This window comes from Mesorhizobium sp. NZP2298, from assembly GCF_013170825.1.
Lineage (GTDB): Bacteria > Pseudomonadota > Alphaproteobacteria > Rhizobiales > Rhizobiaceae > Mesorhizobium.
Genome location: NZ_CP033365.1, coordinates 3,964,094 through 4,020,365, shown reverse-complemented (window position 1 = coordinate 4,020,365; position 56,272 = coordinate 3,964,094). Strand labels below are relative to the sequence as shown.

Here is a 56,272-nt window from a genome sequence, read left to right as displayed (position 1 = left end):
GCAAGGCCGCAGAGATCGCCGAAGCCGCCGAAAAAGCCGGCCGGCTACTGCGGGTCATCGACGCCGACCATGTCGGCATCAGCTTCGACGAGACCTCGACCGATGCCGATCTCGAGGCGATCGCGGCCATTTTCGGTGCCAAGCCCGGGCCTTCGGCCGGCAGCACTGTGCCCGGTAAGCCGCGTGGAAAAGAGTTTCTCACCCAGCCGGTCTTTCACGAGAACAAGTCGGAAACCGACATGATGCGCTTGCTGCGTCGGCTGGCCGACAAGGACCTGGCGCTCGACCGCTCCATGATCCCGCTGGGATCCTGCACCATGAAGCTCAACGCGGCGGCCGAAATGATGCCGGTGAGCTGGCCAAGCATCGCTAACCTGCATCCCTTCGCGCCGGCCAGCCATTCGGCCGGCTATCGCGCCATGATCGGCGAGCTGGAAGGCTGGCTGTCCGAGATCACCGGCTTCGATGCGGTCAGCCTGCAGCCCAATGCCGGCAGTCAGGGCGAATATGCCGGCCTGCTCGCCATCCGCGCCTATCATCGCTCGCGCGGTGAAGGCCATCGCACCATCTGCCTGATCCCCTCTTCCGCGCATGGCACCAACCCGGCAAGTGCGGCGATGGCCGGCATGAGCGTCGTTGTCGTGCGTTGCCTGGAGGACGGCAATATCGACATGGACGATATGCGGGCCAAGGCTAACGAGCATTCCAGGAATCTCGCGGCGCTGATGTTCACCTACCCCTCGACGCACGGCGTCTACGAAGAAGGCGCCCGCCACCTCAGCGCCCTCATTCACGAGCACGGCGGCCAGGTCTATTTCGACGGCGCCAACCTCAACGCGCTGGTCGCCCTTGCCCGCCCGGCCGATATCGGCGCCGATGTCTGCCATATGAACCTGCACAAGACCTTCTGCATCCCGCATGGCGGCGGTGGCCCCGGCATCGGGCCGATCGGCGTCAAGGCGCATCTGAAGCCCTATCTGCCGGGCCATGTCACCGAAGGCTCGGCGCATGCCGTGTCGGCGGCACCCTTCGGCAGCGCTTCCATCCTGCCGATCACCTGGATGTATATCCGCATGATGGGCGCCGCCGGCCTGAAGCAGGCAACGGAGACCGCCATCATCTCGGCCAACTACGTGGCGACACGACTCGCGCCGCACTTCCCCCTGCTCTACAAGGGCCGGCACGATCGTATCGCGCATGAATGCATCCTCGACACGCGTGTGCTCAAGGAGAGCGCCGGCATCAGCGTCGATGACATCGCCAAACGCCTGATCGACTACGGCTTCCACGCACCGACCATGTCGTTTCCGGTTGCCGGCACGCTGATGGTCGAACCGACGGAGTCCGAGCCCAAGCGCGAGCTCGACCGCTTCTGCGAGGCGATGATCGCCATCGCCGGCGAGGCAGCCAAGGTGGCGAAAGGCGAATGGCCGCTGACCGACAACCCGCTGGTCAACGCCCCGCACACCGCGGCAGAGGCACTGGCCGGCCAGTGGAACCATCCTTATTCGCGGATGGAAGCGGCCTACCCCGCCGGCGACGCCGACACAGCGGCAAAGTACTGGCCGCCAGTATCGCGCATCGACAATGTCGCCGGCGACCGCAACCTGGTCTGCTCCTGCCCGCCGCTGTCGGATTACCTGGGAGCAGCCGAATAGCAGTCTCTCGGCCTAAGCTGAGCGCAAGGCCGGCTCGATCGGTTCGGCCTTGTCCATCCTCTTGCGGCTGATGACGCAATTTCGGCCGGCGCGCTTGGCCGCGTAGAGCGCGGCGTCCGCCTCGGCCAGCACTTCGTCGAGGCTGCTGCCGTCGGCGCCGCCAAAGCCGATGCCACCGCTGACCGTGCTGCGCAACGGACCGAGCGGGGTGGCGACGATTTCGGTGCCGAAGGCCACGCCAATCTTGCTGGCGAGATCATAGGCCCGCTCTTCCGTCATCCGCGACATGACGACGGCAAACTCCTCGCCGCCCAGGCGAAAGGCGTCGACGCCGTTCCTGGCATATCTCCGAATGACGGCAGCGAAGCGGCACAGGACCTGATCCCCTATGGGGTGACCGTATATGTCGTTCGTCCTCTTGAAGTGATCGAGGTCGAACATGACGATCGCTACGAAGGGACCGAAGGACCGCTCGCCGTGGAGCGACGTCAATCCACGACGGTTCATCAGCCCAGTCAATGGATCGGTCATCGTCTCGGCCTTCAGCTCGATCTGTGCCTGCAGATGGTGCAGCGAGAGCGTCAAGGCGCCGAGGCCGGTCATGCAGGCCACCGCCACGACGGAATTCAGACGTTCGGCCCAATTGTCCGGCGCAACCCCGAGCGTCCATTGCGCCTTGGCCAGCAGAACCATGCCGCAAAGGGCAAACGACACCGCACAGGTGCCGCTCAGGAACGAGACCACCAGCAGGATGCGGCGATCATGACTGCCATTGACCCAGAACATCGCCCCGATCGTCGACAGCAGCACGGTCACCGTCGCGTAAGTGACGATGAAGCCGACACCGTCAAGGCCGAGGAAGGTCAAGGCCGCGCAGATTGCCATGGCGCCAAGTGTCGGCACGACCGCACGCCTGTGGTTCGCCACGCCAAGATACTGCATGGCCGAAATGCAGAGGATCAGGAAGCCCAGGCTGAGCAGCGCCAGCGCGATCTGGCAAAGCAGCGGATCCGGCTCCTTGGTGTATCGCCAGAACAGGATCACATGCGCGACGAGCACGAGAATGCCGCACGCCACCGTCGGCACGAAACGAGCCCGCGGCGCGGTGAACCAGATTGCAAACATGGTGACGGCCAGACAGGTGCCCGACAGCGCGGCCGCGAGCAGGAGCGAACTGAAATCCAGCATATCGGGCGGGGGCCTCTCGAGCGTCGGCGGTTACGCCGCATTCTAGGTCAGCTGCAGCCCTCGATCATGGTTTTCAGCCGATCTTTCGACCGAAGCTACGGTTAGGGTTTACAAAGCGTCGATACCACCTGTCCCGAAACCGTACCCTTGGCCGGCGCGAGGACGGCCATCAGCCCTTGTTGAGCAGAGCGAGATTGGCGTTGACGACCGTGGGGTCGGCCATGCCGGCCTTTGCCTCCAGCAGCAGCGCCCTGGCCTTCTTCTTGTTGCCGCGCAGCAGTTGCGAATAGCCCATATTGTTGACGATCTGCGGCTTGCGGCCGGCGACCTTCAGGAGCTGTCCGTAGGCGCGGTCGGCAAAGTCGAAGCGACCGAGTTCGTCATAGGAGGCGGCGAGCCCCATCCAGGCCTCCGCGTTGTCGGCCTTCAGCTCGACGGCCTTGCTGAAATGCTGTTCGGCGAGGCCGTAATTCGCATCGCGAAACTGCGCCTTGCCTTGCGCCAGATCGGACGTATCGACATCCCTGGCAGCCGGCTGGATCGCGGTGGTCTTGGTCGTGTCGACGTTGTTGTTCGTCGTGCACCCGGTGATCATCAAGGCGGCCGCCATCGTGGCCACCGCCGCAAATTTCGTCTGACGCATGCCCTGCCCCGTCGCCCGATTTGTCGGGTCGTTCTTCAGGGAAAGACACTACAGCACAGCGATTAAGCTTCGGTGCCGAAATGCCCCTAAGATTTGGTTTCCGCAATACCGGCCATTAACCACGGGGCCGCAACGCCTCGAACGGGTGCGAACCGCGTTGTTATGGCGGGTCCATTGCCTTGAGCGCCGCCGGAACCGGATAGCGGCTGCCGTCATAGCGCAGCCGGTGCGTCCGGCTCACCGACTTGCCGGGATGCGACTGGCACTCGCCATCCTTGTCGGGGAACGGCTCGTCGGTATCCTGCCGCTCGACCGCGATGATGTCGTGGTAGCCGCGATGGATCTTCGGGCTCATCGCCAGGCTGACCTGGCTCGAATGAAAGGATCCCGCGCAATTGGTGTCGCCTTCGCCGCCATTGCCGGCCACGACGAGCCCGTCGAGCACCAAGCGCAGCGCATTGTTGGCGATGGCATAGAGCCGCAGGTCGGTTTCGCCAAAGGGATTGGGCTGCGAATGGTTGGCCATGTCGATGCGCAGGCCGAAGGCGGTGACACCGGGCGCCAGCCCATAGCGGCCGGTGTCGAATTCGATGCCGCGGATGGCGATGGCATCGTCGTTCATCAGCCTGGGCTGGAGCAGGCGCTGGCGTACCTGCAGGGTCCTCCTGTCGACGACCAGAAGCTCGATATCGCCAACATGCTGGCCGTCGGAGGATTGGACGCTGTCGATCAGCGGCACCGCGACCAGAAGCAGATCGTCATGGGCAGGCCAGACCTTGCAGACCAGGCCCGGCATACCATCCTGCGGGTCCGCGAGGGGGATGCTGGTATGCGGCTCGAGCGTGAACGAACGGCCGTCGGCGCTTTTCTGGACCTTGGGATAAGCCTGCCGCAACAGCGCGGCGGCATCGCCGCAATCGTCGGCCGCGGCCTGCGCCGGCCACAGGCTGGCGGCGGCGAGAGCGAGGGAGACGGCACACAACAATATTCGCATGGGATTCTCACGTCGCAGGGCCGCGTTCGGACCGGATGATGGTTGTCGGCCCCGGATCCAGAGCATCAATATTGGCTAGTGGCTACCCGTCATTTTGACGATGATGGGGATGACCGCGATCATCAGCACCACCGGCAGGATGCACACCGTCACCGGTATCGACATCTTGGCCGGCAGAGCGTGCGCTTTTTCCTCGGCCAGCGACATGCGCTTGTGGCGCATTTCGTCGGAGAAGACGCGCAGTGCGCCCGACAGGCTGGTGCCGAGCTCCTTCGACTGCTGCAGCAGCGTGGCGAAGGAACGGACCTCGTCGAGGCTGAGGCGGTCGGCGAGTGCCTTCAGCGCATCGTCGAGGCTGCGCCCGGCCCTCAGTTCCAGCGACACCAGCTGCAGGTTCTGGCTGAGCGCGGGATAGGTCTTGGCCAGTTCCTTCGAGACGCGCTCGATGCCGGCCTCCATGCTCATGCCGGCATCCGAGCAGACGATCATCAGGTCCATGAAGTCGGGAAAGCCGTTGCGGTATTCGCGCATCTTCTCCCGCACCTTCTGGGTCAGCACCAGGCCAGGCAGGAAATAGCCGGCCACGCCCGACAGGATGACGAACGCCCAACGGCTGGCCATCGTCGCGTCGGCATTGGCCAGCCATTGGTTCAGGACAAACGCGCCGATCGCGGCGCCGACCAGCACCGAGAAGCGTATGATGAAGAACGTGCCGACGGCGCGCGGCTCCGTATAGCCGGCCTGGATCAGCTTCATACGCAACCGGGCGACATTTTCGGGATCGCTCTTGGCGTAGAATTCCTGCGCCCGCCTCACCGCCTTCTCGCGCACGACGTCGGCATTCTTCTTCTGCAGCGGCTCGGGTTTCGCGGCCGCGGGACCATGGTCGACCTTGAGCCGGCGCTTCACTTCGTTGCGATCGCCCTTCGCCGCCACCATCGGCCAGGCGACCGCGCCTGTGCCCAGGGCCAGCAACAGGACGGCCACCGGCATCAACGAAGTCGGAGCAAGCGAGGCGAGGAACTCGATGAAGCCCTGCATGTCAGAACCTGAAATTCGACATCTTGAACATCATCAGATTGCCCAGCATCAGCCAGGTCACCGAGCCGCCGATCAGGTACCAGGTTTTCGGCTCGTCCCAGACATCGCGGTAGAAGCCCGGCATCAGCGCCATGATGGCGGCAAACAAAAGCGCCGGTATCGCCGTCAGGATATAGGCCGACATGCGGCCCTCGGTCGAGATGGCGCGCACCTTGCGACGCAGCTTGCCGCGTTCGCGGATCGTCAGCGCCAGGCCGTCGAGAATCTCGCGCAGATTGCCGCCCGAACTGGACTGGATCGAGACGGCGGTGATGAACAGCGGCAGATCCTCATGGCCGACCCTGTCGAACAGCGAATTCAACGCCGAGACCAGATCGGAACCATAGGTCACCTCATCGGCGATGACGCCGAATTCGGTACCGATCGGATCGGGCATTTCGCGCGACACCATGGCGATGGCCACCGGCACGGGATGACCGGCCTTGAGGCCGCGCGTGATCAACTCCAGCGCCTCGGGCAGCTGCATGCCGAAGCGCTTGAGCCGGCGCTTGCGCTTGAAGCGCATCACCACCACCGGCAACAGCGGCAGCAGCACGACGAACAGGACAAGCCCCATCAAAAGCGGCAAGCCATACCAGATCGCGACCAGGGCCATGGCCAGCGCCACACCCGAGGTGATCATCAGGAATCTCGACAGCGGCATGATCATGCCCGACTGCGTGCGCAGGGCACGGAACCGGTCCGGCGAGAACAGCGAGGTGCCCGCATCAAGGCCGCGTTCCTTGCGCAGCTGGATCAGCACCTGCTCCTGGCTGATCTTGTTTTCCTGCAGCTTCATGCGCCGGTTGATGGCGGTGCGCTTGTCGCTGCGGCCGGCATAGAGGAGATAACAGGCCTCGGCGATCATGATGCCGGTGAGTGCTGCCCCGGCATAGACGACATAGATCGCGCTCAGCCCGTCGAACACCTGGTTACTCCTGCGGCCGGCCGGGTTCGAAATAGCGTCCGGGAAATTCGATGCCCATGGCGCGCAGATCCTCGAGGAAGCGCGGCCGGATGCCGGTCGCCTCGAAATAGCCGAGAATCCCGCCATCGGCATCCATGCCGGTGCGCACGAAGCGGAAAATCTCCTGCATCTGGATGACGTCGCCTTCCATGCCGGTCACCTCGGCGACGCTTGTCACCTTGCGCTTGCCGTCGGAAAGCCGGGTCAGCTGGACGATGATATCGATGGCGCTGGCGATCTGGCTGCGGATCGACTGCACCGTCATCGGCATGCCGGTCATGCCAAGCATCTGTTCGAGGCGCGAAATGGCATCGCGCGGCGTGTTGGCGTGGATGGTCGCCATCGACCCCTCATGGCCGGTGTTCATCGCCTGCAGCATGTCGAAGGCTTCCTCGCCGCGGCACTCGCCGAGGATGACCCGGTCTGGGCGCATGCGCAGCGCGTTCTTGACGAGATCGCGCTGCTTCAGTTCGCCATGGCCCTCGATATTGGCGGGGCGCGTCTCCATGCGCGCGACATGCGGCTGCTGCAGCTGAAGTTCGGCCGCGTCCTCGATGGTGATCAACCGCTCGTCCTCGGGGATGAAGGCCGACAGCGCGTTCAGCATCGTCGTCTTGCCGGTACCGGTGCCGCCGGAAATGATCGTCGTCTTGCGGGCGTGAACCGCCGCCGCCAGCACCTCAGCCATGTTCTGCGTGATGGCGCCGAATTCGACCAGCTTGTGAAGGCCGAGCTTGTTCTTGGAGAATTTGCGGATCGACACCAGCGGCCCGTCGACTCCAACCGGGCGGATGGCCGCGTTGAAGCGCGAGCCGTCGAGCATGCGCGCGTCGACCATCGGCTGCGATTCATCGACACGGCGGCCGACCGCAGCGACGATCTTGTTAATGATTCTAAGCAGATGCGCCTCATCCTTGAACGGGATATGGACCTGCTGCAGCTTGCCCTTCTTTTCGATGAAGCAGTTCTGGTGGCCGTTGATCAGGATGTCGTTGATGTCCGGATCCTTGAGCAGAGGCTCGAGCGGACCGAGGCCGACCATCTCGTCGACGATATCGTCGACCAGCGCCTCGAGTTCGACGGTGTTGATCGCCATCCGCTCCTGGCGGGTTTTTTCAGAAACGAAATCATGCACCTGCCGGCGCATCTCCTCCTTGGGCAAACGCTCCAGCGCCACGAGGTTGATCTCCTCGAGCAGCATGCGGTGAATGCGAACGCGCGCATCGAGCACCTTGTTGGCGTTCTTTGCCGGTGCGACGTCCGGCTTTGCCGGCAAGGCCTTTCGGCTGGTCGGGATGACGACCGCATGATGCGCGACCGGGGCTGCTTCTGCCGGACGCTGCGGACGCGCGTCACGGTTCTGCAGGGTTGAAAAACGGCTGCTCATCCTGCCTTCCTCTTCAAGAAGCCCTTGCCGAGACCAAACAGCGACTTCGACTTGGCTCCAGTCGCGGCTGCCTCCTCCGGAAGAATGATCCTCTTCAGGTCGTTGACGACATTGGCATTGGGGTCGATTTCGTGCAGCGGCACGCCGCGGTCGACCGCCTCGCGCACCAGCCGGTAGTTGTTGGCGATGCCGCCGACGAAATGCTCGCCAAGGATCTCCTGGACATCGGCCTGCTTGATGCCGTTGTCGAACATCTTCTGCTCGAAACGGTTGACGATGACGTTCGGCTTCACTTCCTTGCCGGCGGTCTCATAGACGGCCTGGATCAGCCTTTGCGTGTGGCGCAGGCACGGCACCGTCATCTCGGCGACGATATAGAGCTTGTTGGAGCCGAGCAGCACGGTCTCCGTCCAGGGAAACCAGGTGCGTGGCATGTCGATGACGACATTGTCGAAATAGGCCGAGACGAGGTCCAGCATGCGTACCACGACATCGGTCTTGAACGAGCGCATCTCCGCCGGGTGGGTCGGCGCGGCCAGCACGCACAGCCCGCTGGCGTGCTTGGACAGCATCACGTCGAGCAATTGCCGGTCGAGGCGTTCGGGCTGATTCTCGATCTCGGTAATGTCGAAACGTGGCTCGAGGTCGAGATATTCGGCACAGGCGCCCTGCTGGAAATTGAGATCGACCACGCAGGTCGAGGCGCCACGCGTCACCGAATGATGCAGCTGGAAGGCGGTCTGCAGCGCCAGCGTCGTTGTACCGACGCCGCCGGCGGCAGGCATGAAGGTGTAGATCTGCGACTCGGTGTTTTCCTCCCGCCCCGGCCCCTGCAACGCCCGCACGACCGAGCGCACCAGGTCGGCCGTCGTGATTGGCTTGACCAGGAAATCGGCGACCTTGAGCTGCACCAGGATACGCACAGCGGCTGCGTTGAACTCCTGGGTGACGACGACAACCGGTGTCTTGCCCTCCTGCCGGCGCATGATGCGCTGCAGCGACTCGACCTCCTCTAGCCTCGCCGCGTCCATATCGACGATGATGGCGCCGAAATCGGCCTCCTGGATCTCGCCACGCAACTCGGTGACACTCTTCTCCACCGCCGAGAGCTGGATGATTTCCGATGCGGCGAATGCGGTCCGCGTGTCCTGCACGAAGGTCCTGTCCGTCGATACCAGCAGGATTTTCCGGGTCTTGATGCCGTTTGCCATTTTATCAGCCTGTGGGCTCGATCGCCCTTTGGGGTCAGTTGCCCGTGGTCGTCTGCGATGCCTTCGAAGCGGTGGCCTGATCGGGTGTGACGGGTCCGGCATCGCCACGCTTGGCAGGCACGAGAAGCCTGGTGTTCTGGACACCGTACTTCCACGGATCGACCATCTGCATGACGGTATTGGCGGCCTGGGCGTTACCGGCGCCGGTCGTCAGCCCTTCACTGCGCACATAGTCGTCGCTGGTGCAGCCGGCGGCGAAGCCGGCCAAAAGCAAGGCAATGCTCGATCTCAGGATCAGACGCATGGCACTTCAGTCCTTCGGCAGGTCGAGGAAATGCCCGACCGTGGTGGCGGGGGTGGCTCGTGCGGCACTGCCATCAGCCAGCGCCAGCGCGCGACCGGTGTCCGATGCCTTCACTTCCTCGGTATTGTTGAGGAAATAGTCGACGTTGCTGGCCGGCTGCGTGCCGTCGGTCGGTTCGGCCATCTTCTTCGATGGATCGACCGGCTTGACCAGATAGGGCGTGACGATGATGACCAGATCGGTTTCGCGGCGCTGATAGGACTTCGACGAGAACAGCGGTCCAAGCACGGGCATCTTGCCGAGGCCGGGAATGCGCGATGTGGTGATGTCGTTTTGCGACTGCAGCAGCCCCGCGATCATGAAGCTCTGGCCATTCTTCAGGTCGACCGAGGTCTTGGCACGGCGGACGATGAAACCGGGCACGGAGATGGTGCCGATGTTATAGGAGGCCGACGCATCAATCGAGGACACTTCCGGCGCGATGTCGAGGCTGACCAGCCCGTCCTTGAGCACTGTCGGCGTGAAATCGAGGCTGACGCCGTACTTCTTGTAGCTGACGGAAATCTTGCCGTTGTCCTCGGAAACCGGGATCGGAAATTCGCCGCCGGCGAGGAAGCTCGCCGTCTCGCCGGAACGGGCAATCAGGTTCGGCTCGGCCAGCCGGCGGGCGAGGCCGCGCTCTTCCAGCGCCTTGATGGCGACATCGATCGACACGCCGTTCGACAACAGCCGGCCGATGATCTCGCCGGTGCCGGCCGCCGGCACGGTTCCCGGATCGATGGTGACGTCGCGCCCACCGATACCGTAGGCGAAATTGGCGCTGTATTTGGCGCCGAGATCCTGGCTTGCCTGGCGATTGATCTCGACAAAACGGACGTTGAGCTGGACCTGCTGCGAGGACGAGATGTTGACGGAGTTGATCACCTCTTCATTGCCGGAAAAGCGGCTGGCGATCTTGCTTGCCTTATCCGCGGCGACAGCGTCATCCGCCTCACCCGACAGCACGACACGGCCATTGGCCGAACCGACCTTGATCTTGGCGTCCGGCACGCTGGCGCGGATGGTGCTGGCCAGTTGATCCGTGTCGAGCGTCACCTCGATGTCGACGGTGCCGACAAGCTGCTTGTTCTCGTCGAACAAAGCGATGCCGGTGGTGCCGAGATTGTTGCCCAGCACATAAAAGGATTTGTCGGTCAGCGGATTGACGTTGGCGATCTCCGGATCGCCGATGACAATCTGGTAGAAAGCAGCGCTCGTCACGATCGTCTTGGGCTTCCCCTTGGCGACCTTGATCGACGCATTCCTGGTCGCCGAGACATGGACGACGTCATTGTCCGCCCTGGCCGCGCTGGGCAAGGCAAGCATCCCGCCCGCGGCCAGGGCCACCGCCATCGCCATCGCCAGGGTGCGCGCGAAACGCAACCGGCCCGCCATTCGATATAGGGTACGCATCAACATTGCCCCGTCCCGCCCGGTCCCCACCGGCCTTTACTTCTGATCCCGCGCAGGAACCTGATATTCCTCGGCCTTCGTGCCGCGCGTCACGATGACCGTCTTGAATTTCGGCTTCTCTGGCTCCTTGGTCATCGCATCGAACAAGGAGCCGGCCGCGGCCTGAGCCTTGGCCGCCACCGATCCGCCGAAGGAAGAGATGGTGGTGACGCCATTCTTGCCGTCGCCGCCTTCGCTGGCTGAGCGCAGCGACAGCGACAGCGTGCCGACGGTGCGGGCAAGCGCCACTTTCTGCGCGCCCTCGGTCGTCACCTCGATGGTCACGGAGTTGGCCACCTGCGGCGTGGTCTGGCGCTCGTCGGCGCCCTGCCCGACGCTCAGCACCTTGGCGTCCGCAACCACGATCTCGGAAGTGATGGTCGAACCGGCCGCCCCTTGCGCATTCTTGGCGACTTCCTGGATTTCGCCGGCATCGCGCGTCAGCACGACATCGACGCGGTCGCCAGGCGTGACGAAGCCGCCAACACCGGCGATCTCGTCGGTGCGGATGGTGACCGCGCGCATTCCGGGCGTCAGCATGTTGGAGAGCGTCGCGCGACCGTTTGGCCCCGACAGCTTGGTCAGCAGCACCGGTTCGTTGACCTCGATCGGCGACAGCACGACGCGGCTGCCTTCGCCAAGCAACCCATCGATGGTGGGAAAGGCGCCCTGCGGCAGGGAATCCTGCGGCCACGGGATTTCGATCAGCTTTGCACGGTCGAGTTCCATGCCGTAGCGCAACGGTGCGTTTGCCACCACGATGGTCTTGAACTCGATCCTCGGCGGAGCTGGGGCAGCGATCGACGCCGTCTTCTCCTCGGCGTCGGCCTTGGCCTGGCTTTTGACCCAGAAATCCGCGGCAAAGATCGAAATCGCGCCGAAAACGGCGGCGATGCCGATCATCGTTATGGCCTTGCCCCTCACGCCGAAACCCCTGATGCCCGTCGTTTTCTTGTTTGTTGGGCTCACGCTAGGCCGCTTTGTTAAAGAAACAGGAATCCCGGCCAGCGGCATCGGACCTATTTCCGCCCGCTTGGTTATCGAATGGTTTTAAGGTAAGAGGGGTCAAATCCCCGAACGTAACAGGAACCTCCGTCGCTTGGCGCTGAAAAGCGTGGCAGTATCGGCGAGTGATTCGCAGCACCGGACCCTATGGCAGGCATGGACGACAATAACGATCTCTTCGGCAATATGGACAAGCAGCCGCAGCCGGTTCGCACACCGGCGCGGCCGGCGGATCCCCTTGTGCAGGCGGCGGCCAAGCGCCCCGCAGCGACCAAGGACGGCAGCGAGGGCTACAGCGCCGCCGATATCGAGGTGCTCGAGGGCTTGGAGCCGGTGCGTCGCCGGCCAGGCATGTATATTGGCGGCACCGACGACAAGGCGATGCACCATCTGTTCGCCGAGGTCATCGACAATTCGATGGACGAGGCGGTTGCCGGCCATGCCACCTTCATCGATGTCGAGCTTTCGGCCGACGGGTTTCTGACCGTTACCGACAATGGCCGCGGCATCCCGGTCGATCCACATCCGAAATTCAAGAAGCCGGCGCTCGAAGTCATCATGACGACGCTGCATTCGGGCGGCAAATTCGACTCCAAGGTCTATGAAACCTCCGGCGGTCTGCATGGTGTCGGCGTTTCCGTGGTCAACGCGCTGTCGGATCATCTCGAGGTCGAGGTCGCGCGTGGCCGCCAGCTCTACCGCCAGCGCTTTTCGCGTGGCATTCCGGTAAGCGGCCTGGAGCAGCTTGGCGAGATCCACAACCGGCGCGGAACGAAAATCCGCTTCCATCCCGACGAGCAGATCTTCGGCAAGGGCGCGGCCTTCGAACCGGCGCGGCTCTACCGCATGACGCGCTCGAAAGCCTATCTGTTTGGCGGCGTGGAAATCCGCTGGACCTGCGACCCCTCACTGATCAAGGAAAAGGACCAGACGCCGGCCAAGGCGGAGTTCCATTTCCCTGGCGGCCTGAAGGACTATCTCAAGGCATCGCTCGGCGACGACTTTCAGGTCACCCGCGAAATCTTCGCAGGAAAAAGCGAAAAGCAAGGCGGCCATGGCTCGCTCGAATGGGCGGTGACGTGGTTCGGCGGCGACGGCTTCATCAATTCCTACTGCAACACCATCCCGACCGGCGAAGGCGGCACCCACGAGGCCGGCTTCCGCAACGTGCTGACCCGGGGCCTGCGCGCCCATGCCGATCTGGTCGGCAACAAGCGCGCCTCGATCGTCACCTCCGAAGACGTCATGATCTCGGCGGCGGGCATGCTGTCGGTGTTCATCCGCGAGCCTGAATTCGTCGGCCAGACCAAGGACAGGTTGGCGACGATCGAAGCGATCCGCATTGTCGAGACCGCGATCCGTGATCCATTCGACCATTGGCTGGCCGACAATCCGCAGGAAGCCTCCAAGCTCTTGGAATGGGTGATCGCGCGCGCCGACGAGCGGGTGCGCCGGCGCCAGGAAAAGGAAGTGTCGCGCAAGAGCGCGGTGCGCAAGCTGCGCCTGCCCGGCAAGCTCGCCGACTGCACGCAGAACGCTGCGGCCGGTGCCGAACTGTTCATCGTGGAAGGTGACTCGGCCGGCGGCTCGGCCAAACAGGCGCGCGACCGTGCCAGCCAGGCAGTACTGCCATTGCGCGGAAAAATCCTCAACGTCGCCAGCGCCGGCAACGACAAGCTCGCCGCCAATCAGCAGATATCGGACCTGATCCAGGCGCTCGGCTGCGGCACACGCTCAAAGTACCGCGACGAGGATTTGCGCTACGACCGCGTCATCATCATGACCGACGCCGACGTCGACGGCGCCCACATCGCCTCGCTGCTGATCACCTTCTTCTACCAGGAAATGCCGGCGCTGGTGCGTGGCGGCCATCTGTATCTGGCGGTGCCACCGCTCTACTCGATCAGGCAAGGCGGCAAGGTTGCCTATGCCCGCGACGACGCGCACAAGGACGAGCTCCTGCGCACCGAATTCACCGGGCGCGGCAAGGTCGAGCTTGGCCGCTTCAAGGGCCTGGGCGAAATGATGGCCTCGCAGCTCAAGGAGACCACCATGGACCCGAGGAAGCGCACGCTGCTCAGGGTCGACGTGATCGACGCCGAAGCCGCGACCAAGGAAGCGGTCGACGCGCTGATGGGCACCAAGCCGGAAGCCCGCTTCCGCTTCATTCAGGAGCGCGCCGAATTCGCGGAGACGGAAGTGCTGGATATCTAAGCGCCACCCGGTCCATAACACCGGCTCCAGTTGCGGAGACGATCATGTGACCCGGGCACGGCTGAAGGCCTATTTCGAGACAAGCTTGGCCGGACTGACACAGCCGACGCACTCGGACTGGATTTTCGCCCTGCGCACCGTTTCGGCTGGGCTTATCGCGCTTCTCGCCGCCTATGCGCTACAGCTCGATCACCCGCAATGGGCGATGATGACGGTATTCATTGTCGCCCAGCCTGTTGCCGGCATGGTGCTGGCGAAGGGTTTTTACCGCCTGCTCGGCACGCTCGCCGGTGGCGTCGCCGCGATCGGCATCACCACGATCTTTGGTACCGGCCCCTGGGTGCTGGTTACGGTGCTGGCCGTCTGGATCGGCATCTGCACCTTCGTCTCCTCGCTGCTGCGCAACCCGGAAGCCTATGGCGCGGCCCTGGCCGGCTACACGGCCATGATCATCGGCCTGCCCGCCTTCGGGCAACCGCACCTTGTCGTCGACCTTGCAGTCGCGCGCTGTGCCGAGATCGTACTCGGTATCGTCTGCGCCGGCCTGACCAGCCGGCTGATTCTGCCGAAACTGGCCAGCGACGCCATCATCTCGCGGCTGAAACGCTGCATTCTCGACCTCGCCATCTATGCCGGCGGTGCGTTCTCCGGCGGCGATCGGGCAACGCTCATCGGACTGCACCGCAAGCTTGTCGCCGACACCCAGACGCTTGGCGAGATGCGCGCCTATGCCAGGCTCGAGGCAGCGAGCTTCGCGCCCCGCGCCCATCCGGTCCGGCTCACCATCGGACAGCTGCTCTCGGCTCTCTCGGCGGCACGTGTGCTGTATTCGCACGCCGCTCCGAAGAACGCCGCGCTCATTCCGGTACGCTCGGAGTTGCAAGTGCTTGTCAGTGAACTGGCGGCCAAACCCGGCGCGTTGGATGATACCGCGCCCTGGGTGGCACGGCTCGACGCGATCTCGGCCAAAGCCAGGCGAATGCCCGATGCCTCGGTCGACCAGGGTGATGACAGGGTCGGCACCATCACCCGCCTCACCATCGCCGCCGATTTCGCCGAGGCGCTGAAACAGGTGCTGCGCGGTCTGGATGCCCTGCGCTCGCCAGCCACGCGCCGCCAAGGTCGCGCCAGGCGGCAACCCGCCCTCGTGGTGCATCGCGACTATCCTGGAGCGGCACGTAACGCCGTCCGCGCGGCCCTTGCCACATTGCTGGTCGCCGCATTCTGGCTGACGACGAAATGGTCGGAAGCGGCAGGCACCGTCATCCTGGTTGCCGTCGTATCGAGCCTGTTTGCCGCTCGCCCCGACCCCGTGCAGGTATCCTGGGGCTTCTTCAAGGGCACCCTGCTCGCTTTGCCCTTTGCCTTTCTCGTCGGCCAGATCGCGCTTCCCGCCCTGCCTGGTTTTGGCTGGTTCACGCTTTTTGTCGTTCCCATATTGGTGCCGGCGGCGCTCGCCATGGCCAATCCGCGCTATGTCGGCGTGGCGACTGCCTTCGCCATCAATTTTCTCGCCTTCCTCAGTCCGCATCAGGCGATGACCTATGCTCCTGGCCCCTTCCTTGCCGGCTCGGCATCGATCCTGGTCGGTATTCTGTTGGCGATCGGGGTCTTCGTCGTCGTGCTCCCCGCCGATCCGTGGCTCGCGGCCAGCCGCATCGTGCGGGCCATGCGCGAGGATCTGGCTCGACTTTGCCTGCACGAGCGCGTGCCGAGGCGATCGGCCTTCGAGAGCCTCGCCTATGACCGGATCAACCAGTTGATGCCGCTGGTGCAGAATTCCGGCAGGAAGGGCGAAGCGGTTCTGGGTGGTGGCGTTGCCGCAGTCACGGTCGGTCTGGAGATCCTGCGGTTGCGCAGCGCAAGCCAGAACCACGCCATCCCGTCCGAAACCGCACTTTCGGTCGCCAACTTCCTGAGGGGGCTGGCGCGCGAACTGCTTTTCCGCGCGCCCGGTGACCCGCGGACAGCGACTGTCGCCGTTGCCCGGCAATATGCGGCGGGCATAGCCCAGCGGAACGCCAACGGGGACGCGCTGCAGATCGCGGCATCACTGCGCATTATCGCTGCGGCGATGGAGGATTTCCCGGATTTCTTCGCCAGGGATAAAGGCTAGGCGGCGGCGATCGCCAGCGCATGGCCGCGTGCATTCTCGCGCAGAGCATCAAGATGGATCGACTTGACCAAAGCGGCGAGATCGCCTTCCGCGGATTGCCCGCCCAGTTCCTTGAGCATCAGCCAGCTGACTTCCTGCACGCCGGCGACGCGCTTGCCATTGGCGACTTCCCGCCAGATTTTCAGCGCGCGCAGGATGATCGCATGCGTGGCGGCGGCAAGGCCGGCGCTGCGAAACAGGGCCTGCAAGGCGACATCGTGCCCGCCCGCCAGCAGCGCCCTCACGCGCTGTTCAGACTGCTGGCCGAGCGCCACCAGCGTCGAGCCGAAGAAATCGACCTTGCCATGCGCGATGGTGCGGATAAGGAAGCTTGCGGTGAGATCGCCGCGCAGCCTGAGATGCTCGATCAGCGCCGCGTGTTCTTCCTGGCGTGTGCCCTCGATCAGCGTCACCGAGGCTTTGACGCAAGCGTCCCGCATGACGCGGTCGGCACGCGCGGCGCCCATCAATGCCATGACCAGTGGCGATGTCTTCAGTGTTTCGCCAAGCTTGACCAACAGCATATGCCGGCAGTCGGCAGGCAGGCGTGCATCCGATATTAGTGCCTCGCGTACCTGAGGCAGGTGCCCGTGGCGTTCCGCCATGCGGCGGAAACTGAGGGAAGCGATGTCGGCGCCACTGTTGGCCAGCAGCACCGCGCAGGCTTCCGCCTCGCCGATCTCGGCGATGGCCGCCGACAGCGCCATCGAGACGAGCGGACGGTCGGCGATCAGCTTCTGCGTTGCCTTCTGACTCGCCGCCACGCGGTTGATCAGATCGGCGTCGGTGAGCAGCGGTGAGCGCGCCAGCACGACACCAGCGACTTCAGGCTGGTCGGAAGCCAGCGCGCTGATGATCTGCAGCGGCGCGTGATGGCTCATGGAGAGCGCTTCGGCCATTGCCAGCCGCACTTTCGATGACGCATCGTCGAGCAGCAGAGTCAGCGCGGCTTCCGCGGCGCAGCGATCCTCGAACGGCAATTCGGAATTGACATAGGCCCGGGCCAGCGCGGCGGCCGCGGCGGCACGCTCGGACACCCTGGCCGTATAGATCCACTTCAGGAAATGCGAAACAACAACCATGCCCGCCTGCTTATGCCCCTTGCCAGAAGATTTCCGGCCCCGGTGAAGACGGTAGGCAGAAATGGTTTACGAACGGTTCACCATGTTCATTAACTGGCTTGCGACTGCTAAATGCAGCGCCTATCAACCGTCAGACAGCGGAGGAAACAGCAAATGGCCGGGCTATATCTCGAGGAATTCGTCGTCGGCCACGTCTTCCAGCACACGCTGCGCAAGACCGTCACCGAGAGCGACAACATGTTGTTTTCGGTGATGACATTGAACCCGCAGCCGCTGCATATCGACTTCGACTTCGCCGCCAAGAGCGAATGGGGCAAGCCGCTGGTCAACTCGCTGTTCACGCTCGGCCTGATGATCGGCATTTCGGTCAATGACATCACGGTCGGCACGACGGTCGCCAATCTCGGCATGAAGGAAACCGTGTTTCCGCATCCGGTCTTCCACGGCGACACCATCCGTGTCGAAACCTCCGTCGTCTCGGTACGCGAGTCCAAGTCTAAGCCCGACCGCGGCATCGTCGAATTCGAGCACCGCGCCTACAATCAGCATGGCGACCTCGTCGCCAAATGCATCAGGCAAGCGATGATGCTGAAGAAGGCCGCCTGATGCGTTCGCTGCTGTTCGTTCCCGGCGATTCAGAGCGCAAGCTGGAAAAGGGGTTCGGCGCCGGCGCCGACGTGGTGATCGTCGATCTCGAGGATTCCGTGGCGCCACAGAACAAGGCGGCGGCGCGCGCGGTCGCCGCACGCTTTATTGTCGAACGCAGGGGACAAACCACCTCGGCCATCTATGTCAGGGTCAACGACCTCTCGACCGGATTGACGGACGACGATCTTGCCGCGCTCGTTGCGGCAAAGCCGGACGGCATCATGCTGCCCAAATCCAATAGCGGCCAGGATGTGCAGCACCTCTCGGCAAAGCTCAGGGTTCGGGAGGCGGAGAACGGCCTGCTCGACGGGTCGGTCAGGATCCTGCCGATCATCACCGAAACCCCGGCGGGAATACTCGCCGCGGCGACCTATGCCGGTGCAAGTGCGCGACTCGCCGGTTTGACCTGGGGCGCGGAAGACCTGTCGGCGGCGATCGGCGCACGCTCCACCCGCGACGAGCAGGGCCGTTACACCGATGTGTTCCGCCACGCCCGCCTGACGACTATCCTGGCGGCCGGAGCCGCCGAGGTCGCCGCGATCGACACCGTGTTCCCGAATTTTCGCGACATGGCGGCATTCGCCGCTGAATGCGCGGAGGCCGAGCGAGACGGCTTCACCGGCAAGATGGCGATCCATCCCGACCAGGTGCCGGTCATCAATGCCGCCTTCACGCCCTCGGCCGAGGCGGTCAAACAATCGGCGGCAATCGTCGCGGCGTTCGAGGCGGCCGGAAATCCCGGCGTCGTCGGAATCGACGGCAAGATGTACGACCGCCCGCATCTGCGGCTGGCTGAAAGGCTGCTTGCACGCGCGAGGGCGGCAGGCATTTCCGCCTGACCGCTACCAGACCATCGGTATCAGGCGGTCGCGGACTTGGGCAGCATAGTCATTATAGCCGCGCAGGCCGATGCGGAGCGTTTTCTCTTCTATGAAAGTACGGATGGCCAGGAGCACGACGAACACGAGCACCAATGCCAGCCCCCACCAGGAGCCAAGCAGGAGTGCCGTGCCGGCGAAGAAGAGGATGGCGCCGGCATACATGGGATGGCGGACGTAGCTGTAAGGCCCGGTTCTGATCACGCGCTGTCCGCGTTCATCCTGGATCTTCACCACGGGCGCGGGAGGTCGCGATCGAAGTCCTGGGGAAACGCGTCAAGCTCTACGAGATCGCTCTTGACCGCATACTCGGCCTTCCCGACGGAAGCATTCGGATCGGAGATCCCGGCTATATCAGAGCCGTCACGACAGCCCGACGGAAAATGAACCCCGTCAAGGCCCGCTGAACGGCCAGCCTGGAGCCTACTCCTTGCCCCAGCGTGGCCGGCGCATCGAAAAGACCTCATTGACGCTGGCGTAATCCATGTAACCGAGACGAGCCACATTCCCGGCCTTGGCGATGTCGAACAGGCCGTCTTTCAGGAAGGCATCGTCAATGTGCACGCCAACCACCTCGCCGGCGACCACGACAGCGCTGGTTGGCGTTCCGTCCAACGCCCTTGGACGGAAGACTTCCGTCACCCGGCATTCCAGCGCGGCAGGCGCTGCCGCCACACGGGGCGGCCTGACGAGACGCGAAGGCGCCATGGCGAGATCGGCATAGACGAACTCGTTGACGCCAGGCGGCGCGTTGACGGATGTGTAGTTCATCTTCTCCGCAAGATCGCGGCTGACAAGGTTGGCGACGAACTCGCCAGTCTCCTGGGCAAAGGAGGCGCTGTCCTTCTCTCCTTCCGACGAGAACCAGACGATGAAAGGCCGTGTCGAAACCGCATTGAAGAAGGAGTATGGCGCGAGATTGATCTCGCCCGCCTTGTTCAGCGTCGATATCCAGCCGATCGGGCGCGGCGCCACGATCGCCTTCGACGGATCGTGCGGCAGCCCATGCCCCTTGGACGGCTCGTAGAACATTCAGCCCGCCCAGGGTCCTGAGTAATCGGCGTAGAGCTTGGCCGGGTCGGGCCGTGGCCGCTCCGGCGCCCGGCCGGCATAAGAGCCGATATGGATGAAACCGACGACGCGCTCCTGCGGCGCCAGTCCGAGGATCGCCCTGCCCTCGGGCACGTCGGAATACCAGTTGCTGATCATGTTGGTGCCAAAGCCCAGCGCATTGGCCGCGATTATCAGGTTCATCGCCGCCATGCCGCCGGACAGGAACATTTCCCATTGCGGGATCTTGGGATTCTCTTTCGGCACCGACACCACGCCGATCACCAGCGGCGCCCGGGAAAAGCGCGCCAGCTCCTGGTTGCGGCGCCCCTCGGGCAACGACCCTTCCCGCTGTTCGGCGAGCTCCGCGAGCTTCCTGCCGATCTCGATACGGACATCGCCGCGATAGAGGATGAAGCGCCAGGGCTCGAGCCGGCCATGGTCAGGCACGCGCGTTGCGGCGGCGATCATCGTCGCGATATCGGCGTCACTGGGCGCCGGCTCCTTGAGGTCCGGAATCGGTGCTGAATTTCGGGTCAGCAGGAAGTCGATGATCGGCGACGCCATGGGCGCAAGTCTCCTAGACACTCTGTTTTGAGCTGAAGCGCACCATCGGGAATTCGGGCGGCTCGGGCAAAGGCGCGCGAGCGCCGGGCTGAAGAGTCGTGGATCGGACTCTTAAGCCTTGAAATTGCCACCGCCATGGGCTTCAACGCAAGGCATGTTTGAGGGGCGACTGCGTCTTTTCCTGGTTTGGCTCTGCGCCGCGCTGTTCCTGCTGCCGGTCTCCTTGGCTGCCGCGCAGGAAAAGGACGGCGTCAGCGACCTGAAACTCCCCGGGATTTCGAGCTATGCGACGCCCAGGACCGAAGCCCCGCTGGCGCTTGGCGGCGGTGGCGCCATCACTTTGTCGGCCCAGCTGACCGACAAGGGCACCGACATCACCCGTGGCCTCGTCTGGCGTGTCTTCAAGCCCGAACCCGTCAACGGCAAATTGCCGATGGTCGCCTCCGCCCATGGCGGCAGTGCCGTCTTCCAGCTCGAGCCCGGCAGCTATCTGGTCCATGCCTCCTATGGCCGCGCCGGCGCCACCAAGCGCATCACTGTCGGCAAGGAAGCCAAGCGGGAAAGCCTGGTGCTCGACGCCGGTGGCCTGAAGCTCGACGCGGTTCTGTCCGGCGGTGTGCGCATTCCCCCGAAAAAACTGCGCTTCTCGATCTATGAGGGCACCGCCGAGGCCAATGGCGACCGCGCGCTGATCATTCCCGATGTCGAGCCCAACAGCGTCGTGCGGCTCAATGCCGGCATCTACCACGTCGTCTCGACCTATGGCGCGGTCAACGCGGTGATCCGATCCGACATCCGCGTCGAGGCCGGCAAGCTGACCGAGGCCACCGTTGAGCATCACGCCGCTGAGATCACGATGAAGCTGGTGCGCGAAACGGGCGGTGAAGCGATCGCAGACACGTCCTGGTCGCTGCTCAACGAATCCGGCGATCCGATCAAGGAGACAGTCGGCGCCTTCGCCTCGATGGTGCTTGCCGAGGGCGACTACACCATCATCGCCAAGAACCGCGACCGCATCTACCAGAAGGATTTCACGGTCGTGGCCGGACAGAACCAGGAGATCGAGGTCCTGGCGACCGAGGCGGCGGCGATGGATCCGGAAGAAGGCGCGGATTAGCCTTTTACGGCCTATTCCCCGATTTCAGGCCGCCAGCTTTAGCTTTGTCCGCGCCGGCAGGAAGGGAATCCGGCGGCGCGGCAGCTGTGGCGCCAAGTCGAACACACCGCGGTAGAGACGGTCGAGCAATGCCTTGCGGTCGCGCAGCGGCTCCAGTTCACTCCAGCTCAGCACATCGCCGACGCGCACGTCGATCGCCTTTCCGGACAGTCGTGCGAATTCGCGGATGAGCAGCGACGTGCGCAATGTCAGCGAGGCCTTGCCGACGAATTTGGCCACCCGGCCGTCGCGCTCGGCCATGTTCATGGGCCCGCTGACCAGATGGAACAGCCTGCCGTTCTGCCCGGAAAAATGCATGGGAACGACCGACGCCTTCGCTTCCTGGACGAGGCGGGCGGGAAACATCTTCCACGGCAGGTCGCGCGCCCGGCCGAACCCTTTCGGCGCGGTGGCAACGCCGCCGGCCGGGAACACCACGATGGTGACACCTTCCTTGAGCAGCCGCACCGCTTCATGGCGCACCGCCATATTGTTCTTCAGCGCTTCCTTGGTCTCGGAAAAGTCGATGGGCAGCGAATAGGGCTCCATCTCGCGAATCCTGAGCAGATCCTTGTGGATCATCACCCGGAAGGGCCGCCCGAGCTGCTCGGCCAGTGAGAGTACCGCAATGCCGTCGCCAATGCCGAAGGGATGGTTGGCAACGATCACCAGCGGCGTATCGGGCAATTGTGCGGGCGGCCATTGATCGGCGGTTCGCACGCCGACATCGATCAGGTCGAGCATGCGGCTGAACACGCGCTCGCCGGTCGGTACGACCTCTCGGCGCCAGAAATCGTAGAGCGCCGCAAAGCGATCGCGGCCGGAAAGGCCTTCGACGGAATGAATGAACCACCGCGCCAGCACCGGCTGGTGCGGATTGGCGTAGGAAAGTTCGGGAAAGGACCGTTCGCGCAATTTCAGCTTGAGCATAGGGGCTCGTTACAAGATCGGCGTGACAGGGATATGAAAATGGCGGTGGATCGCTCCACCGCCACCATCAGGGATGCTGCTCAAATCAGGCGGCGCGCTTGCGCCGGCGATCGGGCGTGATCGCTTCTTCGGTCAGCCGATCGATTGCCTGGGCAAGGCCCAGCGACTCCTGATCACGCGATCCAAGCCGGCGCATGTTGACCGTCTGCTCTTCCGCCTCGCGCTTGCCGCAGACGAGGATGACCGGAACCTTGGCCAGGCTGTGTTCGCGGACCTTGTAGTTGATCTTCTCGTTGCGCAGGTCGGCCTCGGCCGACAGCCCTGCGGCCTTGAGTTTTGCCACCACCTCGGTCGCATAGCCGTCGGCGTCGGACGTGATCGTCGCCACCACCACCTGCAGCGGCGCGAACCACAGCGGGAAGTGACCGGAATAGTTCTCGATCAGGATGCCGAGGAAGCGCTCCATCGAGCCGCAGATGGCGCGGTGCACCATGACGGGCTGCTTCTTCTCCGAATCAGAGCCGATGTAGAAGGCGCCGAAGCGTTCCGGCAGGTTGAAGTCGACCTGCGTCGTGCCGCACTGCCATTCGCGGCCGATGGCATCCTTCAGCACATATTCGAACTTCGGCCCGTAGAAGGCGCCCTCGCCCGGATTGATCGAAGTCTTGATCCGATTGCCGGATCTGGTCCTGATCGTCTCCAGCACGCTGCTCATGATCGCCTCGGCGTGGTCCCACGCCTCGTCGGTGCCGACACGCTTGTCCGGCCGCGTCGACAGCTTCACGCTGATCTCGTCGAAGCCGAAATCGGCATAGGTCGACAGGATCAGGTCGTTGATGCGCAGGCATTCCGACGCCAGTTGCTCCTCGGTGCAGAAGATGTGCGCATCGTCCTGCGTGAAGCCGCGCACGCGCATCAGCCCGTGCAGCGCCCCTGATGGTTCGTAGCGATGCACATTGCCGAATTCGGCAAGTTTTACGGGCAGATCTCGATAGGACTTCAACCCATGCTTGAAAATCTGCACATGGCCCGGGCAGTTCATCGGCTTCAACGCGAAAACGCGATCGTCGTCGGTGTCGTCGCCGGCAACCGTCACCTTGAACATGGCGTCACGATACCAGCCCCAGTGGCCTGACGTTTCCCACAGGCTCTTGTCGAGCACCTGCGGAGCGTTGACCTCCTGGTAGCCCTGCTCGTCGAGCCGGCGGCGCATGTAGTTGACCAGGTTCTGGAACATCTTCCAGCCCTTGGCATGCCAGAAGACGACGCCCGGCCCCTCTTCCTGGAAATGGAACAGGTCCATCTCGCGGCCAAGCTTGCGATGGTCGCGCTTCTCGGCCTCCTCCAGCATCATCTGGTAGGCATCAAGCTGCGCCTGGTCTGCCCAGGCCGTGCCATAGATGCGCGTCAGCATCGGGTTGTTCGAATCGCCACGCCAATAGGCGCCGGCCACCTTCATCAGCTTGAAGGCATTGCCGATCTGGCCGGTCGAAGCCATGTGCGGGCCGCGGCAGAGATCGAACCAGTCGCCCTGGGCGTAGATCTTGAGATCCTGATCCTCGGGAATGGCGTCGATCAGCTCGAGCTTGTAGCGCTCGCCCTTGTCGGCGAACACCTTCTTGGCCCTGTCGCGCGACCAGACCTCCTTGGTGAACGGCTTGTTGCGCGCGATGATCTCGCGCATCTTCTTCTCGATCACCGGAAAATCGTCCGGCGTGAACGGCTCGTTGCGGGCGAAGTCGTAATAGAATCCGTTCTCGATCACCGGCCCGATGGTCACCTGCGTTCCCGGCCACAATTCCTGCACGGCTTCCGCCAGCACATGGGCGGTGTCGTGACGGATAAGCTCAAGAGCGCGCGCATCGTCGCGAGTGATGATCTCGACCTTGCCGGATTTGCCGAGCGGGTCGCTGAGGTCGCGCACGGTGCCGTCGATGGCATAGGCGACGGCCTTCTTGGCCAGCGACTTCGAGATCGATTCGGCGAGGCCGGCACCGGTCATCGCCGCGTCGTAGTCGCGGACGGAGCCATCGGGGAATGTCAGGGAAACGGAATTCAGCATCATGTATCTCCTATCCAGTCCCGCAAACGAGCGCGGGTGGTAAAATGCAGGTCACCGGCGCCTTGCGGCTGCGACCTGCATCAGGTTGGCCGGAGGCGTCCGGCGGCGGCAGTCTTTTATGGGCAGATGCCGCCGCCGTAAAGCCCAGCCTACTTCATCAGTTGCGGCAGATCCTTGAGGAACGCAGCCCTGGTCGCCAACCCTTTCGGCATGTCAGTCCGATTGGTGTCGACAACCAGCCGGGCGAACACGATCTGGCGTCCGTCTTTCCGGGCCCAACCGACAAACCAACCGAGCGAGCGCTTGTCCTTGCCGCCCTCGCCGAGCCTCGTGCTGCCGGTCTTGCCCTGAACGGCCCAACCGCCAGCCTTGAAGCTTGGTATGATTGCGCGTGTCATCTCATGCGCCTTCGCCGATACGGGCATCTTGCCAGCGAGCAACTGCCGCAGGAAGGCAACTTGTTCAACCGGCGTGATCTTGAGCGAGGAGTTGACCCAGGAACGCGTGAGCCCGTCATCCTTGCCGGGATTGCCTGAAACGTCGGCATTGCCATAGTTGAGCTTCGATACATAGCCGGCAAATTTCTCGCCGCCCAGCCGGCGGGTGATCTCCCGGGAATACCAGATGATCGAATCGCGTTCCCAGATCACCGGATCGACGGTCTTCTGGTCACGCTTCACCGCATTGAATTCGGGTTTGTAATCCCAGGTCGGCGTGTGCTCGTCGTTCAGGATACCAGCGTCGTAGCCGATCAGCGAAAGCGGCACCTTGAACGTCGAGGCCGGGCTGAACCGCTGGTCGCAGATCCCGTCCTGGTAAAGCGTCTTGCCGGTCGCCGCATCGGCGATCAGCGTGCAGTGCACATCCCCAAGCGGCGCCGATTGCGCGCGCATCGGGAACCCCAGCAGCCAGGCGAGCAGGAACAGGACTCCGGCCAGGATAAAGGGAAGACGGTCGATGTTACGCATTGATGCTCGCTCCAGAAGGGTGTTCGCGAGCGGGCTTAGCGAGGTCTCTTGTCTCGATTTTGTCTCAAATGCGCAGTCTTTGTGCAGGCTTGCGTTAACCCTACCGGATCGTAAACATGCGCGCCCGAGACGGCGCGGTCATGCCTTCGTTTCGGCGCGCTTGCGGCCGATCCGCCAGTACCGCCAGGGCATGAACCAGACATAACGATCCGCCAGCACTTCCGGCACCAAATCGACGCCGTGCGTGCCGAAGGGCCCGCAACGCAGCACGCGAAAAAGGCCCATCCAGCCACCGGCCCACAGGCCATGGCGGGCGATCGCCTCATGCGCGTATTCGGAACAGGTCGGCAGATGCCGGCAGGAATTGCCGACAAAGCCGGACAGCGTCAGTTGGTAGAGGCGCACGAGCGACGTGCCGAAGAGACGGCCAGGCGTCTTGCGCCACGGGCCGGGCCAGTTGCGGCCGCGTCCCGGCGGCCTGGCAGTGTGGGCATGCCCATGCGGGTCGTGCACCGCAATCTCCGTGTCGCGTTCTTCCCGCGATAGATGTGAGCTTCGCCGGGAGAACGCAATCCCCACCCGTTGTCCACTGTGCGGTCATGGGCGGAAGCGGCGAAACGGCTGCCGGTCAACCGGAGGCACCCAGCGGTCGGGGCGGATCAGCTCCTGGCCGCACTTTGTATGCCGCCTTTCGTCACGCCATTGGAACGTCGCGATCCGCATCACATCGCCGAAGATGTCGAGGAACTGGTTCATGGTCGGTCTCCTTTGACGCGATTAGACCGCCGCTGGCCTTGGCCTTCAAACGAGTATAATTTCCACTTCGGATAATCCTGGGTTATGCGAATGAAGCGCGGACGCTTGCCGTTGACGGCATTGAGGAGTTTCGAGGCGGCGGGGCGGCATCTGAGTTTCAGCCGGGCCGCCGAGGAACTTTTCGTCTCCCAGGCGGCGATCAGCCGGCAGATCCGCGAGCTTGAGACCTTCCTGCGCCAGCCTCTGTTCGAACGCCATCATCGCCGTGTCGAACTGACCGATACCGGTCGCCGGCTGCTCGCCCAACTGGTCAGAAGCTTTGACGATATCGACCGGCTGCTGTCGGAACTGGTGGCTGTCCCCGCACAGTCCCTGGTTCGTGTCAGTGTCGAGCCGTCGCTTGCATCCGTATGGCTGGTGCCCCGGCTCAACCGATTCCGCCAATTGCGGCCCGATATCGACGTGTCCCTGGAAGTTGATCCAAGGCTGATCGATTTCCGCGGCGATCAGCCCGAACTTGCCTTGCGCTTCAGCGCCCATGCCACCTCGTGGCCCCGCAGCCAGGCCGAGCGGCTTGCCTCAACGGTCGATTCCCCGGTTCTGTCGCCGGCGCTGCTCGCCTCGGGCCCTGCCCTCGAGAAGCCGATCGACCTTGCCCGCTACACGCTTCTGCACGAGGAAAACCGCCAGGGCTGGGCGCGCTGGTTCGAGGCCGCCGGCGTGCCCGCCGACGCCGTGCCGGCGCGAGGTCCGATGCTGGCGGATGCCTCGCTGTCAAAGCAGGCCGCGCTGCTCGGGCATGGCGTGGCGCTGGGTGATCTCTTGCAGATCGGCGGGGAAGTCGCATCCGGAGCGCTGATCAAGCCGTTCGACATCGACGTCGCGTCGGGCGCCTACTGGCTGGTGGCCAGGAATCTGAGCGATCTGTCGGAGCCGGCCGCCGCATTCGCCGACTGGTTAAGAGGCGAGTTTGCAGAAAGCAGACACAAGCTGCAGGAGCAGGCCTAAGCCGCTTCTTCGGCGCGCTTCTTCTCGATCTGGCCGATGGCGTCGACCACGGCGTCGAAGGTCAGCATGGTCGAGGCATGGCGCGCCTTGTAGTCGCGCACCGGCTCCAGGTACCTCAGGTCGGCAAAGCGTCCTTGCGGCGGCTCGCCATTCTCCTTCAGCATCTTCAGCATGGTGTCGCGCACCGCGCGCAATTCCTCGGCACTCGCGCCGACGACATGCCGCGCCATGATCGAGGACGATGCCTGGCCGAGCGCGCAGGCCTTCACGTCATGGGCGAAGTCGGTGACCACGCCGTCTTCCATCTTGAGGTCGACGGTAACGGTCGAGCCACACAGTTTGGAATGCGCCTTGGCGGTCGCGTCGGGGTGGTCGAGCCGGCCGATGCGTTCGATGTTTCCGGCAAAGCCGAGAATTTTCGCGTTGTAGACGTCGTTGATCATAATTTTCCAATCCGTCGCCGCCAAGCGAACAGCGATTGCCGCTGCTGCGTCTTCCTTTCGCTCGCTACGACCTTATATAATGCTGGCAGTCCGGTAACGACAAGGCGATGAGCGCCGCTGTCCTGGCCGGGGAGTTCACGCCGCTTACGGGGCTGGAAACGGGGCGAGTTTCCGACACCGAAAGGTCGTGGTCCGTTCAACTCGTTCCTCCTTGGAGAGGAACTACGGGAGACGCCTTTTATGGATGCCGTCATCAAGAAATTCATGCCCCAGTCCGCTTATATGGAAAAGCCGGTCACCGACCGGCCGAGCGAAGCCGAGGTCGAGGCCGCGGTGCGCACCTTGCTGCGTTGGACCGGCGACAATCCGGATCGCGAAGGGCTGATCGACACCCCCAAGCGCGTGGCCAAGGCCTACCGCGAGATGTTCGGTGGCTACGACATGTGCCCGGCAGAGGAACTCGGCCGCACCTTCGAGGAGGTCGCCGGCTACGACGATCTCGTCATCGTCAAGGACATCCAGTTCCATTCGCATTGCGAGCACCACATGGTGCCGATCATCGGCAAGGCCCATGTCGGTTACCTGCCGGACGGCAAGGTTGTCGGCCTGTCCAAGATCGCGCGCGTCGTCGATATCTTCGCCCATCGCCTGCAAACACAGGAAGCGCTGACCGCGCAGATCGCTGGCGTCATCCAGGACGTGCTCAACCCTCGCGGCGTCGCCGTGATGATCGAGGCCGAGCACATGTGCATGGCCATGCGCGGCATCCGCAAGCAGGGTTCTACCACACTCACCTCCACCTTCACCGGCGTCTTCAAGGATACGCCCGAAGAGCAGGTTCGTTTTGTCACCATGGTACGCGGCGGCGGGGCGTAAGCCCGGCACCGGCATAGCCCAACCATGATCTCGGAAAACCGGTTTTCGCGGACAAACGAAAACGTTTGTCCAGAGATCATGGTCAAACAGGAAAATGCACCGGCGATGTCGGCACTGGAATTTCCCGAAGCTCCGTCAGACAAGAAGGCTCTCGAAGAAGGCGCGGTGTTCTCGCCGCGCTTCGACGCGGCCGGTCTTGTCACGGTGGTCGTCACCGATGCAGAAGACGGCATGCTGCTGATGGTCGCCCATATGAATGCGCAAGCGCTCGCGCTGACATTGGAAACGGGGATCGCCCATTACTGGTCGCGCTCGCGTAACGCGCTTTGGAAGAAGGGGGAAACCTCGGGCAATTTCCAGCATGTCGTCGAGATGCGCACCGATTGCGATCAGGATGCATTGTGGCTGCACGTGAAAGTGTTGGGCCACGACGCAACCTGTCACACCGGCCGGCGTTCATGCTTTTATCGGACGGTGGGGTTGGTCGACGGCAAGGGGACGCTTGTCGACGACGGCAGCAAACCGCTGTTCGATGCGGAAAAGACGTATCGGAAGCCTATGTGAACCATTCCATATTCACAAACCACTCATGTTCACTATTCTCAAACATCCTTCTGATACAAAGGATGTGGGACAAGGGAGATCATGATGCTCGAGTGGGCGTCATTGCGTAACAGATCAGACGTTCGAGAAGCCAACGGCCTCTCCTCGTCCGGCGGCGCACCCCAACCAAAACCCGAAAAGAAGACAGGCATCTCGCTGGCATTGGGTGGCGGCTGCGCCCGTGGCTGGGCCCATATCGGCGTGCTCCGTGCACTCGACGAAGCCGGTATCGAAGTTTCGATGATAGCCGGCACATCCATCGGCGCACTGGTCGGCGGCTGTTATCTCGCCGGCAAACTCGACGAGCTGGAAGAGTTCGCCCGCAGCCTCACCAAGCGGCGCATTTTCGGCCTGCTCGATCTCAATCTGCGCGGCAGCGGCCTGTTCGGCGGCATGAAGCTCGACGCCCGCCTGCGTGAGCATGTGGCGGGCGTTCGTTTCGAGGATCTGCCCAAGCCGTTTGTCTGTGTCGCGTCGGAAATCCGCACCGGCCACGAAATCTGGGTGTCGAGCGGCTCGTTGATCACGGCCATGCGCGCGTCCTACGCACTGCCTGGCGTGTTCGAGCCGGTGAATTGCAACGGCCGGGTGCTGGTCGACGGCGCGCTGGTCAATCCGGTTCCGGTGTCGGTCTGCCGCGCCTACGAACAGCCCCTCGTCGTGGCGGTCAATCTTCACTACGACCTGTTCGGCCGCGCCGCGGTGATAAAGCACAGCGCCGGCGAACTGGTTGTCGAAAAGGACGCGTCGCGCGCCGGTCACTCGGACCCCGACCACCCGTCGCATCAGACCCGCCTCGGCATCACCGGCGTCATGGTCGAAGCCTTCAACATCATCCAGGACCGCATCTCGCGCGCCAGGCTTGCCGGCGATCCGCCCGACATGTCGCTGCAGCCCAAGCTCAGCCATATCGGCCTGACCGAGTTCCATCGTGCCGACGAGGCGATCCAGCTCGGCTACCAGGCGACGATGGCGCAGATCGGCGAACTGAGCCGGCTGCAGACGGTTTTGGCTTAGCCAGCCGCCCTCACGCCCGCGCCGCGTCGATGATGCGGAACTGCACGGTGCGGTTGCCATTCCAGTAATTGCCCGACAGCGAGCCGGCGACATGCACCGTCTTGCCCCGGTTCTTGAACAGGAATTCGCCAAGTGCGGTGTCGACCGCGCGAAAGGCGATCCCCTGGATTCGGCCGCCGCTCTCCGACTGCAATTCGGCGCGGATATGGTTGGTGCCGACCGGCCGGGCGTCGGCCAGCCGATGGCGTGGCAGCGCGAAAACCGGTGCGACATGGCCGGCGCCGAAGGGGCCGGCCTTTTCCAGCGCGTCGAGCAGGCTGAGCGTCGCGCCTTCGGCGGCAAGCGCGCCGTCGATTGCCAGGCTTTCCTCGTCCTGCAGCCGAAACACGTCGGCGGCCGCGCGCTCCTCGAAAAACGCCCTGAGTTCGCCGAGCCTGGCGCGCTCCACGGTGATACCGGCCGCCATGCCATGGCCGCCGCCCTTGACGATCAAGCCGGCATCGGCGGCTTCGCGCACCAGCCGGCCGAGGTCGAAGCCCGACACCGAACGGCCCGAACCGGTACCAATGCCCACAGCGTTGAATGCGATGGCGAAAGCCGGCCGCCGGGCATGATCCTTCAGTCGTGAAGCGAGCAGGCCGACAATGCCGGGATGCCAGTTGTTGCTGGCGGTGACGACGATGGCCGGGCCATTGCCGCCGGCAAGCTCGGCATCGGCTTCGGCGCGGGCTGCCGCAAGCATCTCCTGCTCCATCAGCTGCCGCTCCTGGTTCAACCGGTCCAGCGTCTCGGCGATGGTTCGCCCCTCGACCGGATCGTCTGTCGCAAGCAGCCGGCTGCCAAGGGCCGCATCGCCGATGCGTCCGCCGGCGTTGATGCGCGGCCCGATCAGATAGGCAAGATGAAAGGTGCCGATCGGTTCGCCGATGCGAGAAACCCGTGCCAATGCGGCAAGCCCTTCATTCTTCTGCTGGCGCGCCACTTGCAGCCCTTTGACGACGAAGGCACGGTTGACCCCGGTCAGCGGCACCACGTCGCACACGGTGGCCAATGCAACGAGATCGAGCATGGAAAGCAGATCCGGTGGCGTGGTCTCGGTCAAGCCACGCAGGACCTTTGCCGTCTGCACCAGGGCAAGGAACACGACACCAGCGGCGCAGAGATGACCCTGACCGGAAAGATCGTCGTCGCGGTTTGGATTGACGACGGCAATCGCGGCCGGCAAGGCGCCACCCACCTGATGGTGGTCGAGCACGACGACATCGGCTCCGGCGGCATTGGCCGCGTCGACGGAAATGGCACTGTTGGTGCCGCAATCGACGGTGACGATCAGCGTGGCGCCGCGCGAGACGAGTTCGCGCATGGCATCGGGATTGGGGCCGTAACCCTCGAAAATACGGTCCGGAATATAGATTTCCGATGGCACCGAGAAATGTGTCAGAAACCGCTTCAGCAAGGCTGACGAGGCCGCGCCGTCGACATCGTAGTCGCCGAAGATCGCCACCTTTTCCCTCGCCATCACCGCCGCCGCGATGCGGGTGGCGGCCTTGTCCATGTCGGTCAGCGAGGCCGGATTCGGCAACAGGTCGCGGATCGTCGGATCGAGGAACCGCTCGGTTTGCTCGGCGGTAACACCGCGTCCGGCAAGGACACGTGCGACGATGTCGGGCACGCCATGGCCTTGCGCGATGGCAAGCGCGATCATGTCCTGTCGCTCGGTCAGCCGATGCTCCCAGGAGAGACCGGTAGCCGACTGCCTGACATCGAGGAAGAGGCGCCTGTCGCCCATCATGCGCTTTGCCAACTCATAATTGGCCGCAGGATAATGCATGTCGCCCAAAAGTGTGCAGCGGTTTTGGGATGACGACATGCACAAACAACGGCCTAAGGAGCGTCGCGTGAACGCGACGGGCTTTAAGGCCAAAGGCGGGCAAAGCCATGCGGTTCGTGGCGGTAGGCGTCGCGGGAGAATTCAAGAATAACTACGCTTTCCGCTTTTCAGCCTGGCGTCGGACCCATTCCTCGGCTGCATCCCCCATTGTCTTTTCCCGATCGTTCTTGAGCCAGGCCATGAAAGGCCGATCGAACCTGAACGTATCGCCGCATTCGCGGATGAAAAAGCGGCGCACATTCTGGGTGTTGCGGTAGGACTTCGTGATGGGCGTGGCACGCGAAATCGGATCCCCGTGCCAGTCGAACACTTTCATCGTCGGTCCTTGCGTGGCCAGGGTTCGGATGTAGCCAATGGCTAACAACTGCGATCCGCCCTCGCAAGCCGGTCTAGAACTTATCCAGATCCTGGTGCCGGGCCTTGATCTCCCGCACGGTTCGCGACGACGAGCGCAAGACGATCGTATGCGTGGTGATGTATGTGCCGCCGAACTTGACGCCGGCCAGCATATTGCCGTCGGTCACGCCGGTGGCCGCGAACAGCACATCGCCGCGCGCCATGTCTTCGGCATGGTAGATCCGCTTCGGATCGGAAATGCCCATCTTCGCCGCGCGGGCGACCTTCTCCGGAGTATCGAGGATCAGCCGGCCCTGCATCTGGCCGCCGGTGCAGCGCAGTGCGGCCGCTGCCAGCACGCCCTCGGGCGCGCCCCCCGTGCCGAGATAGATATCGATACCGGTTTCGTCCGGATCAGTGGTGTGGATGACGCCGGCGACATCGCCGTCACCGATCAGCCGGATCGCGGCACCCGTGGCACGCACGGCGTCGATCAGCTTGGCGTGGCGCGGCCGGTCGAGGATGCAGGTGGTGATGTCGGACACCGCGACGCCCTTGGCCCGGGCCAGGCTGGCAATGTTTTCGGCCGGCGATGCATCGAGATCGATGACGCCTTCGGCATAACCCGGACCAATGGCGATCTTGTCCATATAGACGTCGGGCGCGAACAGCAGACTACCCTTCTCGGCGATCGCGATGACGGCAAGCGCGTTCGGAAGGTTCTTGGCGCAGATCGTCGTACCCTCAAGCGGATCAAGGGCGATATCGACGGCCGGGCCTTTGCCGGTGCCGACCTCCTCGCCGATATAGAGCATCGGCGCCTCGTCCCGTTCTCCCTCGCCGATCACCACAGTGCCCTTGATGGCAAGACGGTTGAGCTCCTGGCGCATGGCGTCGACAGCGACCTGGTCTGCCGCCTTCTCGTCGCCGCGCCCACGCAGCCTGGCGGCCGCGACCGCGGCCCTTTCGGTGACGCGCACCAGTTCCATGGTGAGTATCCGGTCAAGTCCGGCGACAATGTTCTGGGCCACATTCATTTCGGCAGATCCTCGTTTGCATGCCACCTCCCGCCGGAGCCGGGCTTGTTTTGTCAAACGAGCATGACAACGGCAAGACCTGCCGCGAGTTTTATCGAAAGATAAGCAATATCAATCGATTGAACCTTATTCCGAACAAGATTGGGGCCCGGCTGGGAACAGCCGGGCCGCGCTTGAGGACGCAAAGAGACAACGCCGGGATCTAGAAAACCGCGAGGTATTTGAGCAGCGAAATGATGCCGATGATGATGACGATGATCTGCACGATCTGCCGCATCCGGGCATCGAGAGGCAGGCGCTGCACCAGATAAAGAACAAGGATGATGACGAGAAATGTGATCAGAATGCCGATCAGCACGGATGAAGCCATGGTGCCCTCCTAAAATGATTACCTGAGAAACCGCGAAACGAACCGGCAACGCCGGCTCGATGTCGACGCGGTCAATACCAGCGGCGCGAGGTGTCGTTGTTCAACGACTGGCCGACCGCAATACCGGCCAGAAAGCCGAGCAGACCGATCACGCCGACCAATGCGGTCGTGGTGCCAGGGTTTTCGCGCGCCACTTCCGAAACCGCCTGGGCCTGAGTGCGCAATTGCTGTGCCGTGCGTGAAGCACGCGCCGCGGCCGTCTCGTAGAAATCCGAAGCCTGCTCGCTGGCATCGTCGAGCATTTCCGCGCCCCGCGCCGAAATACTCTTGTTGATCTTGGTGATCTCCTTGCGCAGTTCGGCGATCTGCTTTTCCAGCGTTTTCTGGATGTCGTCGATGTGAGGGGTGTCGGATTTGTTGGTATCGGCCATGGAGCGGCTCCCTTGGTTGCTGACCAAGAGAACGGCGCCGGCACGGATTCGTTCCGGTTGATCCCGGCTGATCGACGGTGGGGGCGAAGCTACCCTGCCCGCTCGATGCGGATGACCTGCGGCTTGTCGGTCAGGTGACCGTCCTTGGTGATGCCGTCGACGGCCTTGCGCACGGCGGCCTCGGTGGTCTCGTGGGTGACGAGGATCACCGTCTTCTGTGCCGCAGCCTCGCCGCTGACCGCATGCTGGACGATCGATTCCAGCGAAATATCGTTGTCGGCCATGCGTTTGGCGATCGCGGCGAACACGCCGATGCGGTCATGCACGGTCAGCCGGATGAAATAGCCGCCGGCATGGCTGCGCATCTGCGCCTTCTTGTAGGGCCTCAACTCCTTTGCCGGCCGACCGAAGACCGGGCCATGCTGGAAGCCCGGCCGGCTCTTGGCGATGTCGGCGATGTCGCCGATGACGGCCGACGCGGTGGCGTTGCCGCCGGCGCCGGGGCCTGAAAGCAGCAGTTCGCCGAGGATGTCGGTTTCGATCGCCACCGCGTTGGTGACGCCATGCACCTGCGCGATGACGGAGGCGGTCGGCACCATGGTCGGATGCACGCGCTGCTCGATCCCGCTTTCGGTGCGCTGGGCAACGCCCAGCAGCTTGATCCTGTAGCCGAGGTCGCCGGCGGCACGGATGTCGGCCTGGGTGATGTTGGAGATGCCTTCCATATAGATGTCGCTGGCGGCGATCTTGGTGCCGAAGGCAAGGCTGGTCAGGATCGACAGCTTGTGCGCGGTGTCATGGCCTTCGATGTCGAAGGTCGGATCGGCCTCGGCGTAACCCAGCCGCTGCGCATCCTTCAGGCAGGCATCGAACGATATGCCCTCGGCCTCCATGCGGGTCAGGATGTAGTTGCAGGTGCCGTTGAGAATGCCGAACACGCGGGTGACCGAGTTGCCGGCCATCGCCTCGCGCATCGTCTTGATGACGGGAATGCCGCCCGCCACCGCCGCCTCGTAGTTGAGCAGCACGCCCTTCTTCTCGGCGATCTCGGCCAGCGCCACGCCATGCTTGGCGAGCAGGGCCTTGTTGGCGGTGACGACATGGCGGCCGGCTTCGAGCGCCGCCTTCACCGACAGACGTGCCGGCCCCTCGTCGCCGCCGATCAATTCGATGAACACGTCGATCTCGGCTGTCTGCGCCATCTTCACCGGATCGTCGAACCATTTTGCGGAACGGACATCGATGCCACGGTCGCGCTTCGGGTCGCGCGCCGAAACCGCTGCGACGATGATGTCGCGCCCGCATTGCCGGGTCAGTTCCGCTGCCTTGTCGCGCAGCACACGTGCCACCGATGCACCGACCGTACCGAGGCCGGCAATTCCAACACGCAGTGCTTCAGCCATGGAAGGCGACGTCCCTCAAATCAGATCGAATTTTGCTTACCGGTGGGCGGAGAGCGGCACCACGTTGTTGGGCTGCTTGGCGCTGGTCGACAGGAAGCGCTTGATGTTGCGCGCCGCCTGGCGGATCCGGTGCTCGTTCTCGACCAGCGCCACGCGCACGAAATCGTCGCCATGTTCGCCGAAGCCGATACCGGGCGCCACCGCCACGTCGGCGTGCTCGATAAGCAGCTTGGAGAATTCGAGAGAGCCGAGATGACGGAATGGCTCCGGGATCGGCGCCCAGGCGAACATCGAGGCCGCCGGGGCGGGAATATCCCAACCGGCGCGGCCGAACGCATCGACCATCACGTCACGACGCTTGTGGTAGATGTCGCGCACCTCGGCGATATCGGCGCCGTCGCCATTGAGCGCATGGGCGGCCGCCACCTGGATCGGCGTGAAGGCGCCGTAGTCGAGATAGGATTTCACCCGGGTCAGCGCCGAGATCAGCCGTTCATTGCCGACGGCAAAGCCCATGCGCCAGCCGGGCATGGAGAAAGTCTTCGACATCGAGGTGAATTCGACGCAGACGTCGATGGCGCCCGGAACCTGCAGCACCGAAGGCGGCGGATTGCCGTCGAAATAGATCTCCGAATAGGCAAGGTCGGACAGGATGATGATGTCGTTCTTCTTCGCGAACGCCACCACGTCCTTGTAGAAATCGAGCGAAGCGACCAGCGCCGTCGGGTTCGACGGATAGTTGAGGATCAAGGCCAGCGGCTTCGGGATCGAATGGCGAATACCCCGCTCGACGGCCGGAATGAAGCCGTCATCGGGCTCGACCTGCAGCGAACGGATGACGCCGCCCGACATGATGAAGCCGAAAGCGTGGATCGGATAGGTCGGATTGGGGCACAGGATGACGTCGCCGGGCGCGGTGATCGCCTGCGCCATGTTGGCGAAGCCTTCCTTCGAGCCGAGCGTGGCAACCACTTGCGTGTCGGGATTAAGCTTCACGCCGAAGCGGCGCTGATAATAGGCGGCCTGGGCGCGGCGCAGCCCCGGAATGCCGCGCGAGGAGGAATAGCGATGCGTGCGCGGATCGCGCACGACTTCGCACAATTTGTCGACGATGGCCTTCGGCGTCGGCAGGTCCGGATTGCCCATGCCAAGGTCGATGATATCGGCGCCGCGCGAACGCGCGCTGGCCTTGAGCCGGTTGACCTGCTCGAAAACGTAGGGCGGAAGGCGACGGACCTTGTGAAACTCTTCCATGGCGGTTCCAGACAGCAAAGGGGTATTGGGCGCGCGCTATATACTCATTTGCAGGTAGGGTCGAGGGCGGGATCGCATTTGCCTTCGATCTGCTTTAGCGTCTGGGGGCCGTGCTTCTTGGCCAGATCCGTCAGCGCCGCTTGATCGGTGACGGAGCCGCCGCCGCTTTTGGCACCCTGCCCGCTCTTGTCGGCCTTGAGTTCGGCGAGCTTGGCGTTCCGCTCGGCCTCGGTGAACTGCTTGTTCGCCACTTGCGGCGGGATGTTCAGGTTCGGAAAGGTGCCTGTATCCTTCGGCCCGGCATTCTCGGCCATCGGCACCGGACCGCCTGTATTCGTGCTCGAACATCCGGCGATCCCCACAAAGAGGATCGCCACGCCGATGCGGCAAAAGCCTGCGGCACCAAAAAAAACAGTCTCGCCAATATTAATCGTCATATTGTTTCCTTGGCAGCCGAGGTAGAGCGAGATTGGACCCTGTCGGATGTCCCATGTTAATATGTCAAGAAAACGCTTCGGGAGGAACCCCGCGAACCATGTCCAAAACACCCGATTCGGGCAAAACGGAAGATGACGAGCCTTCGACCGTCGAGCAATATCTGGTGAAGGATCCGGAACGCTTCGCGTTGAACATGGCGCGCATGGTCGAGCAGGCCGGCAAGGCGGCATCCGCCTGGGCCGAGCCGCGCGAAAAAGGCGAGGTGCGCGACCACGTCGCCGAACCGGTCGTCGACATGGTCAAGACCTTCTCCAAGCTCAGCGAATACTGGCTTGCCGACCCGCAGCGCGCGCTCGAAGCGCAGACGCGGCTGTTCGCCGGCTATATGACCGTCTGGGCGAACGCCATCCAGCGTGTCAGCGCCAGCGCCGAGGGTACCGACGATGCCGTCAAGCCGGAGCGCGGCGACAAGCGCTTCCAGGATCCGGAATGGGGCCGCAACGCCTTCTTCGATTTTCTCAAGCAGGCCTATCTCGTCACCTCGCGCTGGGCGTCCGAACTGGTCGAGCACGCCGAAGGTCTGGACGAGCACACCCGCCACAAGGCGAGCTTCTACGTCAAGCAGGTGTCCAACGCCATCTCGCCGTCGAATTTCATCCTGACCAATCCGGAACTGTTTCGCGAAACCATCGCCTCCAACGGCGAGAATCTGGTGCGCGGCATGAAGATGCTTGCCGAGGACATCGCCGCCGGCAAGGGCGACCTGAAACTGCGCCAGGCCGACTATTCGCCCTTTGAGATCGGCCGCAACATCGCCACCACGCCCGGTAAGGTGGTTGGCCGCAGCGATATTGCTGAGATCATCCAGTATGATCCCGCCACCGAGATGGTGCTGAAACGGCCGCTGCTGATCTGCCCGCCCTGGATCAACAAGTTCTACATACTAGACCTCAACCCGCAGAAATCCTTCATCCGCTGGGCGATCGAGCAGGGCCATACCGTCTTCGTCATCTCCTGGATCAATCCGGACGAGCGCCACGGCGCCAAGAACTGGGAAGCCTATATAAGGGAAGGCCTGCAATACGGCCTCGACACGATCGAGAAGGCCACCGGCGAGCGCGACGTCAACGCGATCGGCTACTGCGTTGGTGGCACGCTGCTAGCGGCGGCATTGGCGCTGATGGCCAGCGAAGGCGACGACCGCATCAAGTCGGCGACCTTCTTCACCACCCAGGTCGACTTCACCTATGCCGGCGACCTGAAAGTGTTCGTCGACGAGGAACAGGTCGCGGCGGTGGAAAAGTCGATGAATGAAAAGGGCTATCTCGACGGCACCAAGATGGCGACCGCCTTCAACATGCTGCGCTCCGGTGACCTGATCTGGCCCTATGTCGTCAACAATTACATGCGCGGCAAGGATCCCCTGCCCTTCGACCTGCTCTACTGGAATGCCGATTCGACCCGCATGGCGGCGGCCAACCACTCCTTCTACCTGCGCAACTGCTATCTGGAGAACAACCTCTCGCGCGGCACGATGGAATTGGCGGGCCGCACGGTCTCGCTCGGCGATGTCACCATTCCGATCTACAACCTTGCCTCGAAGGAAGATCACATCGCGCCGGCGCTGTCCGTCTTCCTCGGTTCGAAATATTTTGGCGGCAAGGTCGACTATGTGATGGCCGGATCCGGCCACATAGCCGGTGTCGTCAATCCGCCCGCATCCAACAAGTACCAGTACTGGACCGGCGGCGCGCCGATCGGCGATTTCAACCAGTGGATAGCCACGGCTACCGACCATCCGGGATCCTGGTGGCCGCACTGGCAAAGCTGGATAGAGGCCAAGGACAACACCCGCGTGCCTGCCCGCAAACCAGGCAAACATATGAAAACCTTGGGGGATGCTCCCGGTACCTATGTCAAGGTGCGTGTGTAACGGACTGTAATGTCTGGTGAGTTGACGGCTTGTCAAAAGCGGGCGAAATGGTGTCGTCAACCGTCGAGCGGTCGTAATTCGGCATTCGCCGCAAAAATACTTTCGAGCTTGCGGATTTGACACAGGTCTCGTTTCCGGATCGGAGACAAAGGTCACCTTGGACTGCGGCGGCCAGTGCTGCGCCAAGGATTTACCGACCGGGTATCGAGGGGGAATTTGACTTTGAAATCAGCAGGATGGAGCCTCGCAAAGGGAGAACGCCGCGCCATCGTGGCAGCGCTTTGCTCCGTGCTCCTGGCCTCCTGCACCTCCGCCGGCGACCCGACAATGTCGGTCGGAATGCCTGGCTACAATGCCTCCTCCTCGAACATCAATGCGGCCGCCACCGGCAAGCCCATCGCCACCGCCGATTCGACATCGCAGACCACGATCACCCAGACGACCGTGATGAGCGAGGGGGATACGGCGCTTCCTGAAACGGTCGCTTACGTACCGATCGCCAAGCCCGAGGCTGCCTTTCCACTGACAACGCCGGCCGGGGCTGAAACGATCGCGGGACAAACGCCGCAGGCCCTGCAGCAGCCGACCCAGACGGCGCAGCAGACCGACGCGGTCGCCCAGAAGATCGCCGCCGCCGATGCCGACGTGACGGCGCCGAAGCCTGCCGCGGCACCGGCGATGAACAATCCGGTCTATGTGACGGCGGGCGAGATGCCGCAAGCAGAAGCGCCGAAGAAACGGGGCTTCCTGGCCTCGATGTTCGGTGCCACGCCGGCTTCCGCAACCCCCGCTCCACTGGTCAACACGCGCACAGGCGAACAGCCGGCCGTGCAGGCCAAGCCCGCGCCGACACCGGCAAAGCCGATCATCACACTGGCCTCGGCCGATTCCACCGCAAAGCCGATACAGTTGGCTTCGATCGGCAACGAAGCCGGCCACATCACGGGCGGCGATGCGTTGCCCGGCGTGCGCCAGACGGCGTTGTTCGAGATCAAGCGCAAATCCGGCCTCGATGATGAAAGCGACGTCGACCTCAATGAGGACGAGGGTTCGGGCGGCAGCTATCAGGTCGCGTCCGCCGCCGGCATGGCCCGGCTCGCCCCCAACGGGCTGCTGAAGCAGAACGAAAGCGTTGACGTCGCCTGCCTGAAGCCGTCGCTGGTGCGCGTGCTGAAGACGATCGAAGGCCATTACGGCCGCAAGATGATGGTCACGTCAGGCTACCGCGACCCTGCCCGCAACCGCCGCGCCAACGGCGCCAAGAATTCGCTGCACATGTACTGCGCCGCCGCCGACATCCAGGTGCCCGGCGTCTCCAAATGGGAACTGGCGAACTACATCAGGACAATGCCCGGCCGTGGCGGCGTCGGCACCTACTGCCACACCGAATCGGTCCACGTCGACGTCGGCCCCGAGCGCGACTGGAACTGGCGCTGCCGCCGGCGCGGCGGCGGTGGCGACGGCTAAAGGGCGCGATTTGACGGGCCAGAGCGGCCAGGTCGTGCCGCAAAATATCGTTCCAGTGAACAATTCTAGACTTTCGAGATTGGCCTGAGCATCCCCAACTTCGTCATCCACGGGCGGAGCGAGAGCGAAGCTCCATCGAAGACCCGGGGATCCGTTCCGTGACCTTGGTTGAGGAGCGCAGCGGAGCTTCGCTCCTTGCTCCGCACTGGAATGACGAGCGATGGGCGTTTCCGCAAGTCACCAAGCCGTGCAGTCGTGATGAAGCCCCTGTGTTTCCAAAAGCCGGAAAAAAGTTGTCCAGGGCGGCACTTGACGGGTTGCCGGTTGCGCGCAACGCCAGTATAAGCCGCTTCGTCTGAGCGCGCCCATCGTCTAGCGGTTAGGACACCGCCCTTTCACGGCGGTAACAGGGGTTCGATTCCCCTTGGGCGTACCAGCAACTTCAAGCACTCAACTGAAAACCTATTTTCCCGCCGAGCTTTGGCCGATACTGCCCGAGAATCGGGGCAGGCCTGCGTCACTTGACTGCCAAGGACCTGCCGGCTGACACGCCTAACCGCCAACCAGCGGCACGGTAACGGTGGTCGCGTAGTTGATCGGGAAGGCGCTGAGGTAAGGGAAGTCAACGACGAAGGCATAGGTGGCGGTCAGGTGCGCCATGCGGAAGCCGCCGCTCGCCGGGTCGATGGCGATCGTCACGTTGACATCCTTCAAACCCAGGGCCTGCAATTTCTGCGTGGCGATCGACTGGATGTCGGCCTGGGTCAGCGTGTTCTGAAGCTGCAGCGAGCGTGACGATGTCTCAAGCGTATAGCGAACGCTTGAGACCGAGTTCATCGACCAGCCCAAGGCGAAGATTCCGAACAGCAATATGATGAGGAATGGCGCGATCAGCGCGAACTCCAATCCGGCTCCACCCGATCGATCCCACTTGAAGGCGCTTGCCTTAGCGCACACGGATCACCTCCAGGTGGCCGATGACGCTGGAAGCGGAAAAAACGCCGAAGGTGAAGGGTGGCGTCCAGGTGGCCGATGCCTGGATCTGCACATAGATCGATGGAACCTTTGGCCCACTGCACAAGGTGGAAGCGTCGACCACGGTCGCCCCGCACATATAGATTCGACTTAGCGTGACACGGCCGTCCATCGGCCGCTTCTCCCAGCTCGAAATCGCAACGGCCTGCGTCGCCGTGTCGTTGGTCGATCCCGCCATGATCAGGTTCGCGGCGGTCTTCACGCCGGCGCGCATCGACAGCGAACTCGTCACATAGGACCAGCCGTCGATGATGCCGAGCAGCGCCGCGCACAAGAAGGGCAGGACCATGGCGAACTCCACCGCCGCAACGCCCGAACGGTCGCCAAGGATCAGTTTTGATCCGCGTTCCACGGGAGGCTACTCGACCAGTGCCACGGACTGCGCGGCCGGAATGTCGCGCATTCCGAGGCTGGTGCAATCCTGATTGATGGTTGAACTGCCTGACCATTGGATCGTATCGGCGACGACTTGGGTGCAGCCGCCATTGCCCGAGAAATTGCCGAGATAGCTGATCTGCTGTCTCGGGAAGTAGATGGCCCCAGTCAGCAGCGAGTCGGCTGTGCCGTTGAAGGTGCTGGATGCACTGCTACCGGCCCTGTCGCCATAGAACAGAACACCGGAATAAGCGCCCGAAGTCGGCGCGCTGAGCTGCACGGAGGCGTTGCCGTTCATGCTGACCGTCGAACTGCCCGACATGAAGATGGTCACCCCGCTGCCGGTGACGGAAGCGTTGGCGTTTATCTTGAGATTGCCCTGAACGACATAGACGCCCGGCTGGAGGGTAACGCTGCCGCTAAGGCTGAGTCCGCTGCAGTAGGTGCCGGGTTTCAGCGTCGATTTGTTGGTGTTCTGGCAGGGATTTGAAGCGGCCGGGGTCGGCAGGTCGGCGAATGGATCGGCGGCAGGCAGCGCCTGGGTGATCGGGGCCGGGCAAACGGTGGTGACCGGATTGTTCAGTGAGACGCCGCCCGCCGATATCAGGCAATCGACCTGCAGTGCCGCCGAGCCCTGGAGCTTGATGGCGTCCGAAGCGTTCGAATTGGACATCACCACGCAGCCGGTGACCTTCACGCTGGTATTGCCGGAAAACAGTACAGCCTGCGAGGCGGTCACATCGAGCGCGGTCATGCAGGACTTCGAGGCGTTGGTGATGAGGGCCACCGCCCTTGCCTGTTCGGGCACCTGGCCCTGCGTGAAGATCGAGGTGAACATCCGGTCGACGTTCTGGTGGACGATAACCTCGACTGCTTTCTTCGCCGTATTCGGCCCGGACGCTGGCGGCGTGTTGACGACGATCGTGCCCGAGCCCAACCCATTGGACGCGGCAGACTGTGTCGCGGCCGCGACGATCGTCGGCTTGTCGGACCCTGAGATCTGTTCAAGCGCGCCGGCATAGGCGGCGGCATCGGCCGTCGCCTGCAGTTTCAGGCTGTTGTAGTACCAGTAGGAGGTCTCCACGCCGAAGCCGGCGGCGCCGACGACGATCGGCAGGCTGAGGGCGAAGATAGTGGCAACATTTGCCTTGGTACTCCGGCGTATGCCGGTCGCCATGAGCCGAACTCGGGTGAAGCAGTTGGAAGCCATAACTTAAATTAGAAAGCACGCATATATGAACGAACGGCTAAGAAGTTCGGTTCATTTTTGATCAAGGCTTCGATTGGCTTCAAACAACCGGCCGTTCGCTGATCGGTGCTCGGACGACGGCGATTGCCGTCCCTGCCGGCACGGCAGCGCTCCGCGGACAAGTGACTCCACCGATTGCAGGATCACGCTGGTGGTTCCGGCGAATGGGAGCGATCCGGCTCAACCGGATGCGGTCCAATCCAGCGCGCCGCAGTCTTGGCTTCAGGCGGAAAGGACGGGCACCTGCTCTGAGGCCACTCCAGCCGACAACTCTTTCTGTACGGCCAGGAAAAATCTGCGGACTTCATCACCGGCCGTGGCTCTGTCCCTGCCCGACCCGACAACGAGGTCAAGCAGCTCCGCTGCCTTGGCCCTCCAGAACGAGGCTGCGGTCTCGCCATGCAGATTGTCGAGCTTGGCCGCAACTTCTCTGACCAGGAATAGCTGACGGTCGATCGGGAACGCACGGATTTTTTCTGGAGACATCTTCCGAACCATGAGACTGACGCAACGAATCAACATTGCTGAACAAGCAATGGCGTAGCCGCGAAGGTGGAAACGGAAGCTTAACGCCGCTATTGATGGATATCCGCGACACGAGACGGTGCACTCAAGCCGAACTGGTTATCGAGGCAAGCGAAGCTGCCCTCAAGCCTGCAGCGCCCTCGCCTCGCCGCCGCGCTTGCGCGGCGCCATCATGTCGCTGGCCATCAGTCCGGTGACGCGGCAGAATGCCATGAATGCCCGGCAGGCATCCTCGGTCTTGACCACGTCCACCGTGGCGCCAAAGCAGGCGTTGAAGGCTTTCTGATACACCGGTCCCTGCCGGCGTGCCGGCCAGTCCTGGAGAAAATCCAACGCCTGCTCGACGCTGTAAATCTCCTCGACGGGCAAGCCAGGCCCTGGCGCGATACGCACCGGCACCTCGAACTGCAATCTGTCCATCCGAAATCTCCCGAACTGGCGTCGCCCAGCAACGCCGTCCGTCGTCAAAAGTTGCTTTGACCGGTTTGTGCCACGGAAATGTGTCGTCACTGCGGAAGCGGCCGCTTCTGCTGCAAAGGGTGAGGAAAGTTCTGCCGGCACAAAGGTACCCGGCAGAACTTTCCGATCCGGCGGCGCAATTTACTGATTGGCTGGGTCGGTCTCGGCGTCGAAGGCCATGCGCACCACCATCATCAGAACATAGGCCGACGGCAAGGCGAACAGGACACCGAGCACGAGCGCTCCGGTTCCCGACAGATAGAGCGTCTCGGCGATCGCCCAGTAAACGGTTCCGATACAGATGAACGCCTGAACGGACAGAAATGAAGCAGCCGAGGCTGCACGCGACAGGCTTTTGAATGTCTTGATACGTTGTTGCATTGCAATGATCCGGAAATGACGCGCCGCGCCAACAATGCGCGGCTATGGCCGCCGCACGGATCGCGACACGAATGGCTTGGTAGGATGGCGAACGTGCGGTCTTGGACCGCTCAGGCCTGCGCGGACGGCGGCGCGCGCGGCTGATTGGTGCTCGTGCACGGAGCCGAGACCATCCCACGGCCGGCGCCAAACACTGCCGGCGACGTCGGGGCGAGCCAAAGGAAAACAGTTTCTGGAGCCGGCAATGCCGGATGGCCGCCCGCGAACTTGGCCACCAACGGCCTGACGGTGCGAGCCTCAAGGGCCTGTGCCTTGTTGGTGACACGCAGCAACGCCGCGACTTCGCCCGACCGTTCGATGCCAACGCTGGCGCTGCCCTGGGCAGGGTCAGCGAAAGTGGGGAAAACCGGCCGGCCGAGGCACAGCATCGCCAGCAACACAAGGCCCATCAGGCAGGAGCAGGCTGCCGTCAACGGCGCTTCAAGCGATCTGGCGCGCTTCAGGGCTGGACGCGATCTCCAAAACATCGTCCCGCCCTAGCGCACGATGGCCGCAAAGGAAAGCAAACCGTGCAAAACCGGCAAAAGCCCGCGCAGACGCGACGAATATCCCGCCGGTTCGGGCTGCATCAGGCAGTTCTTCCTTGAACCTTTTGCCCCCAAGTGCCAAATCTGGTGGGATTTTCACGCCAGCATCCCTGCAGCGCCCTACCTTCCATACGGACAAAATGGTCACCTATCTCGACGCCGCCACCGCACCCCTCAGAAACACCGGCCAGATCCGCCTCTATGGCGAGGACGGTTTTGCCGGCATGCGCAAGGCATGCGACCTCACCGCGCGTTGCCTGGACGAGCTGGTTCCCATGGTCGCGCCCGGCGTCACCACCGATGCCATCGACCGTTTCGTCTTCGAGTTCGGCATGGATCACGGAGCGCTGCCGGCGACGCTCAACTATCGCGGCTACACGAAGTCGTCCTGCACCTCCATCAACCATGTCGTCTGCCATGGCATTCCCGACAGCAAGCCGTTGAAGGACGGCGACATCGTCAACATCGACGTCACCTACATTCTCGATGGCTGGCACGGCGATTCCTCGCGCATGTATCCGGTCGGCACCATCAAGCGCGCCGCCGAGCGGCTGCTCGAGGTCACCCATGAATGCCTGATGCGCGGCATCGCCGCGGTCAGGCCCGGGGCTCGCACCGGCGCCATCGGTGCTGCCATCCAGACCTATGCCGAGGCGGAGCGCTGCTCGGTGGTGCGCGACTTCTGCGGCCACGGCGTCGGCCAGCTGTTCCACGACGCCCCAAATATCCTGCACTATGGCAACGTCAATGAGGGCGTGGAAATGCGGCCCGGCATGATCTTCACCATCGAGCCGATGATCAATCTCGGCCGGCCGCATGTGAAGGTGCTGTCGGACGGCTGGACAGCCGTAACCCGCGACCGCTCGCTCTCGGCGCAGTACGAGCACACGATCGGCGTGACCGACGCCGGCTGCGAGATTTTCACGCTCTCGCCCAACAAGCTTGATCGTCCCGGCCTGCCGGCCTGAGTTTTTGACCGTCGGGCGACTGCTGCGCCCGATCGATTGCCGGATGCGGGGGCGGATGGGGAAAGCCAACGACGACGACGAGCGGAGTTTCTTCTCCGAGGTACCGGTTCGGCCGGCGGCGAAGGCAAAGCCGGCTCCAGCCGAAAAACCGCATTATCTCGGCCATCGCGATCGCTTGCGCGAGCGCTTCGTCTCAGCGGGTCCGGACGCCCTGCCCGATTATGAACTTCTGGAGCTCCTGCTCTTCCGGCTGATCCCGCGCGCCGACACCAAGCCGGCCGCCAAGGCGTTGCTCACGCGCTTCGGTACATTGGCCGAGGTGCTTGGTGCGCCCGTCAACCTGCTGCAGGAAGTCAAGGGCATCGGTCCGGCGGTGGCGCTCGACCTGAAAATCGTCGCGGCGACAGCACAGCGCATGGCGCATGGCGAGGTCCATGGCCGCGAAGTCCTGTCGTCCTGGACGCAGCTTCTCGCCTATTGCCGCTCTGCCATGGCCTTCGAGGCGCGCGAACAGTTCCGCATCCTGTTCCTCGACAAGAAGAACGCGCTGATTGCCGACGAGGTGCAGCAGACCGGCACTGTCGACCATACGCCCGTCTATCCCAGGGAAGTGGTCAAGCGTGCGCTCGACCTCTCGGCCACCGCGATCATCCTGGTGCACAACCATCCGTCGGGCGACCCGACGCCGTCGCGCGCCGATATCGAGATGACGAAAGAGATCATCGAAGCGGGCAAACGGCTGGGTATCGCCGTGCATGACCACATCATCATCGGGCGCAAGGGATATGCCAGCATGAAGGGCCTGCTTCTGATCTGATTTTCCGGCTTCTCCTCATCACGGCAACCACTTCGTTGTTGCGAAAGATGGACCTCGATGGCTCCTCTTATCAAGAGGGGACCGCTGGGCGTAGGACCCCAGCGTAGCAAAACAGGAAATAGCGAAGTGCACGTCGATATTGTATCGACAGTAAGCCTCATTCGAGACCCTGTCGCAGGCGCCTTCAAGCCGATCGTGCACGACAGGCGCACCCAAATTGCTTCGGAATCTGATCATGACAAAAGCAGCCGCCGACCTTAGAAGCGCACGCTGGTTCGCGCCCGACGATCTCAGGTCTTTCGGCCATCGCTCACGCATGATGCAGATGGGCTATGGTGAAGCCGACTGGGGCGGCAGGCCGGTCATTGCAATCCTCAACACATGGTCCGACGCCAACCCGTGCCATGCCCATTTCAAGCATCGCGTCGAAGACGTGAAGCGTGGGGTGCTGCAAGCGGGCGGATTCCCCATGGAGCTTCCGGTGCAGTCGCTGTCGGAAACCCTCGTCAAGCCGACCACCATGCTCTACCGCAATCTCCTCGCCATGGAGGCGGAGGAGCTGTTGCGTTCACATCCGGCCGACGGCGCGGTGCTGATGGGCGGTTGCGACAAGACCACGCCGGGTCTTGTGATGGGCGCCATCAGCGCCGGACTGCCGATGATCTTTCTGCCGGCTGGGCCCATGCTTCGCGGCAACTATCGCGGCGAAGCGCTGGGCAGCGGCTCCGATGCCTGGAAATACTGGGACGAGCGGCGTGCCGGCAAGCTTACCGCCGAGGCATGGGCCGGCGTCGAAGGCGGCATCGCCCGCTCCTACGGCCATTGCATGACCATGGGCACCGCCTCGACCATGACAGCGATCGCTGAAGCCATGGGGCTGACGCTGCCTGGTGCGAGTTCCATTCCGGCGGCCGATTCCAACCACATCCGCATGGCAGCGGCAGTTGGCCGCCGAGCGGTCGAGATGGTCTGGGAGGACTTGACGCCAGCGAAGATTATCACCGCCAGCTCAGTTGCCAACGCCGTCGTCGTTGCAATGGCGACCGGCTGCTCGACCAACGCGGTGATCCATCTGATTGCCATGGCCCGTCGCGCCGGTGTGCCTTTGACGCTTGACGACCTCGACGCCATCAGCCGAACCACACCGGTCGTCGCCAACATCCGGCCGAGCGGCAAGACCTACCTCATGGAAGATTTTTTCTATGCCGGCGGCCTCCGGGCGCTGATGGCCCAGTTGGGCGACAAACTCGACCGGTCCGCCCTCACAGTGTCCGGACACTCGCTCGGCGAAACGCTTGAGGATGCGGAAGTGATCAATTCCGACGTCATTCGCAGCCTCGACAATCCGGTCTACCACGAGGGCGCGCTTGCCGTGTTGCGCGGCAATCTGGCGCCCGACGGCTGCGTCATCAAGCCATCCGCCTGTGCGCCGCATCTTCTCGTTCACGAGGGCCGTGCCGTGGTCTTCGATAGCTATCCGGACATGAAGGCCGGTGTGGAAGATCTCGACTTCGACTGGCAGGCCGATGACGTGGTGGTGTTGCGCAACGCCGGACCGCAAGGTGGGCCAGGCATGCCGGAATGGGGGATGCTGCCTATACCCGCCAAGCTGATCAAAGCAGGCATCCGCGACATGGTACGCATTTCCGACGCCCGGATGAGCGGCACCAGCTATGGCGCCTGTATCCTCCATGTCGCGCCGGAAGCGCATATTGGCGGTCCGCTTGCCGCGCTGCGGACCGGCGACCGCATCTTGCTCGATGTACCAAACCGGACGCTGAACGCAGTGCTTGGCGACGCCGAGATTGCATCGCGGCTATCCAGCCTGCCTGCCAGACCCGCTCCCTACGGGCGCGGCTATGGCTGGCTCTTCGCCCGCCATATCTCCCAGGCCAATGATGGCTGCGACTTCGATTTTCTTCAAACCGGCTTCGGCCCTGCCGTGCCCGAACCGCAGATTTTCTAGACCTTGTTGAGCGATAGAGCTTCGGGCAGACGTGGCTCGGTCCTGTGTTACTTGTCCGCCGCGCCAATGCCGGCCGTCGAACCGCGCACGACCAGCTGGCTCATGATGCGGCGGCTGCCGGCGTCGCGATCCTTTCCGGCAATGGCCCGCAGCAGCGCCAGGGCCGCAAGCCTGCCGCTTGCCCCGATCGAGACGGTGACGGTCGAGAGCGCGGGCGACCATATCGAGGCCTCGGGCACATCGTCGAAGCCCACCACACTCATTTGATCCGGCACACGAATGCCGCGGCTGGCCAGCCGCGACATGATGCCGAATGCCATCAGGTCATTGTAGGCGACGATCGCCGTCACGCCGCGCGCGACAGCGATGTCGGCCGCCTGGACGCCGCCATCGAATTTCGGCGTGTAGGGACCGAATATCTGGGCCTCAAGCTTGAGATCGGCCATCGCGGCTTCAAAACTCTTGCGTCTTTGCGTGTTGGACCATGATGTAGAAGGGCCTTCAGCGTAAGCGATATGGCGATGTCCAAGCGCTGCAAGATGTTCGACCGCCTGTCGGCTGCCGGTGCTGTAGTCGATGACGATCGAGGAGACCCCTTGCAGCTCACGGTTGATCAGGACAACGGGTTTGCCAGTCACAAGTTCGCTGATCTCGCTGTCGCCAAGACGCGACGAGGCAACGATCACCCCATCCACGCGCGGCAGCATGGTTGTGATGATCTCGCCTTCGTCGACCGACTCCTCGTTGGTATCGGCCACGATAAGACTGACGCCGCTGCGGCGAAGCTCCTGCAAGACTGATTTCGTTAAGACGGAAAAGAATGGATTCTCGATGTCGGGCACGACAAGGCCGATGACGCCCTTGCCGGATTTGCCCATCAGCATCTCGTCAGCACCGACATAGCCGGCCTTCCTGGCCGCCGAGACAATAGCCACCCGCGTCTCTTCACGCACCAGGTCGGGACGTTTGAGCGCGCGCGAGACAGTCGCAGTGGAAACACCGACCTGCGCTGCAATCTCGGCCAGGGGAGCCAGGCGTTTCATGGTGATCGACTTCCGTTGCGACCCCGCGGCCTGTCCATTCCTGTCGAATCGCAGTTTCCGCTCCGCAGGATCATGCGCCAGGCAGCGGCGGCAGCGCAAACGGCGCCTTTTGCACAACGACTTGCGCGCAAATTATGCGACCAGAAACTCATGCGACCGTTCATTGTGAAAGCGCCAAATCCGTTTCGGTCCAGCCATGACGTTGAGATAGTAAAGATTGAAACCATACGGTGACGATACCGGGTGATAACCTTTTGGAACAAGGACCACATCCCGATCATACACAGCCATGGTTTCATCGAGGGAACGGTCGTCTGTATAGACACGCTGGAATCCATAGCCCTGCGGCGGCGAGAGGCGATGATAGTAGGTTTCCTCCAGAGCGCTCTCATTGGGCAGATTGTCGGTATCGTGCTTGTGCGGCGGGTAGCTCGACCAATGCCCCCCGGGCGTCACCGATTCCACCACCAGCAGGCTTTCGGCTTCAGCCGTCTCCGGCAAGATGTTGCAGACATAGCGTGTGTTCGTACCGGTTCCGCGGGTGATCTTCTCGACCTCATCGGCCCGGATCAGCCGCGGCGTGTATTTCCCGACGGCGGGTGCGCTGCACACGGCCAGTTCCAGCTGGCTCGACGCCGTGACGATGAACTCGGTTCTCGGAGGGAGGTAGACCGAGAACGGTGCATCGTCGAAAGGCGTGAGGCGCCCACCCACCGCCGGGAAACTGTATGAACCCGCCTGCACCGACCCGAGGCCACTGACAAATACAAGCAGCGCCTCGCGATCACCCGTCGATCGCTTGAGCGTCTTGCTGGCGGCAAGGTCGTAGACATCGAACCCGACATAGCGCCATTGGGCGGATGCCGGGGACACGTCATGAACCTGCCCGTCGGGGCCGGAGCGGTTCGGTTTGACAAGCAAATTCGGCATTTGTTCGTGGCCCTTGCGAATACGGAGGAGTTCAGAGTTCATCGTCGCTGGAAGCGGATGAAGAGGAAGACGAAGGCGAGAATTATCGCACCCTGCACGATCTGTTCGACGTAAATATTGACGCCAAGCAGCACCATCAGATTGTTCAGCACGCCAGATACGAGCACGCCGCCGAGCGTCGAGATCACCCCGCCGACACCACCCAGCAGGCTGGTGCCGCCAAGCACCACCGGTGCGATCGAGTCCAGGGTAAACGAGGCGCCGATGGTCGGCTGGCTGTAGCCCAGCCGGTTGATCGAGATGATGCCGGCCACCGAGGCGCAGAGACCGGCAATAACGTAGATGAAGAACTTGACCTGGCCGACCTTGATGCCGGAGCTGATCGCGGTCCGTTCATTGCCGCCGATGGCGTAGACGCTGGCGCCGAAGCGCGTGAGCGCGAGCAGTACCCAGGCAACCAGCGCAACGAACAGCCAAAGGAAGATGATGAGCGGCACCGGCCCGATCTTGTCGAGGCCGAAGACCAGCGCCATGTGATCGGTCTCATAGATCGGATAGCCGTTGGAGACGATGTAGGTCATGCCGAGCGCTGCCTGCATCATGCCCAAAGTGGCGATGAAAGGGGGCACGCGGCCGACCACCACCAACAGCCCGTTGATCGCGCCGCAGCCGAGGCCGACGCCAAGCCCGCCAAGACGCGCCACGAGCGGTCCATGATCCTGCAGCGAGAGCGTGACAATCGAACTCAGCGCGGTTATCGACCCCAGCGACAGATCGATGCCGCCGCTCAGGATGACGATCGTCTGCCCAATGGCGAGCGTGCCGGTAATGCTGTTCTGTGCCAGGATGTTGAGCAGGTTGCGCGGCTGCATGAACGTGCCGCCCGAGGCGATCTGTGCTGCCACCAGCAGGATCACGAGAAGCAGCACAATCAGGCTGCGCACACCGAGCAGGCGGCGAAAAGGGCTCTCCCTGTGCGCGGAGGGTTCAACAGTATCGGTCTGGGTCATGCGACCGCTCCATCAAGCCTGGTTGCAACAAATCCCGGCATCAGCGCGACACCATGAGCCGCGAGCGGAAGGTCACCGATATCCAGAGCGCGGCGCCAATGGCGATGAAATTCCAAAATGGGTTGACCCCGGTGAGCGTCAGGATATTGCCGAGCATCGTCAGGATGATCACGCCGATAACCACGCCGGCCAGCTTGCCGGTGCCGCCGAACAGATCGGTGCCGCCAAGGACGCAGGCGGCGATCGCCTGCAATTCGTAGCCCTGACCGTAAGTGGGCAGCGCCACTGTGGAGCGGGCCGTGAATATCAGGCCACCAATAGCCGCACAGACCGCGGACAAACCGTAGACAAGCACCAGGATGCGAGTGGTATTGATGCCCGATACACGCGCCGAGTCCTCATTGCCGCCGGTCGCATAGATGTGGCGGCCAACCGGCAGTCGCGCCAGCAACACATAGCCAGCGACAATGACAGCGGCCCAGATGACCTGCGGCCAATAACCGTTGCCTATGGCGAAGAATGCCGGATCGGCCAGGTTGACCGGCCCGCCGCTGGTAAGTGTCAGAGCCAGTCCACGCGCGATGGCGAGCGTGCCGAAGGTGACGATGAAGGGCGGCATGCGGCCGAGTGCAACCACCGCTCCGGTCAGCCCACCCAACGTGCCGCAGACGACGAGGCTGCCGGCAATCCCCAAGGGAACGCCGCCGACGGTAACCCCAAGAGCGCCGACCACCGCAGACAGCGCCAAGACCGAGCCGACGCCGAGATCGATGCCGCCGGTGAGAATGACGAGGAACTGACCGATCGCAAGCACGCCGATGATCGACGACTGGTAGAGGATGTCGACGAAATTCTCAGGCGTAAGGAACAGCGGGCTGACCGAAGTGCCGATGATGATCAGCACTGCCAGCAGTATCCAGGAGCTGTACTCCAGCGCGACCGTCCTCGGCGTCAGCCGGCGGCTGAAGCGGCCGGGCTCGGTGGTCGAGTTCGTGCTCATCACGCGGCCTTTTCCGGTTCGTTGCGGCTTGAACTGGGAACCGCATGCGACATCAGCTCTTCCTGGGTGGCCGTGCGACCGTCGAGTTCCGCCGCGATGCGGCCCTCCGACATCACCAGGATGCGGTCGCTGAGCGACAGGATCTCGGGCAGCTCGGACGAGATCAGCAGGATCGCCATGCCGGAGACGACAAGATCGTCGACCAGTTTGTAGATCTCGACCTTCGCCCCGACATCGACGCCACGGGTCGGCTCGTCGAGGATCAGCACCTTGCAATCGGTGGCGAGGCACTTGGCCAGGACGACCTTCTGCTGGTTGCCGCCGCTGAGCCCGGACACCCGCATGTCGAGGCGCGGCGCCTTGATCGCCATGCGCTTGGCGAGCCGGTCGATGCGTTCGCGCAAGGCACGGAAGCGGATGAAGCCGAAGCGGGTCATGCGTGGCAGCACGCTGAGCGAGGCATTCGCTCGAATGCTGAGCACCGAGACCAGACCCTCGGCCTTGCGGTCCTCGGGAACGAGACTGATACCCATCGCCACTGCCTGGCTCGGCCCCTTGATGCGGCGCGCCTTGCCCTCGAAGTAGATGTCGCCGCTATCGAAATGGTCGAGCCCGACGATGGCACGCGCCAGTTCCGTCCGCCCTGCCCCGACAAGGCCGGCAATGCCCAGCACTTCGCCCTTGCGCAGTGAGAACGAGATGTTTCGCAGCACGCGTCCTCGGGTCAGGCGCTCGACCCTGAGCACCTCCTCACCCACGCTACGACCGCCCATCGGCTTGTTCAGGTCGCCGAGCGAACGGCCGACCATCATGCGAATCAGATCGTCCTTGCTGGTCTCGCTCACCGGCTTGGTGGCAACGAACTGACCGTCGCGCAGCACCGTGACCCGGTCGCCAAGCGCAAAAACCTCTTCCAGATGATGAGAGATATAGATGATGCCGATGCCGCGCTGGCGCAACCGCCGCACCACATCGAACAGCACGTCGAGATCCTTGCCTGAGAGAACCGTCGACGGCTCGTCCATGATCAGCACCTTGCCATTCAGCGACAGCGCACGCGCGGTGGCGGTCAGCTGCTGCAGTGGGATGGGCAGGTCGCCGACTTGGGCGTCGACCGGAAACTCGACGCCAAGCATCTCGATGAGTTCGCGCGACATGGCACGCATCTTCTTGACGTCGACGCCTCCAAAGGTCGTGCGCGGCTCATGGCCGAGATAGATGTTCTCGGCGACGGTCAACTGCGGCACGAGGTTGAGATCCTGGTAGATCACGCTGATGCCGAGGTCCCGCCGTTCGCGCACCTGCGTGCGGCGGACCGAATTGCCCTCGATGAGGATATCCCCGGTATCCTGGATCACCGCGCCGGCGAGGATTTTTATGAGCGTTGATTTGCCGGCGCCATTTTCGCCGATCAGGCAGTGAACCTCGCCGCTGAGCAGATCGAACGATACGTCTCGCAAGGCGACCGTGCCGGGATAGGCCTTGGTCAGATTTCGGGCTTCGAGCAGAGGCTCCACTGTCAGGTTCTCTTTGTTGGAGGGATCCGGCGCCGAAGCGCCAGATCCTCTCGGCGAGAGGCTCGCCTGGCTGGTCACTTCGGCGCGAATGCCATCTTCTGATCTTGCATCTGGGCCAGCAGGTCCTGGGCCTCCTTCTTGGCGGCGTCGGTCAGGCTGTTGATGCAGATGAACGGCTTCGGCGGATGCGCCGGGATCTCCTTGCCGGCGAGCAGATCAGCCACATACGGCATGATGATCGGCCCGAAATAGGGAGTGTTGGTGCAGTCGGCGGCAAAATTGCCCGCGGCGACTTCCTTCACCGCCTCAAGCTGGCCGTCCTTGCTCAGAATGCCGCCCAGCAGTTCGTCGCGGCCGGCCGCCTGAATGGCCTTCAGCGCACCAATCGCCATCTCATCGTTCTGAGCCCAGACGAGGTCGATCTGGCCGGCGGGATGCGCGGTCAGGAAGTTCTCCATGATCGTCAGGCCCGGGCCACGTTCGTTATGCCCGTCCTGCGTCGCGATGATCTTGATGTCCGGGTGGGCGGAGATGACCGACTTGAAGCCTTCGTCCATGCCGATCTGCGGCGTCGAGCCGACGGTGCCGACCAGCTCCACGATGTTGCCGGCGGGTGATCCCTTGCGCAGCTTCAAAGCCTCGACCGCGGACTTGCCGAGTTCAACGCCGACCGCCTTCCAGTCGACTTCGATCAGGATCTTGTACTGGCCTTTGCCAGGCGGCACGCCAAGCCCACGGTCCGCCACGATTAGCGGCACGCCGGCAGCGTCGGCAAGAGCGGCGATTGGAGTGGCCGCCTGCTGTTCGGCGGGCTCCACGATCAGCACCTTGGGTTTCAGCTTAAGCAAGTCCTGAACCTGTGCGACCTGCTTGGATTGGTCGCCTTCGGCCTGCACCCACTGGATCTTGTAGCCTGCCTTCTCGGCCTCGGCGAGAATGCTGTCGTTGTTGGCGGTGCGCCAGCTGTTGTAGAGCCCTTCCTGCGCAAAGGCGATAAGTGGCTTCTCCTGAGACAGCGCCGTTGCAGTAGTTGCAAAAATTGCAACGCTAGCCATCATCATGGCCGTGAGATTGAGACGGATCGTCGATTGCATCGATTTCCTCCACACGTTCTAACCATCGCCCGAAATGGACGCGATTTCATCATTTCTCGGGGGATATTTGCGAATTTCCTCACCCGGCGGGATGACGCCTCCTCCCAGCATCTGATCCCTCGGCATTGCAAGAATGCAAGCTATTGACTAGTTCTTGCAATACCGACAAAAGTTGCAGAAAGTTTTCATCTCGTCAACAGCTACGTGCGGGGGAGTTTGATATGGGGAATGTGAGGCTGGTCGAACCAACTGCGAACCGCTGCGGCGAGGCCGCGACGTGGTGTGCGGCCGAGAACGCGCTCTACTGGTGCGATATCGGCCGATTCCTGGTCCACCGCTACGATGAGTCGAGCGCTAGCGTCCGGTCCTGGGAGTTTCCCGAGACGGTGGTCGCCCTTGCCCCGACCACGCGCAA

Annotated in this window: 56 protein-coding genes, 1 tRNA gene and 1 pseudogene (2 of these 58 cut by a window edge); 17 read left to right on the top strand and 41 right to left on the bottom strand. The window is 63.0% G+C overall.

The window, feature by feature from the left end; translation table 11 throughout:
• Positions 1-1,658, top strand: partial view of an aminomethyl-transferring glycine dehydrogenase gene (gcvP, locus tag EB231_RS19440; RefSeq protein ID WP_172350288.1) — the 3' portion only. It extends 1,153 nt beyond the left edge of the window; the window shows 1,658 of its 2,811 coding nt (coding positions 1,154-2,811); the start codon falls outside the window, past its left edge; the stop codon is at positions 1,656-1,658.
• A 12-nt stretch (positions 1,659-1,670) separates the two neighbouring features.
• Here gcvP and EB231_RS19435 read toward each other — a convergent pair whose 3' ends face one another.
• From EB231_RS19435 to cpaB, 10 genes are all read right to left on the bottom strand, one after another.
• Positions 1,671-2,846, bottom strand: coding sequence for a GGDEF domain-containing protein (locus tag EB231_RS19435; protein ID WP_172350287.1), 1,176 nt, complete (start codon positions 2,844-2,846; stop codon positions 1,671-1,673).
• Positions 2,847-3,015: 169 nt separating this feature from the next.
• A complete protein-coding gene (locus EB231_RS19430; protein ID WP_172350286.1) occupies positions 3,016-3,489 on the bottom strand; it encodes a hypothetical protein in 474 nt (157 codons plus the stop codon).
• A gap of 160 nt (positions 3,490-3,649) precedes the next feature.
• Positions 3,650-4,483: a hypothetical protein gene (locus tag EB231_RS19425; protein ID WP_172350285.1), complete on the bottom strand. Its 834-nt coding sequence runs from the start codon at positions 4,481-4,483 to the stop codon at positions 3,650-3,652.
• Between the two features lie 75 nt (positions 4,484-4,558).
• Positions 4,559-5,524 carry a type II secretion system F family protein gene (locus tag EB231_RS19420; RefSeq protein ID WP_172350284.1) on the bottom strand — a complete coding sequence of 322 codons (966 nt, stop codon included), beginning with the start codon at positions 5,522-5,524 and terminating at the stop codon, positions 4,559-4,561.
• A gap of 1 nt (position 5,525) precedes the next feature.
• Positions 5,526-6,491 (bottom strand): type II secretion system F family protein, encoded by a 966-nt coding sequence (locus EB231_RS19415; protein WP_172350283.1) that lies wholly within the window; start codon positions 6,489-6,491, stop codon positions 5,526-5,528.
• A 4-nt stretch (positions 6,492-6,495) separates the two neighbouring features.
• A complete protein-coding gene (locus tag EB231_RS19410) occupies positions 6,496-7,917 on the bottom strand; it encodes a CpaF family protein (RefSeq protein ID WP_172350282.1) in 1,422 nt (473 codons plus the stop codon).
• Positions 7,914-9,128: an AAA family ATPase gene (locus EB231_RS19405; RefSeq protein WP_172350281.1), complete on the bottom strand. Its 1,215-nt coding sequence runs from the start codon at positions 9,126-9,128 to the stop codon at positions 7,914-7,916. The genes EB231_RS19410 and EB231_RS19405 overlap by 4 nt, the downstream gene beginning before the upstream one ends.
• 34 nt (positions 9,129-9,162) lie before the next feature.
• Positions 9,163-9,432, bottom strand: a complete 270-nt coding sequence (locus tag EB231_RS19400) for a hypothetical protein (protein ID WP_172350280.1) — start codon at positions 9,430-9,432, stop codon at positions 9,163-9,165.
• A 6-nt stretch (positions 9,433-9,438) separates the two neighbouring features.
• On the bottom strand, positions 9,439-10,890 hold the full coding sequence (locus EB231_RS19395) for a type II and III secretion system protein family protein (RefSeq protein ID WP_172350279.1): 1,452 nt from the start codon (positions 10,888-10,890) through the stop codon (positions 9,439-9,441).
• A 30-nt stretch (positions 10,891-10,920) separates the two neighbouring features.
• Positions 10,921-11,847, bottom strand: a complete 927-nt coding sequence (gene cpaB, locus EB231_RS19390) for a Flp pilus assembly protein CpaB (RefSeq protein ID WP_246740683.1) — start codon at positions 11,845-11,847, stop codon at positions 10,921-10,923.
• Positions 11,848-12,084: 237 nt separating this feature from the next.
• Between cpaB and parE the strand changes: the two genes are divergently transcribed.
• Both parE and EB231_RS19380 read left to right on the top strand, forming a co-directional pair.
• Entirely contained in the window at positions 12,085-14,142 is a 2,058-nt protein-coding gene (gene parE / locus EB231_RS19385; protein ID WP_172350278.1) for a DNA topoisomerase IV subunit B, read from the top strand.
• Positions 14,143-14,188: 46 nt separating this feature from the next.
• Positions 14,189-16,258: an FUSC family protein gene (locus EB231_RS19380; RefSeq protein ID WP_172350277.1), complete on the top strand. Its 2,070-nt coding sequence runs from the start codon at positions 14,189-14,191 to the stop codon at positions 16,256-16,258.
• Here the strand turns inward: EB231_RS19380 and EB231_RS19375 are convergent.
• Positions 16,255-17,379, bottom strand: coding sequence for a DUF2336 domain-containing protein (locus tag EB231_RS19375; protein WP_172350276.1), 1,125 nt, complete (start codon positions 17,377-17,379; stop codon positions 16,255-16,257). The genes EB231_RS19380 and EB231_RS19375 overlap by 4 nt on opposite strands.
• A 153-nt stretch (positions 17,380-17,532) precedes the next feature.
• On the opposite strand from EB231_RS19375, the gene EB231_RS19370 reads away from it, so the two are divergent.
• Positions 17,533-17,985 carry a MaoC family dehydratase gene (locus EB231_RS19370; RefSeq protein ID WP_172350275.1) on the top strand — a complete coding sequence of 151 codons (453 nt, stop codon included), beginning with the start codon at positions 17,533-17,535 and terminating at the stop codon, positions 17,983-17,985.
• Positions 17,985-18,866 (top strand): HpcH/HpaI aldolase/citrate lyase family protein, encoded by an 882-nt coding sequence (locus EB231_RS19365; RefSeq protein ID WP_172350274.1) that lies wholly within the window; start codon positions 17,985-17,987, stop codon positions 18,864-18,866. Before EB231_RS19370 ends, EB231_RS19365 begins: the two co-directional genes overlap by 1 nt.
• Positions 18,867-18,869: 3 nt before the next feature.
• Here the strand turns inward: EB231_RS19365 and EB231_RS19360 are convergent.
• The 3 genes and pseudogenes from EB231_RS19360 to EB231_RS19350 form a co-directional block, all read right to left on the bottom strand.
• A pseudogene (locus EB231_RS19360) lies at positions 18,870-19,148 on the bottom strand (methyltransferase family protein); the annotation flags it as partial.
• Between the two features lie 180 nt (positions 19,149-19,328).
• Positions 19,329-19,937, bottom strand: a complete 609-nt coding sequence (locus EB231_RS19355) for a flavin reductase family protein (RefSeq protein WP_172350273.1) — start codon at positions 19,935-19,937, stop codon at positions 19,329-19,331.
• On the bottom strand, positions 19,938-20,522 hold the full coding sequence (locus EB231_RS19350; protein WP_172350272.1) for a nitroreductase family protein: 585 nt from the start codon (positions 20,520-20,522) through the stop codon (positions 19,938-19,940). It lies immediately after the preceding gene.
• A 154-nt stretch (positions 20,523-20,676) separates the two neighbouring features.
• Here EB231_RS19350 and EB231_RS19345 point away from each other — a divergent pair, with 154 nt between their 5' ends.
• Positions 20,677-21,639, top strand: a complete 963-nt coding sequence (locus tag EB231_RS19345; RefSeq protein ID WP_172350271.1) for a hypothetical protein — start codon at positions 20,677-20,679, stop codon at positions 21,637-21,639.
• A gap of 24 nt (positions 21,640-21,663) precedes the next feature.
• Here the strand turns inward: EB231_RS19345 and EB231_RS19340 are convergent, their stop codons facing one another.
• The 5 genes from EB231_RS19340 to EB231_RS19320 form a co-directional block, all read right to left on the bottom strand.
• Positions 21,664-22,608: a lysophospholipid acyltransferase family protein gene (locus EB231_RS19340; protein WP_172350270.1), complete on the bottom strand. Its 945-nt coding sequence runs from the start codon at positions 22,606-22,608 to the stop codon at positions 21,664-21,666.
• 85 nt (positions 22,609-22,693) lie between these two features.
• Entirely contained in the window at positions 22,694-24,670 is a 1,977-nt protein-coding gene (thrS, locus tag EB231_RS19335) for a threonine--tRNA ligase (RefSeq protein ID WP_172350269.1), read from the bottom strand.
• 149 nt (positions 24,671-24,819) lie between these two features.
• Complete coding sequence (gene blaOXA / locus EB231_RS19330) at positions 24,820-25,638, bottom strand: class D beta-lactamase (protein ID WP_172350268.1); 819 nt, start codon at positions 25,636-25,638, stop codon at positions 24,820-24,822.
• Between the two features lie 138 nt (positions 25,639-25,776).
• Positions 25,777-26,151 (bottom strand): membrane protein insertion efficiency factor YidD, encoded by a 375-nt coding sequence (yidD, locus tag EB231_RS19325; RefSeq protein ID WP_172350267.1) that lies wholly within the window; start codon positions 26,149-26,151, stop codon positions 25,777-25,779.
• A gap of 84 nt (positions 26,152-26,235) precedes the next feature.
• Positions 26,236-26,394 (bottom strand): hypothetical protein, encoded by a 159-nt coding sequence (locus EB231_RS19320; RefSeq protein ID WP_172350266.1) that lies wholly within the window; start codon positions 26,392-26,394, stop codon positions 26,236-26,238.
• 90 nt (positions 26,395-26,484) lie between these two features.
• Between EB231_RS19320 and EB231_RS19315 the strand changes: the two genes are divergently transcribed.
• The gene (locus EB231_RS19315) at positions 26,485-27,402 is read left to right on the top strand and encodes a LysR substrate-binding domain-containing protein (protein WP_172350265.1); all 918 of its coding nucleotides are present in this window, start codon (positions 26,485-26,487) and stop codon (positions 27,400-27,402) included.
• On the opposite strand, the gene EB231_RS19310 is transcribed toward EB231_RS19315, so the two are convergent.
• The gene (locus EB231_RS19310) at positions 27,399-27,845 is read right to left on the bottom strand and encodes an iron-sulfur cluster assembly scaffold protein (protein WP_056572283.1); all 447 of its coding nucleotides are present in this window, start codon (positions 27,843-27,845) and stop codon (positions 27,399-27,401) included. The genes EB231_RS19315 and EB231_RS19310 overlap by 4 nt on opposite strands.
• 240 nt (positions 27,846-28,085) lie before the next feature.
• Here EB231_RS19310 and folE point away from each other — a divergent pair, with 240 nt between their 5' ends.
• From folE to EB231_RS19295, 3 genes are all read left to right on the top strand, one after another.
• Positions 28,086-28,721, top strand: a complete 636-nt coding sequence (folE, locus tag EB231_RS19305) for a GTP cyclohydrolase I FolE (RefSeq protein ID WP_056572284.1) — start codon at positions 28,086-28,088, stop codon at positions 28,719-28,721.
• Between the two features lie 105 nt (positions 28,722-28,826).
• Positions 28,827-29,285 carry a phosphoribosyl-AMP cyclohydrolase gene (hisI, locus tag EB231_RS19300; RefSeq protein ID WP_172352965.1) on the top strand — a complete coding sequence of 153 codons (459 nt, stop codon included), beginning with the start codon at positions 28,827-28,829 and terminating at the stop codon, positions 29,283-29,285.
• An 84-nt stretch (positions 29,286-29,369) separates the two neighbouring features.
• Positions 29,370-30,341: a patatin family protein gene (locus tag EB231_RS19295; RefSeq protein ID WP_172350264.1), complete on the top strand. Its 972-nt coding sequence runs from the start codon at positions 29,370-29,372 to the stop codon at positions 30,339-30,341.
• Between the two features lie 10 nt (positions 30,342-30,351).
• On the opposite strand, the gene recJ is transcribed toward EB231_RS19295, so the two are convergent.
• The 8 genes from recJ to EB231_RS19255 all read right to left on the bottom strand — a co-directional run bounded on the left by recJ (position 30,352) and on the right by EB231_RS19255 (position 37,377).
• Complete coding sequence (gene recJ, locus EB231_RS19290) at positions 30,352-32,133, bottom strand: single-stranded-DNA-specific exonuclease RecJ (RefSeq protein ID WP_172350263.1); 1,782 nt, start codon at positions 32,131-32,133, stop codon at positions 30,352-30,354.
• 190 nt (positions 32,134-32,323) lie between these two features.
• On the bottom strand, positions 32,324-32,548 hold the full coding sequence (locus EB231_RS19285; RefSeq protein ID WP_172350262.1) for a DUF6434 domain-containing protein: 225 nt from the start codon (positions 32,546-32,548) through the stop codon (positions 32,324-32,326).
• Between the two features lie 73 nt (positions 32,549-32,621).
• A complete protein-coding gene (gene glpX / locus EB231_RS19280; RefSeq protein WP_140773201.1) occupies positions 32,622-33,605 on the bottom strand; it encodes a class II fructose-bisphosphatase in 984 nt (327 codons plus the stop codon).
• Between the two features lie 202 nt (positions 33,606-33,807).
• Positions 33,808-33,975 (bottom strand): Thivi_2564 family membrane protein, encoded by a 168-nt coding sequence (locus EB231_RS19275; protein ID WP_081295122.1) that lies wholly within the window; start codon positions 33,973-33,975, stop codon positions 33,808-33,810.
• Between the two features lie 71 nt (positions 33,976-34,046).
• Entirely contained in the window at positions 34,047-34,406 is a 360-nt protein-coding gene (locus EB231_RS19270; protein WP_172350261.1) for a hypothetical protein, read from the bottom strand.
• Between the two features lie 89 nt (positions 34,407-34,495).
• Positions 34,496-35,809, bottom strand: coding sequence for a homoserine dehydrogenase (locus EB231_RS19265; RefSeq protein WP_172350260.1), 1,314 nt, complete (start codon positions 35,807-35,809; stop codon positions 34,496-34,498).
• Between the two features lie 36 nt (positions 35,810-35,845).
• Positions 35,846-37,063 carry an LL-diaminopimelate aminotransferase gene (locus tag EB231_RS19260; protein WP_172350259.1) on the bottom strand — a complete coding sequence of 406 codons (1,218 nt, stop codon included), beginning with the start codon at positions 37,061-37,063 and terminating at the stop codon, positions 35,846-35,848.
• 44 nt (positions 37,064-37,107) lie between these two features.
• The gene (locus tag EB231_RS19255) at positions 37,108-37,377 is read right to left on the bottom strand and encodes a hypothetical protein (protein ID WP_246740682.1); all 270 of its coding nucleotides are present in this window, start codon (positions 37,375-37,377) and stop codon (positions 37,108-37,110) included.
• Between the two features lie 221 nt (positions 37,378-37,598).
• Here EB231_RS19255 and phaC point away from each other — a divergent pair, with 221 nt between their 5' ends.
• The 3 genes from phaC (at position 37,599) to EB231_RS19240 (ending at position 41,337) form a co-directional block, all read left to right on the top strand.
• Positions 37,599-39,434, top strand: a complete 1,836-nt coding sequence (gene phaC, locus EB231_RS19250; protein ID WP_172350258.1) for a class I poly(R)-hydroxyalkanoic acid synthase — start codon at positions 37,599-37,601, stop codon at positions 39,432-39,434.
• A gap of 216 nt (positions 39,435-39,650) precedes the next feature.
• A complete protein-coding gene (locus EB231_RS19245; RefSeq protein WP_172350257.1) occupies positions 39,651-40,901 on the top strand; it encodes a YcbK family protein in 1,251 nt (416 codons plus the stop codon).
• A 361-nt stretch (positions 40,902-41,262) separates the two neighbouring features.
• A tRNA-Glu gene (locus EB231_RS19240) sits at positions 41,263-41,337 on the top strand.
• 116 nt (positions 41,338-41,453) lie between these two features.
• Here EB231_RS19240 and EB231_RS19235 read toward each other — a convergent pair.
• The 7 genes from EB231_RS19235 to EB231_RS19205 form a co-directional block, all read right to left on the bottom strand.
• Positions 41,454-41,858, bottom strand: coding sequence for a TadE/TadG family type IV pilus assembly protein (locus EB231_RS19235; protein WP_172350256.1), 405 nt, complete (start codon positions 41,856-41,858; stop codon positions 41,454-41,456).
• Positions 41,848-42,288, bottom strand: coding sequence for a TadE/TadG family type IV pilus assembly protein (locus tag EB231_RS19230; RefSeq protein ID WP_172350255.1), 441 nt, complete (start codon positions 42,286-42,288; stop codon positions 41,848-41,850). Before EB231_RS19230 ends, EB231_RS19235 begins: the two co-directional genes overlap by 11 nt.
• 6 nt (positions 42,289-42,294) lie before the next feature.
• Positions 42,295-43,521, bottom strand: coding sequence for a pilus assembly protein TadG-related protein (locus EB231_RS19225; protein ID WP_172350254.1), 1,227 nt, complete (start codon positions 43,519-43,521; stop codon positions 42,295-42,297).
• 261 nt (positions 43,522-43,782) lie between these two features.
• Positions 43,783-44,046 carry a DUF6074 family protein gene (locus EB231_RS19220; RefSeq protein WP_172350253.1) on the bottom strand — a complete coding sequence of 88 codons (264 nt, stop codon included), beginning with the start codon at positions 44,044-44,046 and terminating at the stop codon, positions 43,783-43,785.
• A gap of 162 nt (positions 44,047-44,208) precedes the next feature.
• Positions 44,209-44,505 carry a DUF982 domain-containing protein gene (locus EB231_RS19215; protein WP_056572315.1) on the bottom strand — a complete coding sequence of 99 codons (297 nt, stop codon included), beginning with the start codon at positions 44,503-44,505 and terminating at the stop codon, positions 44,209-44,211.
• A gap of 180 nt (positions 44,506-44,685) precedes the next feature.
• Positions 44,686-44,925 carry a hypothetical protein gene (locus EB231_RS19210; RefSeq protein WP_172350252.1) on the bottom strand — a complete coding sequence of 80 codons (240 nt, stop codon included), beginning with the start codon at positions 44,923-44,925 and terminating at the stop codon, positions 44,686-44,688.
• Between the two features lie 110 nt (positions 44,926-45,035).
• Positions 45,036-45,398, bottom strand: a complete 363-nt coding sequence (locus tag EB231_RS19205) for a hypothetical protein (RefSeq protein WP_206681845.1) — start codon at positions 45,396-45,398, stop codon at positions 45,036-45,038.
• A gap of 254 nt (positions 45,399-45,652) precedes the next feature.
• Here EB231_RS19205 and map point away from each other — a divergent pair, with 254 nt between their 5' ends.
• The 3 genes from map to araD all read left to right on the top strand — a co-directional run bounded on the left by map (position 45,653) and on the right by araD (position 49,263).
• Positions 45,653-46,480: a type I methionyl aminopeptidase gene (gene map, locus EB231_RS19200; RefSeq protein WP_172350250.1), complete on the top strand. Its 828-nt coding sequence runs from the start codon at positions 45,653-45,655 to the stop codon at positions 46,478-46,480.
• 55 nt (positions 46,481-46,535) lie between these two features.
• Positions 46,536-47,297: a RadC family protein gene (radC, locus tag EB231_RS19195; protein ID WP_172350249.1), complete on the top strand. Its 762-nt coding sequence runs from the start codon at positions 46,536-46,538 to the stop codon at positions 47,295-47,297.
• 235 nt (positions 47,298-47,532) lie between these two features.
• The gene (gene araD, locus EB231_RS19190; protein ID WP_172350248.1) at positions 47,533-49,263 is read left to right on the top strand and encodes an L-arabinonate dehydratase; all 1,731 of its coding nucleotides are present in this window, start codon (positions 47,533-47,535) and stop codon (positions 49,261-49,263) included.
• Positions 49,264-49,310: 47 nt separating this feature from the next.
• Here araD and EB231_RS19185 read toward each other — a convergent pair whose 3' ends face one another.
• From EB231_RS19185 to EB231_RS19160, 6 genes are all read right to left on the bottom strand, one after another.
• On the bottom strand, positions 49,311-50,306 hold the full coding sequence (locus EB231_RS19185) for a LacI family DNA-binding transcriptional regulator (RefSeq protein WP_172350247.1): 996 nt from the start codon (positions 50,304-50,306) through the stop codon (positions 49,311-49,313).
• Positions 50,307-50,438: 132 nt separating this feature from the next.
• Positions 50,439-51,236: a 5-deoxy-glucuronate isomerase gene (gene iolB, locus EB231_RS19180; protein ID WP_172352963.1), complete on the bottom strand. Its 798-nt coding sequence runs from the start codon at positions 51,234-51,236 to the stop codon at positions 50,439-50,441.
• 38 nt (positions 51,237-51,274) lie between these two features.
• Entirely contained in the window at positions 51,275-52,246 is a 972-nt protein-coding gene (locus tag EB231_RS19175; protein WP_172350246.1) for an ABC transporter permease, read from the bottom strand.
• 40 nt (positions 52,247-52,286) lie between these two features.
• Positions 52,287-53,246: an ABC transporter permease gene (locus EB231_RS19170; RefSeq protein ID WP_172350245.1), complete on the bottom strand. Its 960-nt coding sequence runs from the start codon at positions 53,244-53,246 to the stop codon at positions 52,287-52,289.
• A complete protein-coding gene (locus tag EB231_RS19165) occupies positions 53,246-54,763 on the bottom strand; it encodes a sugar ABC transporter ATP-binding protein (RefSeq protein ID WP_246740681.1) in 1,518 nt (505 codons plus the stop codon). The genes EB231_RS19170 and EB231_RS19165 overlap by 1 nt, the downstream gene beginning before the upstream one ends.
• A 74-nt stretch (positions 54,764-54,837) precedes the next feature.
• Positions 54,838-55,857: a substrate-binding domain-containing protein gene (locus EB231_RS19160; protein WP_172350243.1), complete on the bottom strand. Its 1,020-nt coding sequence runs from the start codon at positions 55,855-55,857 to the stop codon at positions 54,838-54,840.
• 221 nt (positions 55,858-56,078) lie between these two features.
• Here EB231_RS19160 and EB231_RS19155 point away from each other — a divergent pair, with 221 nt between their 5' ends.
• Positions 56,079-56,272, top strand: partial view of an SMP-30/gluconolactonase/LRE family protein gene (locus tag EB231_RS19155; RefSeq protein WP_172350242.1) — the 5' portion only. 718 nt of this gene lie beyond the right edge of the window; the window shows 194 of its 912 coding nt (coding positions 1-194); its start codon is at positions 56,079-56,081; the stop codon falls past the right edge of the window.

What these genes read in the sequence shown, in the direction of transcription:
- EB231_RS19320 (WP_172350266.1), bottom strand. Translation starts at nt 26,394, where the DNA reads ATGAACCAGTTCCTCGACATCTTCGGCGATGTGATGCGGATCGCGACG.
- EB231_RS19315 (WP_172350265.1), top strand. Translation starts at nt 26,485, where the DNA reads ATGAAGCGCGGACGCTTGCCGTTGACGGCATTGAGGAGTTTCGAGGCG.
- recJ (WP_172350263.1), bottom strand. Translation starts at nt 32,133, where the DNA reads ATGATGGGCGACAGGCGCCTCTTCCTCGATGTCAGGCAGTCGGCTACC.
- blaOXA (WP_172350268.1), bottom strand. Translation starts at nt 25,638, where the DNA reads ATGCGTAACATCGACCGTCTTCCCTTTATCCTGGCCGGAGTCCTGTTC.
- EB231_RS19370 (WP_172350275.1), top strand. Translation starts at nt 17,533, where the DNA reads ATGGCCGGGCTATATCTCGAGGAATTCGTCGTCGGCCACGTCTTCCAG.
- EB231_RS19185 (WP_172350247.1), bottom strand. Translation starts at nt 50,306, where the DNA reads ATGAAACGCCTGGCTCCCCTGGCCGAGATTGCAGCGCAGGTCGGTGTT.
- folE (WP_056572284.1), top strand. Translation starts at nt 28,086, where the DNA reads ATGGATGCCGTCATCAAGAAATTCATGCCCCAGTCCGCTTATATGGAA.
- iolB (WP_172352963.1), bottom strand. Translation starts at nt 51,236, where the DNA reads ATGCCGAATTTGCTTGTCAAACCGAACCGCTCCGGCCCCGACGGGCAG.
- EB231_RS19310 (WP_056572283.1), bottom strand. Translation starts at nt 27,845, where the DNA reads ATGATCAACGACGTCTACAACGCGAAAATTCTCGGCTTTGCCGGAAAC.
- glpX (WP_140773201.1), bottom strand. Translation starts at nt 33,605, where the DNA reads ATGAATGTGGCCCAGAACATTGTCGCCGGACTTGACCGGATACTCACC.
- EB231_RS19285 (WP_172350262.1), bottom strand. Translation starts at nt 32,548, where the DNA reads ATGAAAGTGTTCGACTGGCACGGGGATCCGATTTCGCGTGCCACGCCC.
- phaC (WP_172350258.1), top strand. Translation starts at nt 37,599, where the DNA reads ATGTCCAAAACACCCGATTCGGGCAAAACGGAAGATGACGAGCCTTCG.
- thrS (WP_172350269.1), bottom strand. Translation starts at nt 24,670, where the DNA reads ATGCTGAATTCCGTTTCCCTGACATTCCCCGATGGCTCCGTCCGCGAC.
- EB231_RS19355 (WP_172350273.1), bottom strand. Translation starts at nt 19,937, where the DNA reads ATGTTCTACGAGCCGTCCAAGGGGCATGGGCTGCCGCACGATCCGTCG.
- EB231_RS19215 (WP_056572315.1), bottom strand. Translation starts at nt 44,505, where the DNA reads ATGGACAGATTGCAGTTCGAGGTGCCGGTGCGTATCGCGCCAGGGCCT.
- EB231_RS19160 (WP_172350243.1), bottom strand. Translation starts at nt 55,857, where the DNA reads ATGCAATCGACGATCCGTCTCAATCTCACGGCCATGATGATGGCTAGC.
- EB231_RS19265 (WP_172350260.1), bottom strand. Translation starts at nt 35,809, where the DNA reads ATGGCTGAAGCACTGCGTGTTGGAATTGCCGGCCTCGGTACGGTCGGT.
- EB231_RS19340 (WP_172350270.1), bottom strand. Translation starts at nt 22,608, where the DNA reads ATGCTCAAGCTGAAATTGCGCGAACGGTCCTTTCCCGAACTTTCCTAC.
- EB231_RS19255 (WP_246740682.1), bottom strand. Translation starts at nt 37,377, where the DNA reads ATGGCCGAGAATGCCGGGCCGAAGGATACAGGCACCTTTCCGAACCTG.
- EB231_RS19350 (WP_172350272.1), bottom strand. Translation starts at nt 20,522, where the DNA reads ATGGCGTCGCCGATCATCGACTTCCTGCTGACCCGAAATTCAGCACCG.
- radC (WP_172350249.1), top strand. Translation starts at nt 46,536, where the DNA reads ATGGGGAAAGCCAACGACGACGACGAGCGGAGTTTCTTCTCCGAGGTA.
- EB231_RS19400 (WP_172350280.1), bottom strand. Translation starts at nt 9,432, where the DNA reads ATGCGTCTGATCCTGAGATCGAGCATTGCCTTGCTTTTGGCCGGCTTC.
- araD (WP_172350248.1), top strand. Translation starts at nt 47,533, where the DNA reads ATGACAAAAGCAGCCGCCGACCTTAGAAGCGCACGCTGGTTCGCGCCC.
- hisI (WP_172352965.1), top strand. Translation starts at nt 28,827, where the DNA reads ATGTCGGCACTGGAATTTCCCGAAGCTCCGTCAGACAAGAAGGCTCTC.
- EB231_RS19430 (WP_172350286.1), bottom strand. Translation starts at nt 3,489, where the DNA reads ATGCGTCAGACGAAATTTGCGGCGGTGGCCACGATGGCGGCCGCCTTG.
- EB231_RS19405 (WP_172350281.1), bottom strand. Translation starts at nt 9,128, where the DNA reads ATGGCAAACGGCATCAAGACCCGGAAAATCCTGCTGGTATCGACGGAC.
- EB231_RS19260 (WP_172350259.1), bottom strand. Translation starts at nt 37,063, where the DNA reads ATGGAAGAGTTTCACAAGGTCCGTCGCCTTCCGCCCTACGTTTTCGAG.
- EB231_RS19420 (WP_172350284.1), bottom strand. Translation starts at nt 5,524, where the DNA reads ATGCAGGGCTTCATCGAGTTCCTCGCCTCGCTTGCTCCGACTTCGTTG.
- EB231_RS19410 (WP_172350282.1), bottom strand. Translation starts at nt 7,917, where the DNA reads ATGAGCAGCCGTTTTTCAACCCTGCAGAACCGTGACGCGCGTCCGCAG.
- EB231_RS19295 (WP_172350264.1), top strand. Translation starts at nt 29,370, where the DNA reads ATGCTCGAGTGGGCGTCATTGCGTAACAGATCAGACGTTCGAGAAGCC.
- EB231_RS19270 (WP_172350261.1), bottom strand. Translation starts at nt 34,406, where the DNA reads ATGGCCGATACCAACAAATCCGACACCCCTCACATCGACGACATCCAG.
- EB231_RS19170 (WP_172350245.1), bottom strand. Translation starts at nt 53,246, where the DNA reads ATGAGCACGAACTCGACCACCGAGCCCGGCCGCTTCAGCCGCCGGCTG.
- EB231_RS19210 (WP_172350252.1), bottom strand. Translation starts at nt 44,925, where the DNA reads ATGCAACAACGTATCAAGACATTCAAAAGCCTGTCGCGTGCAGCCTCG.
- EB231_RS19375 (WP_172350276.1), bottom strand. Translation starts at nt 17,379, where the DNA reads ATGGTTGTTGTTTCGCATTTCCTGAAGTGGATCTATACGGCCAGGGTG.
- EB231_RS19395 (WP_172350279.1), bottom strand. Translation starts at nt 10,890, where the DNA reads ATGTTGATGCGTACCCTATATCGAATGGCGGGCCGGTTGCGTTTCGCG.
- EB231_RS19275 (WP_081295122.1), bottom strand. Translation starts at nt 33,975, where the DNA reads ATGGCTTCATCCGTGCTGATCGGCATTCTGATCACATTTCTCGTCATC.
- EB231_RS19435 (WP_172350287.1), bottom strand. Translation starts at nt 2,846, where the DNA reads ATGCTGGATTTCAGTTCGCTCCTGCTCGCGGCCGCGCTGTCGGGCACC.
- map (WP_172350250.1), top strand. Translation starts at nt 45,653, where the DNA reads ATGGTCACCTATCTCGACGCCGCCACCGCACCCCTCAGAAACACCGGC.
- EB231_RS19225 (WP_172350254.1), bottom strand. Translation starts at nt 43,521, where the DNA reads ATGGCTTCCAACTGCTTCACCCGAGTTCGGCTCATGGCGACCGGCATA.
- EB231_RS19220 (WP_172350253.1), bottom strand. Translation starts at nt 44,046, where the DNA reads ATGTCTCCAGAAAAAATCCGTGCGTTCCCGATCGACCGTCAGCTATTC.
- EB231_RS19425 (WP_172350285.1), bottom strand. Translation starts at nt 4,483, where the DNA reads ATGCGAATATTGTTGTGTGCCGTCTCCCTCGCTCTCGCCGCCGCCAGC.
- parE (WP_172350278.1), top strand. Translation starts at nt 12,085, where the DNA reads ATGGACGACAATAACGATCTCTTCGGCAATATGGACAAGCAGCCGCAG.
- EB231_RS19175 (WP_172350246.1), bottom strand. Translation starts at nt 52,246, where the DNA reads ATGACCCAGACCGATACTGTTGAACCCTCCGCGCACAGGGAGAGCCCT.
- EB231_RS19365 (WP_172350274.1), top strand. Translation starts at nt 17,985, where the DNA reads ATGCGTTCGCTGCTGTTCGTTCCCGGCGATTCAGAGCGCAAGCTGGAA.
- EB231_RS19345 (WP_172350271.1), top strand. Translation starts at nt 20,677, where the DNA reads ATGTTTGAGGGGCGACTGCGTCTTTTCCTGGTTTGGCTCTGCGCCGCG.